56 protein-coding genes (2 of these 56 cut by a window edge) are annotated in these 57,128 nt (G+C 52.2%); 25 read left to right on the forward strand and 31 right to left on the reverse strand.

Annotated elements, in window-relative coordinates:
- The 6 genes in view from NSP04_RS13950 to leuS are tightly spaced (at most 31 nt apart) and all read right to left on the reverse strand, a layout consistent with a single transcriptional unit that may run on beyond the window.
- Nucleotides 1–703 carry the 5' portion of a THUMP domain-containing class I SAM-dependent RNA methyltransferase gene (locus tag NSP04_RS13950; RefSeq protein ID WP_257512966.1) on the reverse strand. 638 nt of this gene lie to the left of the window's left edge, so 703 of the gene's 1,341 nt are visible here — the first part of the coding sequence; the start codon lies at nt 701–703; the stop codon falls past the left edge of the window.
- A 16-nt stretch (nt 704–719) separates the two neighbouring features.
- Nucleotides 720–1,151: a CopD family protein gene (locus tag NSP04_RS13955; RefSeq protein ID WP_257512967.1), complete on the reverse strand. Its 432-nt coding sequence runs from the start codon at nt 1,149–1,151 to the stop codon at nt 720–722.
- A 31-nt stretch (nt 1,152–1,182) separates the two neighbouring features.
- On the reverse strand, nt 1,183–2,439 hold the full coding sequence (locus NSP04_RS13960; protein ID WP_257512968.1) for a glutamate-5-semialdehyde dehydrogenase: 1,257 nt from the start codon (nt 2,437–2,439) through the stop codon (nt 1,183–1,185).
- Nucleotides 2,440–2,452: 13 nt separating this feature from the next.
- Complete coding sequence (gene holA, locus NSP04_RS13965) at nt 2,453–3,493, reverse strand: DNA polymerase III subunit delta (RefSeq protein ID WP_257512969.1); 1,041 nt, start codon at nt 3,491–3,493, stop codon at nt 2,453–2,455.
- Complete coding sequence (locus tag NSP04_RS13970; protein WP_257512970.1) at nt 3,490–3,984, reverse strand: LPS-assembly lipoprotein LptE; 495 nt, start codon at nt 3,982–3,984, stop codon at nt 3,490–3,492. The genes holA and NSP04_RS13970 overlap by 4 nt, the downstream gene beginning before the upstream one ends.
- Before the next feature lie 28 nt (nt 3,985–4,012).
- Nucleotides 4,013–6,658 carry a leucine--tRNA ligase gene (leuS, locus tag NSP04_RS13975; RefSeq protein ID WP_257512971.1) on the reverse strand — a complete coding sequence of 882 codons (2,646 nt, stop codon included), beginning with the start codon at nt 6,656–6,658 and terminating at the stop codon, nt 4,013–4,015.
- A 164-nt stretch (nt 6,659–6,822) separates the two neighbouring features.
- Here leuS and NSP04_RS13980 point away from each other — a divergent pair, with 164 nt between their 5' ends.
- Complete coding sequence (locus NSP04_RS13980) at nt 6,823–9,054, forward strand: UvrD-helicase domain-containing protein (RefSeq protein ID WP_257512972.1); 2,232 nt, start codon at nt 6,823–6,825, stop codon at nt 9,052–9,054.
- A gap of 2 nt (nt 9,055–9,056) precedes the next feature.
- On the opposite strand, the gene NSP04_RS13985 is transcribed toward NSP04_RS13980, so the two are convergent.
- The 4 genes from NSP04_RS13985 to NSP04_RS14000 form a co-directional block, all read right to left on the reverse strand.
- Complete coding sequence (locus NSP04_RS13985; RefSeq protein ID WP_257512973.1) at nt 9,057–9,278, reverse strand: hypothetical protein; 222 nt, start codon at nt 9,276–9,278, stop codon at nt 9,057–9,059.
- A gap of 151 nt (nt 9,279–9,429) precedes the next feature.
- Complete coding sequence (locus NSP04_RS13990) at nt 9,430–10,221, reverse strand: BPSS1780 family membrane protein (protein ID WP_257512974.1); 792 nt, start codon at nt 10,219–10,221, stop codon at nt 9,430–9,432.
- Nucleotides 10,222–10,233: 12 nt separating this feature from the next.
- On the reverse strand, nt 10,234–11,211 hold the full coding sequence (locus NSP04_RS13995) for a homoserine kinase (RefSeq protein ID WP_257512975.1): 978 nt from the start codon (nt 11,209–11,211) through the stop codon (nt 10,234–10,236).
- Nucleotides 11,212–11,271: 60 nt separating this feature from the next.
- On the reverse strand, nt 11,272–12,009 hold the full coding sequence (locus NSP04_RS14000) for an LOG family protein (protein WP_257512976.1): 738 nt from the start codon (nt 12,007–12,009) through the stop codon (nt 11,272–11,274).
- Here NSP04_RS14000 and polA point away from each other — a divergent pair, their 5' ends adjacent.
- Genes polA through NSP04_RS14015 form a run of 3 tightly spaced genes read left to right on the forward strand, consistent with a single transcriptional unit; the run spans nt 12,010 to nt 16,543 of the window.
- Nucleotides 12,010–14,793, forward strand: coding sequence for a DNA polymerase I (gene polA / locus NSP04_RS14005; protein ID WP_257512977.1), 2,784 nt, complete (start codon nt 12,010–12,012; stop codon nt 14,791–14,793).
- Nucleotides 14,794–14,821: 28 nt separating this feature from the next.
- Complete coding sequence (locus NSP04_RS14010; protein ID WP_257512978.1) at nt 14,822–15,739, forward strand: dienelactone hydrolase family protein; 918 nt, start codon at nt 14,822–14,824, stop codon at nt 15,737–15,739.
- An 18-nt stretch (nt 15,740–15,757) separates the two neighbouring features.
- Nucleotides 15,758–16,543 carry a ZIP family metal transporter gene (locus NSP04_RS14015; RefSeq protein WP_257512979.1) on the forward strand — a complete coding sequence of 262 codons (786 nt, stop codon included), beginning with the start codon at nt 15,758–15,760 and terminating at the stop codon, nt 16,541–16,543.
- A 9-nt stretch (nt 16,544–16,552) separates the two neighbouring features.
- Here NSP04_RS14015 and NSP04_RS14020 read toward each other — a convergent pair whose 3' ends face one another.
- The gene (locus tag NSP04_RS14020; protein WP_257512980.1) at nt 16,553–17,422 is read right to left on the reverse strand and encodes a DMT family transporter; all 870 of its coding nucleotides are present in this window, start codon (nt 17,420–17,422) and stop codon (nt 16,553–16,555) included.
- A gap of 25 nt (nt 17,423–17,447) precedes the next feature.
- Complete coding sequence (locus NSP04_RS14025; RefSeq protein WP_257513152.1) at nt 17,448–18,575, reverse strand: aromatic ring-hydroxylating oxygenase subunit alpha; 1,128 nt, start codon at nt 18,573–18,575, stop codon at nt 17,448–17,450.
- Nucleotides 18,576–18,766: 191 nt separating this feature from the next.
- Here NSP04_RS14025 and xseB point away from each other — a divergent pair, with 191 nt between their 5' ends.
- The 5 genes from xseB to NSP04_RS14050 are packed head-to-tail and all read left to right on the forward strand — an operon-like array spanning nt 18,767 to nt 23,018.
- Nucleotides 18,767–19,039, forward strand: a complete 273-nt coding sequence (gene xseB, locus NSP04_RS14030; protein WP_257512981.1) for an exodeoxyribonuclease VII small subunit — start codon at nt 18,767–18,769, stop codon at nt 19,037–19,039.
- A complete protein-coding gene (locus tag NSP04_RS14035) occupies nt 19,036–19,938 on the forward strand; it encodes a polyprenyl synthetase family protein (RefSeq protein WP_257512982.1) in 903 nt (300 codons plus the stop codon). Before xseB ends, NSP04_RS14035 begins: the two co-directional genes overlap by 4 nt.
- Nucleotides 19,932–21,854, forward strand: a complete 1,923-nt coding sequence (gene dxs / locus NSP04_RS14040; RefSeq protein ID WP_257513153.1) for a 1-deoxy-D-xylulose-5-phosphate synthase — start codon at nt 19,932–19,934, stop codon at nt 21,852–21,854. The genes NSP04_RS14035 and dxs overlap by 7 nt, the downstream gene beginning before the upstream one ends.
- Nucleotides 21,855–21,861: 7 nt before the next feature.
- On the forward strand, nt 21,862–22,695 hold the full coding sequence (gene folE2, locus NSP04_RS14045) for a GTP cyclohydrolase FolE2 (RefSeq protein ID WP_257512983.1): 834 nt from the start codon (nt 21,862–21,864) through the stop codon (nt 22,693–22,695).
- A complete protein-coding gene (locus NSP04_RS14050) occupies nt 22,695–23,018 on the forward strand; it encodes a DUF3579 domain-containing protein (RefSeq protein ID WP_257513154.1) in 324 nt (107 codons plus the stop codon). The genes folE2 and NSP04_RS14050 overlap by 1 nt, the downstream gene beginning before the upstream one ends.
- A 216-nt stretch (nt 23,019–23,234) precedes the next feature.
- Here the strand turns inward: NSP04_RS14050 and rpsT are convergent, their stop codons facing one another.
- Nucleotides 23,235–23,501, reverse strand: coding sequence for a 30S ribosomal protein S20 (gene rpsT, locus NSP04_RS14055; protein ID WP_257512984.1), 267 nt, complete (start codon nt 23,499–23,501; stop codon nt 23,235–23,237).
- Nucleotides 23,502–23,576: 75 nt separating this feature from the next.
- On the opposite strand from rpsT, the gene murJ reads away from it, so the two are divergent.
- Entirely contained in the window at nt 23,577–25,139 is a 1,563-nt protein-coding gene (murJ, locus tag NSP04_RS14060) for a murein biosynthesis integral membrane protein MurJ (RefSeq protein ID WP_257512985.1), read from the forward strand.
- Nucleotides 25,140–25,222: 83 nt separating this feature from the next.
- Here the strand turns inward: murJ and adk are convergent, their stop codons facing one another.
- The 6 genes from adk to NSP04_RS14090 form a co-directional block, all read right to left on the reverse strand.
- On the reverse strand, nt 25,223–25,876 hold the full coding sequence (gene adk / locus NSP04_RS14065) for an adenylate kinase (protein ID WP_257512986.1): 654 nt from the start codon (nt 25,874–25,876) through the stop codon (nt 25,223–25,225).
- Between the two features lie 167 nt (nt 25,877–26,043).
- Nucleotides 26,044–26,811, reverse strand: coding sequence for a 3-deoxy-manno-octulosonate cytidylyltransferase (kdsB, locus tag NSP04_RS14070; protein WP_257512987.1), 768 nt, complete (start codon nt 26,809–26,811; stop codon nt 26,044–26,046).
- Between the two features lie 6 nt (nt 26,812–26,817).
- Nucleotides 26,818–26,994 carry a Trm112 family protein gene (locus NSP04_RS14075; protein WP_257512988.1) on the reverse strand — a complete coding sequence of 59 codons (177 nt, stop codon included), beginning with the start codon at nt 26,992–26,994 and terminating at the stop codon, nt 26,818–26,820.
- Nucleotides 26,975–28,045 carry a tetraacyldisaccharide 4'-kinase gene (lpxK, locus tag NSP04_RS14080; RefSeq protein ID WP_257512989.1) on the reverse strand — a complete coding sequence of 357 codons (1,071 nt, stop codon included), beginning with the start codon at nt 28,043–28,045 and terminating at the stop codon, nt 26,975–26,977. The genes NSP04_RS14075 and lpxK overlap by 20 nt, the downstream gene beginning before the upstream one ends.
- Nucleotides 28,042–28,470 carry an ExbD/TolR family protein gene (locus NSP04_RS14085; RefSeq protein WP_257512990.1) on the reverse strand — a complete coding sequence of 143 codons (429 nt, stop codon included), beginning with the start codon at nt 28,468–28,470 and terminating at the stop codon, nt 28,042–28,044. The genes lpxK and NSP04_RS14085 overlap by 4 nt, the downstream gene beginning before the upstream one ends.
- A gap of 12 nt (nt 28,471–28,482) precedes the next feature.
- A complete protein-coding gene (locus NSP04_RS14090) occupies nt 28,483–29,097 on the reverse strand; it encodes a MotA/TolQ/ExbB proton channel family protein (protein WP_257512991.1) in 615 nt (204 codons plus the stop codon).
- Between the two features lie 300 nt (nt 29,098–29,397).
- On the opposite strand from NSP04_RS14090, the gene xseA reads away from it, so the two are divergent.
- On the forward strand, nt 29,398–30,765 hold the full coding sequence (gene xseA, locus NSP04_RS14095) for an exodeoxyribonuclease VII large subunit (protein ID WP_257512992.1): 1,368 nt from the start codon (nt 29,398–29,400) through the stop codon (nt 30,763–30,765).
- A 77-nt stretch (nt 30,766–30,842) separates the two neighbouring features.
- Nucleotides 30,843–31,424, forward strand: coding sequence for a superoxide dismutase [Fe] (gene sodB / locus NSP04_RS14100; RefSeq protein ID WP_257512994.1), 582 nt, complete (start codon nt 30,843–30,845; stop codon nt 31,422–31,424).
- 70 nt (nt 31,425–31,494) lie between these two features.
- Here the strand turns inward: sodB and NSP04_RS14105 are convergent, their stop codons facing one another.
- Nucleotides 31,495–31,968: a DUF192 domain-containing protein gene (locus NSP04_RS14105; protein WP_257512995.1), complete on the reverse strand. Its 474-nt coding sequence runs from the start codon at nt 31,966–31,968 to the stop codon at nt 31,495–31,497.
- 161 nt (nt 31,969–32,129) lie between these two features.
- Between NSP04_RS14105 and icd the strand changes: the two genes are divergently transcribed.
- Nucleotides 32,130–33,377, forward strand: coding sequence for an NADP-dependent isocitrate dehydrogenase (gene icd / locus NSP04_RS14110; protein ID WP_257512996.1), 1,248 nt, complete (start codon nt 32,130–32,132; stop codon nt 33,375–33,377).
- 93 nt (nt 33,378–33,470) lie between these two features.
- Here icd and NSP04_RS14115 read toward each other — a convergent pair whose 3' ends face one another.
- Nucleotides 33,471–33,692 carry a cold-shock protein gene (locus tag NSP04_RS14115; protein WP_008252332.1) on the reverse strand — a complete coding sequence of 74 codons (222 nt, stop codon included), beginning with the start codon at nt 33,690–33,692 and terminating at the stop codon, nt 33,471–33,473.
- A gap of 361 nt (nt 33,693–34,053) precedes the next feature.
- Here NSP04_RS14115 and clpS point away from each other — a divergent pair, with 361 nt between their 5' ends.
- Nucleotides 34,054–34,362 (forward strand): ATP-dependent Clp protease adapter ClpS, encoded by a 309-nt coding sequence (gene clpS / locus NSP04_RS14120; protein WP_257513155.1) that lies wholly within the window; start codon nt 34,054–34,056, stop codon nt 34,360–34,362.
- Nucleotides 34,359–36,683 (forward strand): ATP-dependent Clp protease ATP-binding subunit ClpA, encoded by a 2,325-nt coding sequence (clpA, locus tag NSP04_RS14125; RefSeq protein WP_257512997.1) that lies wholly within the window; start codon nt 34,359–34,361, stop codon nt 36,681–36,683. Before clpS ends, clpA begins: the two co-directional genes overlap by 4 nt.
- Before the next feature lie 26 nt (nt 36,684–36,709).
- Here the strand turns inward: clpA and NSP04_RS14130 are convergent, their stop codons facing one another.
- The 6 genes from NSP04_RS14130 to NSP04_RS14155 form a co-directional block, all read right to left on the reverse strand.
- Nucleotides 36,710–37,876 carry a GGDEF domain-containing protein gene (locus NSP04_RS14130; RefSeq protein WP_257512998.1) on the reverse strand — a complete coding sequence of 389 codons (1,167 nt, stop codon included), beginning with the start codon at nt 37,874–37,876 and terminating at the stop codon, nt 36,710–36,712.
- An 82-nt stretch (nt 37,877–37,958) separates the two neighbouring features.
- Entirely contained in the window at nt 37,959–38,411 is a 453-nt protein-coding gene (dut, locus tag NSP04_RS14135; RefSeq protein ID WP_306815383.1) for a dUTP diphosphatase, read from the reverse strand.
- 14 nt (nt 38,412–38,425) lie between these two features.
- Nucleotides 38,426–39,670, reverse strand: a complete 1,245-nt coding sequence (gene coaBC / locus NSP04_RS14140) for a bifunctional phosphopantothenoylcysteine decarboxylase/phosphopantothenate--cysteine ligase CoaBC (RefSeq protein WP_257512999.1) — start codon at nt 39,668–39,670, stop codon at nt 38,426–38,428.
- A gap of 11 nt (nt 39,671–39,681) precedes the next feature.
- A complete protein-coding gene (gene lspA / locus NSP04_RS14145) occupies nt 39,682–40,218 on the reverse strand; it encodes a signal peptidase II (RefSeq protein WP_257513000.1) in 537 nt (178 codons plus the stop codon).
- Nucleotides 40,211–43,006 (reverse strand): isoleucine--tRNA ligase, encoded by a 2,796-nt coding sequence (gene ileS, locus NSP04_RS14150; protein WP_257513001.1) that lies wholly within the window; start codon nt 43,004–43,006, stop codon nt 40,211–40,213. Before ileS ends, lspA begins: the two co-directional genes overlap by 8 nt.
- Nucleotides 43,007–43,012: 6 nt before the next feature.
- Complete coding sequence (locus tag NSP04_RS14155; protein WP_257513002.1) at nt 43,013–43,969, reverse strand: bifunctional riboflavin kinase/FAD synthetase; 957 nt, start codon at nt 43,967–43,969, stop codon at nt 43,013–43,015.
- Nucleotides 43,970–44,072: 103 nt separating this feature from the next.
- On the opposite strand from NSP04_RS14155, the gene purN reads away from it, so the two are divergent.
- The 3 genes from purN (at nt 44,073) to NSP04_RS14170 (ending at nt 47,401) form a co-directional block, all read left to right on the forward strand.
- Entirely contained in the window at nt 44,073–44,714 is a 642-nt protein-coding gene (purN, locus tag NSP04_RS14160; protein WP_257513003.1) for a phosphoribosylglycinamide formyltransferase, read from the forward strand.
- 14 nt (nt 44,715–44,728) lie between these two features.
- Nucleotides 44,729–46,075, forward strand: coding sequence for an RsmB/NOP family class I SAM-dependent RNA methyltransferase (locus NSP04_RS14165; RefSeq protein WP_257513004.1), 1,347 nt, complete (start codon nt 44,729–44,731; stop codon nt 46,073–46,075).
- 132 nt (nt 46,076–46,207) lie between these two features.
- Nucleotides 46,208–47,401, forward strand: coding sequence for a DesA family fatty acid desaturase (locus tag NSP04_RS14170; protein ID WP_257513157.1), 1,194 nt, complete (start codon nt 46,208–46,210; stop codon nt 47,399–47,401).
- 605 nt (nt 47,402–48,006) lie between these two features.
- Here NSP04_RS14170 and rpmG read toward each other — a convergent pair.
- From rpmG to radC, 3 genes are all read right to left on the reverse strand, one after another.
- Entirely contained in the window at nt 48,007–48,174 is a 168-nt protein-coding gene (gene rpmG / locus NSP04_RS14175; protein ID WP_008253405.1) for a 50S ribosomal protein L33, read from the reverse strand.
- Between the two features lie 13 nt (nt 48,175–48,187).
- Nucleotides 48,188–48,421: a 50S ribosomal protein L28 gene (rpmB, locus tag NSP04_RS14180; protein ID WP_008253404.1), complete on the reverse strand. Its 234-nt coding sequence runs from the start codon at nt 48,419–48,421 to the stop codon at nt 48,188–48,190.
- A gap of 136 nt (nt 48,422–48,557) precedes the next feature.
- Nucleotides 48,558–49,241 (reverse strand): RadC family protein, encoded by a 684-nt coding sequence (gene radC, locus NSP04_RS14185; RefSeq protein WP_257513005.1) that lies wholly within the window; start codon nt 49,239–49,241, stop codon nt 48,558–48,560.
- A gap of 136 nt (nt 49,242–49,377) precedes the next feature.
- Here radC and NSP04_RS14190 point away from each other — a divergent pair, with 136 nt between their 5' ends.
- Nucleotides 49,378–49,842, forward strand: coding sequence for an FKBP-type peptidyl-prolyl cis-trans isomerase (locus NSP04_RS14190; RefSeq protein WP_257513006.1), 465 nt, complete (start codon nt 49,378–49,380; stop codon nt 49,840–49,842).
- Between the two features lie 7 nt (nt 49,843–49,849).
- The gene (gene ispH / locus NSP04_RS14195; protein ID WP_257513007.1) at nt 49,850–50,779 is read left to right on the forward strand and encodes a 4-hydroxy-3-methylbut-2-enyl diphosphate reductase; all 930 of its coding nucleotides are present in this window, start codon (nt 49,850–49,852) and stop codon (nt 50,777–50,779) included.
- Nucleotides 50,780–50,789: 10 nt separating this feature from the next.
- On the opposite strand, the gene NSP04_RS14200 is transcribed toward ispH, so the two are convergent.
- Nucleotides 50,790–52,085: a hemolysin family protein gene (locus NSP04_RS14200; protein ID WP_257513008.1), complete on the reverse strand. Its 1,296-nt coding sequence runs from the start codon at nt 52,083–52,085 to the stop codon at nt 50,790–50,792.
- Nucleotides 52,086–52,251: 166 nt separating this feature from the next.
- Here NSP04_RS14200 and trhO point away from each other — a divergent pair, with 166 nt between their 5' ends.
- The 5 genes from trhO to NSP04_RS14225 all read left to right on the forward strand — a co-directional run.
- Nucleotides 52,252–53,232 carry an oxygen-dependent tRNA uridine(34) hydroxylase TrhO gene (trhO, locus tag NSP04_RS14205; protein ID WP_257513009.1) on the forward strand — a complete coding sequence of 327 codons (981 nt, stop codon included), beginning with the start codon at nt 52,252–52,254 and terminating at the stop codon, nt 53,230–53,232.
- 5 nt (nt 53,233–53,237) lie between these two features.
- Nucleotides 53,238–53,915, forward strand: coding sequence for a glutathione S-transferase (locus NSP04_RS14210; protein WP_257513010.1), 678 nt, complete (start codon nt 53,238–53,240; stop codon nt 53,913–53,915).
- Nucleotides 53,916–54,042: 127 nt separating this feature from the next.
- The gene (locus NSP04_RS14215) at nt 54,043–55,470 is read left to right on the forward strand and encodes a 3-oxoacyl-ACP reductase (RefSeq protein WP_257513011.1); all 1,428 of its coding nucleotides are present in this window, start codon (nt 54,043–54,045) and stop codon (nt 55,468–55,470) included.
- A gap of 57 nt (nt 55,471–55,527) precedes the next feature.
- Nucleotides 55,528–56,808: an acetyl-CoA C-acetyltransferase gene (locus tag NSP04_RS14220; protein WP_257513012.1), complete on the forward strand. Its 1,281-nt coding sequence runs from the start codon at nt 55,528–55,530 to the stop codon at nt 56,806–56,808.
- Between the two features lie 4 nt (nt 56,809–56,812).
- Nucleotides 56,813–57,128, forward strand: partial view of a MaoC family dehydratase gene (locus NSP04_RS14225; RefSeq protein WP_257513013.1) — the 5' end (the start) only. It continues 575 nt past the right edge of the window; the window shows 316 of its 891 coding nt (coding positions 1–316); it begins with the start codon at nt 56,813–56,815; the stop codon falls past the right edge of the window.

Genomic DNA, 57,128 nt, shown 5'->3' on the forward strand with positions numbered 1-57,128 from the left:
ATTCGATCACCATGGTGCCGCTGCCGCAGAAGGGGTCTAGAAACACATCTGCATTCTTTCCCGCTTCGCTTTGGCGGGCAATGTGCCACAGGCCAGCAGCCAGATTTTCTTTCAAGGGGGCTACACCCGCTTCTTCACGCCAGCCGCGCTTGAACAGGTTTTCGCCAGCCAGGTCGATGTACACCATGGCCTCGGTGGGATTGATGGCCGCAAAAATTCGCACATCGGGTGCTTCCACACTGACATTTGGGCGTTCATCGAAGCGCTCAAGAAATGCATCGCACACCGCATCTTTCAAGCGAAGTTGGGTGAAACGTACGCTTTGAATGTCAGCACCCAAATTGTTCAAGTCAACACGGAAGGTGTTGGAGAGCTTGAACCAGTTGTGCCAGTCCACTGATTTCGCGAGCTTGTAAAACTCGTCTTCGCTGGTGCATTCGCCACGCGCCAATTCAAGCCCGATGCGGCCCGCAAAGCGGGTCCAATAGGTCATGCGTGTGGCTTGGCGCCAGCTGGCCTCAAAAGTGCAGCCGCCTGTTACAGCGCGGGTTTTTTGCGCACCCATGGTTTCCAGTTCAGCCACAAGAATTTCTTCCAGGCCACGCGGGCAGCTTGCAAAACAGTTATACACACTTTGCTTGGTGGAGTTGTTTTGCTGACCGGCGTTATTCGGCTTGGAATGATTTGGGCTTGAATAGGACATGAATTACTTTTAAAAATTAGAAAGGTTTAACAACCACCAAAATGATGGCAATGGTCATGAGTACCACTGGCACTTCATTGAACCAACGGAACCAGGTGTGACTGCGGGTGTTTTGACCCGCTTCAAACTTGCGCAGAATGCGACCACAGCTGTAGTGGTAGCCAGCGATTGCGAACACCACGAAAATTTTTGCATGAAGCCAGCCGCTTTGGCCACCCACACCAATTTGATACACGCCCACCAATGCGAAGCCAAGAATAAGCGCCGGAATCGCCAGAAGGGTCATGAACTTGTACAGCTTTTTAGACATTTGCAACAGGCGCGCGGTAGCGGCTGGCTCGGTTTCCATGGCCATGTTCACAAAAATACGCGGCAAGTAAAACAGGCCTGCAAACCAAGCGGCCACGAACAAAATGTGAAAGGCTTTCACCCAAAGATAACCACCCATGTACTGCTCCAGTTAGTTGGTTTTGAAATATTTAGTTGCGAATTTCACCGTGACCAAACACCACGTACTTCTGGCTGGTCAGGCCTTCAAGGCCCACTGGGCCACGGGCATGAATTTTGTCGGTTGAAATACCGATTTCAGCGCCCAGACCATACTCAAATCCATCTGCGAATCGTGTCGACGCATTCACCATGACCGACGCGGAATCAACCTCGCGAATAAAGCGCATGGCGTGGCTGTGGTTTTCAGTCACGATGCTGTCAGTGTGGTGCGAACCATAGCGGTTAATGTGCGCAATCGCTTCATCCAGGCTATCAACCACCTTGATCGATAGAATCGGCGCCAAATACTCAGTGTTCCAGTCTTCCTCTGTGGCCAGCTTCACGCTTGGGAGCAGGGCCATGGTGCGTTTGCAACCGCGCAACTCAACGCCTTTTGCAGCGTAGCGCTGTGCGAGTTCAGCCAGGGCAGGTTTGGCCACATGGGTGTGAACAAGCAACGTTTCCATGGTGTTGCAGGTGCCGTAGCGGTGCGTTTTCGCATTCTCGGCAATGTTGGCGGCATGCACCATATTGGCCGATTCATCAATGTACACATGACAAATGCCATCCAGGTGCTTGATTACAGGCACTTTGGCATCGCGTGAAATACGTTCGATCAAACCCTTGCCACCACGGGGCACGATTACATCGACATATTCGGTCATGGTGATCAGTGTGCCCACCGCAGCACGGTCAGTGGTGTCGATTACCTGCACTGCATCGGCTGGCAAGCCAGCGGCTTCAAGGCCTTGGGCAACAATTGCGGCCAAGGCTTGGTTGCAGCGAAATGCTTCAGACCCACCCCGTAGAATGGTGCTGTTGCCTGACTTGATGCACAGGCCAGCGGCATCCACGGTCACGTTCGGGCGGCTTTCATAAATAATGCCGATGACGCCCAATGGCACGCGCATTTTGCCCACTTGAATGCCGGAAGGACGATTTTTGAAATCAGTCATTTCGCCGATTGGGTCAGGTAGCTGGGCTATTTGTTCCAGGCCTTCGGCCATGGTTTCAATGGCCTTGTCGCTCAGTGCCAAACGATCAAGCAGCGCAGCATCCAAGCCATTGGCCTTGGCTTGTGCCATGTCTTCCTGATTGGCTTTGGTCAGTGCGGTTTTGTTGGCACGAATGAGTTTCGCTGTTTCCAACAGCGCGGTGTTTTTGGCGAGTGTATTGGCTTTGGCCATGTACACCGCCGCAGCTCGGGCTTTTTTGCCGATGGCCAGAATTTGTTCTTCAATACTCATGGTGCTTACTCTTTCAGGTGTTCCAAAGTTCAGGTGGCTCGATGCCGGCCACGCCCAAACCAATAATTTCAAACAGGGTCCAGGGGTCGCCTTGCTTCATGCCCTTGATTGTTTTTTCAGCGGCGTAACACCACGCAGTCAGCTTTTGTAAACTTCCGGGGGTGTGGCGTTTAAGGGCTGCGGCAATGTGATTCTGGCGCTGTCCCCAAATTCTATTTTGTCGGCAGGCATCCGACAAAGACATTCCACGCCGCATAGCCTGCTGTGTGTCGCGAATGGCACGAATTTCCTCCTGCAAGGCCCATAGCACCAAGGTAGGGGCTTCGCCTTCTGCTTCAAGGCCTTCTATCATGCGGGTAATACGTTTTGTATCACCAGCCAATAAGCTGCCACCCAGGTCGAACACATTGAAGCGTGCCGAGTTGGCCACCATTCCCTGAACCTGTTCTGCTTTCACGGCACCCTGATGTTCCAGGGACAGTTTTTCAATGGTTTGGTGCGCCACCAGTAAATTGCCCTCGGTTTTCTCGGCCAGCCAGGCGCAGGTTTCGCGGTCCAGTTGCACGCCTTTGCGTTTGGCGGCCTGTGCAATCCAGCCTGGCAGGGTGTCTGCGCCCACGGGGCGACAGGCGATTTCAGTGCCCTTGGCCAACAGGTCGGCAAAGCCCGTGCTTTTTTCCTGGGTTTTGTTCAGCTTTGGCGCATTCACCAGCAAGTGGTGCCCAGTGTCGCCAGCGGTAATCCATTGGGCGGCTTTGCTCAAAGCTTCAGCCGCTTCTTTGCTGAGTTTTGGCTGGTTAATCCGCAAATCAACCAGCGACACATCGCCAAACAAAGATGCTTCTGCAAACAGAGACAGGAATTCCTGTGGGTCAAATTGTCGGTCAACTTCCACAATTTGGCGCTGGTAATCAGTTTGCTTTTTCAAGCGCTGGCGGTACAGGTCGGTGGCTTGGGTTGCGAACAGAGGTTCATCAGTAAACACGCAAAGTAATTGGGGCAAGGCAGTGCTGGCCCCATCATTTAACCAGGTGTCTAGCGCAATCTGTTTCACTTCTGGCCCAGTTTCAGCGCGCTCAATCGCCCTGTAATTTGGCGTGCAATGTCGCGTTGCATTTCAGTGTAAAGCTGGTTTTCTTCTGCTTCCTTACCCAGAATTTGGTCGTCGGCGTAGGTCAGTTCACGGCGTTGGCTAAGCTGGCTGGTGGCAATCAGGAAGTCTCCGTTTTTGTCGACCACGCTATAAATAAGTTCATAGGTAATCCGAACCTCGCGCGCACGGCCTGTGGCACTGAAAGTCACAATACTGCGGTCGCGCAACTCGCTGATCAGGTTTAGTTTCAATGGCGCGCCTTCGGGCGGATTCACCTTCAAGTCAAGAATTTGGAGCTGCAAGTCCATGTTGCGACTCATTTCTGAATTGTCCATGCCACGTAACTCAATTTTCTCGAAATCAAAGTCGTATTGGCCGCGCATTTGGAAGCCGCAGGCCGCCAATGCAAATGCAGTGGTCAGCAATGCAATGACTTGGATGAATCGTTTCATAAGGACTCGCTTGGTGATGAATTCAGTCTTAAACAACAATGTTGACGAGTTTGCCAGGTACCACAATTACTTTATTCGCGGGCTTGCCTTCCATGAACTTCTGAGCCGCTTCGCTGTTGAGTGCGGTGACCTCAATGCTAGATTTGTCTGCATCCGCGGGGACTTCAATGCTGCCACGCAGCTTGCCGTTTACTTGCACCATCAGGGTGAGCTCTGAACGTACCAGCGCTTTTTCATCCACTTCAGGCCATGGGGCGTCCAGCAACTCACCATGCGCTGCGCTGTAACCCAGGTTGCTCCACAGATGAAAGGCAATGTGCGGCACGATTGGGTACAACACGCGCAACAGAATACTCAAACCTTCTGACAGTACCGCATGGTCGGCGGGTGTATTTGCTTCGCTGGCAAATGCATCGAGCGTGTTCAGCATTTTCATGCCTGCAGAGACCACGGTGTTGTATTGGTGGCGATCGTAGTCGAAGTTTGCCTGCTTCAAATTTTCATGCACATCTCGGCGGGTGTTTTGTGCGGTCTTACCGAGTTCATCGGTGTTCAATGCGGGCTGGGCCTTAATTGCTTCCTGTTTGTTCAGCGCCAACTGGTACAAACGCTTCAGGAATCGGTGCGCGCCTTCCACACCTGAATCGCTCCACTCCAGACTTTGCTCGGGTGGTGCTGCGAACATGGTGAAAAGGCGCGCTGTGTCCGCGCCATATTGGTCGATCAGTGATTGTGGATCTATGCCATTGTTTTTCGATTTTGACATTTTTTCCACGCCACCAATAAGCACCGGCGTGCCGCTGCTGCTTAGCTTGGCTGAAACAGGGCGGCCTTTGTCATCGAAATCCACAGCCACATCGGCCGGGTTGATCCAGGTTTTCTTTCCGTTACTTTCTTCTGTGAAATACGTGTCGTTCAACACCATGCCTTGGGTCAGCAACGCAGTGGCTGGTTCACGGAATTTCACCAGCCCGAGGTCGTTCATTACCTTGGTCCAGAAGCGGCTGTACAGCAGGTGCAAAATGGCGTGTTCAATGCCGCCGATGTACTGGTCCATGGGCATCCAGTAATCGCTGCGTTCGTCAGTCATGGTGTTTGCATCGTTGCACACATAACGCGTGAAGTACCAGCTTGAATCGACGAAGGTGTCCATGGTGTCGGTTTCACGTCGCGCCAGGCTGCCGCACTTGGGGCATTTGCATTCGTAGAATGCTGCGCTTTTGGCCAAGGGGTTACCGCTGCCATCGGGCACCAAATCTTCGGGCAAAACAACAGGCAAATCTTGCTCAGGCACGGGCACATCACCGCAGGTGTCGCAGTAAATCATCGGGATTGGCGTGCCCCAGTAACGCTGGCGTGAAATGCCCCAGTCGCGCAGGCGAAATTGAATGCGCTTTTCGCCCAAGCCTTTGGCGGCCAGCAATTCGGCCACTCTATCCACAGCCGCCGTGTAGTTCAAACCATCCAGCGGCCCGCTTGCAATGCACACACCGCGTTCTTTGTCGCCGTACCATTCGGCCCATTCGCCGTTGCTGAAGACTTCGCCTTTTACGTCGATCACTTGCTTTATCGCAATGCCGTACTTCAAGGCGAATGCGAAATCACGTTCGTCGTGTGCGGGCACGCCCATCACTGCGCCATCGCCATAGCTTATCAACACATAGTTGCCAACCCAGACCGGTACACTTTCTCCGGTTAGCGGGTGCGTCACGTTCAAGCCCGTGGGCATGCCCTTCTTTTCCATGGTGGCCATGTCGGCCTCAGCCACTCCACCAGCCTTGCATTCAGCGATAAACGCTTGCAGGTCGGGATTGCCCTCAGCGGCCAGCGTAGCCAGCGGGTGTTCGGCAGCCACCGCGCAGAAAGTAACGCCCATGATCGTGTCTGCACGTGTGGTAAACACATACATTTTGCCGTCTTGAACCAGCTCGCCTTCAGCGTTTTTGATGTCATGCGGGAATGCAAAGCGCACGCCGGTGGATTTGCCAATCCAGTTTTCCTGCATTACTTTCACGCGGTCGGGCCATTGCAGGTCGTTCAAATCATCAAGCAACACATCGGCGTAGTCGGTGATCGCCATGTAGTACATCGGGATGTCGCGCTTCTCGACTACAGCGCCTGAACGCCAGCCTTTGCCGTCGATTACCTGTTCATTGGCCAGCACGGTTTGGTCAATCGGATCCCAGTTCACGGTACCTGTTTTCTTGTACACAATGCCTTTCTCAAGCATTTTCAAAAACAGCCACTGGTTCCATTTGTAGTAATCGGGTTTGCAGGTGGCTACTTCTTTGGACCAGTCAATGGCCAAGCCCATCGAGGCCATCTGCTTCTTCATGTAATCAATGTTGCTGTAGGTCCAGGCAGCTGGTGGTTTCCCGTTGGCCATGGCAGCGTTTTCAGCGGGCATGCCGAAGGCGTCCCAGCCCATGGGCATCAGGGTGTTGTAGCCCTTCATGCGTTTCTGGCGAATCATTACATCGTTGATGGTGTAATTGCGCACATGCCCCATGTGCAGCTTGCCACTGGGGTATGGCAACATTGACACGCAGTAGTACTTGGGTTTCAGCTTGCCACTTGCGTCTTTCGCGAAAGCTTCGGCCTTGTAGGCGTCAGATTCGATCCATTGGCCTTGAACGGCGTTTTCAATGTCTTGGGCAGCGTATTTGTCGAACATGGTGGCGTGAAACTTGGGTTTGAATTTTTGAATGCGGGCGGGGCTGGCCGGGTGGGGCGAGCCAATTGGGCATTATATCGGGCTTTTTCGTTTTTTACGGGCCGGGCAGGTGGGGCAATCACTGTTAAAATCAACAGCAAAACCCAATTCTGATGTGAGAAGCCGTGTCTTTACTTGAAAGCCTGAATCCCGAACAACTGGCAGCCGTCACCTTGCCGCGTGAATCTGCACTTATTCTTGCGGGCGCTGGCAGCGGTAAAACCAAGGTACTCACTGCACGAATTGCGTGGTTGATTCAAACCGGGCAGGTGGGGCCCAATGGCGTATTGGCGGTTACTTTCACCAACAAAGCGTCCAAGGAAATGCTTCACCGCATTTCCACCATGCTGCCGATTAACACCCGCAGCATGTGGGTGGGTACGTTTCACGGGCTTTGTAACCGAATGTTGCGTGCCCACTGGAAAGAAGCCGGTTTGCCGCAGGCCTTTCAAATTCTGGACATGCAAGACCAGTTGTCGGCGATCAAGCGCATGTACAAGGTACTAGGCATTGATGCTGAAAAATTTCCGCCCAAGCAGCTGAGTTACTTCATCGGTTCCGCGAAAGACCAGGGACTGCGCCCCAAAGACGTGGAAGCGCATGATGAATACCATCGGATGATGGTTCGGCTTTATGAGGCTTATGAAGCCCAATGCCAGCGCGAGGGCGTGGTGGACTTCGCCGAATTGTTGCTGCGCTCATTCGAATTGTTAGGGGCCAATCCGGCACTGCGAGAGCATTACCAGGCACGCTTCAAATACATTTTGGTCGATGAGTTTCAAGACACCAACAACTTGCAATACAACTGGCTGAAACGTTTGGCCGGGCCACAGGGCTGTATCTTTGCAGTGGGTGACGACGACCAGTCTATTTATGCGTTTCGCGGCGCGCGCGTGGCCAACATGGTGCAGTTTGAAAATGATTTCGCTGTGCAAAATCGGATCAAGCTTGAGCAAAATTACCGCTCGGTTGGCAATGTGCTGAAAGCTGCCAACGTATTGATTGGGCACAACAAAGCCCGTCTTGGTAAAGAATTGTGGACTGAAGCTGGCGAGGGCGAAGCCATTCGCGTGTACGAGGCCACCAGCGACCAAGACGAAGCAGCCTTCATTATTGACCGCATTAAGAAACTGGTGCTCGAAGAAGGTTTCAGCCGGTCGGATATCGCAATTTTGTATAGATCAAATGCGCAATCCCGAGTGGTGGAACAAGCCTTGTTCAATGCTGGTATGCCTTACCGCGTATATGGCGGTTTGCGCTTTTTTGAACGCGCCGAAATCAAGCATGCCTTGGCCTATTTGCGTTTGATGGACAATGCAGACGACGACAACTCGTTTTCACGCGTGGTGAATTTCCCGGCGCGTGGCATTGGCGCGCGCAGCGTTGAGCAACTGCAAGACCTCGCCACTTCGCAAGTCACATCGCTTTACCGGGCAATTCACCGCCTCGAGGGGCGGGCGCAAGCGGGCTTGAAAAAATTTGCGGATTTAATTGAGCGCATGCGCTTTGAAACCCGCGGTTTAAGCCTTGCTGATTTGGTCGACAAAGTAATCAATGAATCGGGTTTGGTGGCACACTTTCAGGCCGATAAAGATGGTGAAGACCGCGTTGAAAACTTGAAGGAATTGGTGAATGCGGCAGCTTCGTTTGCGATTGCGGAAGGTTATTACCAGGATGCGGCAGCCACCATGGTGGATGAAGAAAAATTGATCACGCCGCTGGCGGATTTCCTTTCCCATGCCTCACTGGAAGCAGGCGACAATGCAGCCGCTGCTGGTCAAGAGGCGATTCAATTGATGACCGCACATGCCGCCAAAGGCCTGGAATTCAAGTGTGTGTTCGTGACCGGGCTTGAGGAGGGATTGTTTCCGCACGAAAACAGCATTGGCAACTCCGTGGAAGGCGGCGATGGCACCAGCGTAGAGGCGGTGGAGGAAGAACGTCGCCTGATGTACGTGGCCATTACGCGCGCCCGTGAACAACTGTTTTTGAGTCATGCACAGCAGCGCATGCTGCATGGTCAAATTCGCTACCATTTGCGGTCACGTTTTCTGGATGAACTGCCCGAAGATGTATTGAAGTGGCTAACACCCAAACGCGCGCACATAGCCAGCCAGGGTTGGGATGCGCTTGATTCGAAAGTGTGGGGGCAAAGTAAAACCCTGAATGTGGGCTACAGCAATAAAACTACCAAGCGGCCTTATGATATTGGCACAGGCGTTTCCCATGCCAAGTTTGGCAATGGTGTGGTGGTGGCCTATGAGGGTGAAGGTGACGACCAAAGAATTCAAATCAACTTTGGTCGCCAGGGTATGAAGTGGTTGATGCTGAGTTTGGCCAAGCTTGAGAAATTTTGAGTTCAGCAGGTTTTGGGGTGGCTGGCCCACAAACCGCCAATAATCCCCGAGACCGCGCCGCAGATTGTAAATCCAACCAACGCTGGCAGAATCAATTCTTTGTAGGTGCTGGTGAATGTGGCGTCTTCGGGGGCCACAGCAAGAAGCTTTTGACCAAGAAACAAAGTAGACGGAGCAATCGTCCCATTGAAAGCCCCAAGCACTGCGCCACGGAGCATGCCCATGGTTGGGCCTAAGTTTATGTGTGGTTGTTGGTTAGGGGCATTGTGTATAGGAAGAGCAGCTTGCATCGTGTGGAATCCAAAGTGTTGTTTAAGGACACTGTAGTAACCACATTCACACTCTTAGTTCCAAAGTTGTGCGAACTCAAGCTAGCTATTCAGGATCATGCTCAAACACCGCCTTGTAGGTGGGGTAGAAAGTGCACAGCGAAACCGCCATCACCAAGGCCACACACATCATGTTCAAGGCGCTCAAGAATGCCGGGGGCAATCCCAATGTCATAAAAATAAACAGGAACACCGATGAAAACCCAAGGCCCAGAATAAGCCAACCCATGCCGTAAATCAGAAAGCTGGCTTTGTTGCGCCACACGGCCACCCAGCTTGAAAACAGGGCCTGCATGGGCTTCATGTTATGCCACACCACCAACACGGGCGCGAACCAGAACGCCAGCAGCACGGGAATACTGCTCACACCGACAAAGATCCCATACAGCACCATGTATTCCATGAATGCGGCATTGGCTTGAGGGTCGGCATTTTGTAGATCCTCAATCGATACGGTGGGTTGTGCACCCAACAACAGATGCGCAAATAGTCTGATCAATGCAAAACATGCGGTGTACGCAGCACCCAATACAAGCAGCGATTGCAAGTGCTTTCGGTTTTCCTGATTGAATGCATTGAACAACACGCCGGGAGAGACTCTCAACCCTTTCTGGCCCATACGCCCAGCGAGCATAATGCCGAACCCAAGTGCAGGAGATGCGATTGCAACGATGGCTGCGCCCAAAAACGGGATCAAAATACCTACAAACAAGATGATGAACAGGTAAGTGTTTCCGAATAGAAACATCTCGCCAGGTTTGCTGCGAAAAAGCTGAATACCTTGCATCAGCCAATCCCAACCGGCGCTGGGTGGGCAATTGTGAACGTAATTGGCCAATTTAAAACTTCCTTAATTCAGTAGTGTTACCAAGGGGATACCTTGGCGGCGGGCAAGCAATACTCGCTCAAAATGTTTGGGGTCTTTCACGTTTAGCACTTCGGCCTCGCGCGGCATGTAAAAATCGTAAAGACGCGAGGTCCAAAAGCGCAAACCGGCGGCGCGAAGCATGTCCTGCCACAAGTCGCATTCATAAGCGGTCAAGTTGCGAATTTCTTGATAGCCGGAAAGCAAAGCCTCGAGTAATTCATGATTCAATTCGCCGTTACTGATGCCTTCAGTCGACAGGTGAATACACCAATCGTTGGCAGTCACCGCCAGGTCGAACAGGAAAGTGTCTACACCCGCGAAATAGAAGTCGATCACGCCACCCAGACTGTCGCCCTGCATCAATGCATTGTCACGAAACAAGTCGGCGTGCACCGCCCCTTTGGGCAGCATTTTGTAGGCGTGGCGCTCGGCCACCGCTTTCTGATGATTCACTTCACTGAGTAACAAAGTTCGGATTGCTTCAGGTAAGTGGCTTTCGAGTTCATTCATGGCGGCCTCTATCCAGGCCAGCCCACGTGGGTTGGGTGTATTGCCGGAAAAGTCGCCAACTGCGACATGCGCCTGTGCGCAAAACCGACCAATTTCACGGCATTGTGCCGCGTTGGGTTGCTCGACCGATTTGCCGTTCAAGCAATTCACAAGCGTGGCTGGCTTGCCGCAAAGTTCGTTGAACAGCTCACCTTGTGTGTTGGCAATTGGCCCGGGCACAGCCAGGCCTTTTTTGGCCAGGTGTTCCATCAAGCCCAAATAAAACGGCAAGTCACTGGCTTTCAGCTTTTCAAATAAAGTCAGTACAAACTTGCCTTTGCTGGTGTTCACAAAATAATTGGTGTTTTCAATGCCCGACTCAATGCCCTCAAAGGAAAGCAATTCACCGCAGTTGCGGCTTTCTAGCCACTTTTGCAGTTCAGTCTGGGTAATGCGCGTAAATACAGCCATTCAAGGTCCTGATAGGGGGGCATCAAACACCTGCGGATTTTACCCGTGTTTCGGCCCGCTTTATAAGTCCAGCAGCTTCTCGGTTTCACTGTCTGAAGGATTGAAGGTCCGTTTCTCGTAAAAGCGGAAAATACAGGCCAATACCTCTTCCGGTGTCTCAACGACTTCGAACAAGTCCATGTCGCTTGGGCTGATCATGCCTTCACCCAGCAAATGGCTTTTTACCCAATCGATCAGCCCTGACCAAAACTTGGATCCCACCAGAATGATTGGAATGCGTCGGCCTTTGTTAGTTTGTATCAAGGTTAGCGCTTCAAACATTTCATCCAGAGTTCCGAAGCCGCCTGGCATCACGACATACGCACTGGCGTACTTGGCAAATGCAACCTTGCGGGCAAAAAAGTGCCGAAATGTCAGCGAAATGTCTTGGTACGGGTTGCCACTTTGCTCAAAGGGCAGCTCAATGTTCAAGCCCACACTGGGAGATTCACCCGCGTAGGCACCTTTGTTGGCAGCTTCCATGATGCCGGGGCCACCGCCGCTGATCACTGCAAAGCCGGAATCAGACAGCGCGCGGGCGATGTTTTCAGTCAATGCGTAATAGGGGTGGTCCAGTGGCGTTCGGGCGCTACCGAAAATAGACACTGAAGGGCGAATTGCGGATAGTTTCTCAGTGGCCTCAATGAACTCTGCCATAATTCCCAGCACATGCCACGACTCCCTGGCCTTCACTGCGGTGGATTGTTCTTTGGAGGGCAGGTGGCGCAATGTTGGAATATTTTTATTTCTGGTTGTCATATGAAGCGATTACTCCTGGTTGATGGGTCGAGCTACCTGTACCGTGCCTTTCACGCCATGCCCGATTTGCGAAATCGCGCGGGTGAGCCCACTGGGGCAATATACGGCATGGTCAATATGCTGCGACGCCTGCGTGCAGATTACAACACCGATGATGTGACCTCCAATTGTATAGCCTGTGTATTTGATGCGCCGGGCAAAACCTTTCGCGACGACATTTTCCCGGAATACAAGGCCAACAGAGCCAGCATGCCTGAAGACCTGGCCGCACAAATCCCCCACATTCACGAAGTTACCCGTGCCATGGGATGGCCCATTGTAATGGAGCCCGGCATTGAAGCCGACGATGTCATTGGTACGCTGGCGCAAGTGGCGCTGGAACAGGGCTTTGACGAAGTGATTGTGTCCACTGGCGACAAAGACATGGCCCAGTTGGTGAACGACAAAATTCGACTGGTCGACACCATGAAAAATGCGGTGATGACCCGCGATGCGGTGTTCGAGAAATTTGGCGTGTACCCCGAGCAAATTATTGATTACTTAACGCTGGTGGGCGACACCGTGGACAACGTGCCCGGCGTTGAAAAAGTGGGCCCGAAAACAGCCGCCAAATGGCTTGCAGAGTACAAAACACTCGATGGCGTGGTGGCCAATGCCGACAAAATTGGTGGCAAGGTGGGTGAAAACCTGCAAAAAGCGCTGGACTGGTTGCCCACGGGAAAATCGCTGGTCACCATCAAAACCGATTGCGAGTTTGAACTGCGCCGCCACATAGAAGAACAGCTAAAGGCAAACGCTGAAAACAAGGAAGAGTTAAAGCAACTGTTTCAACGCTTTGAGTTCAAAACATGGTTTCGCGCCCTGGGCGGCGTGGCGGAAGACGAAGCCGCAGCAAGGCTCAAAGTGGATGGTCCGCCCGATGGCAGTTCCATGAGTTTGTTCGATGCGCCCACGCAGGCAGTTGATTCCATTGAAACGGTGTGCGTGCAAACCCAAGCCCAGCTAGATGCTTTGCTGGCGGAATTGAAAGCGGCGGCGGCCAGCAAAACTCCGGTGGCTTTTGACACGGAAACCGATTCACTTGAACCCATGAATGCCCGAATTGTGGGCCTCTCATTTTCGATGAAGCCTGGCGTGGGTTATTACATCCCTTTGACGCACCAGGATTTGACTGCCGAGCCGCAGTTGCCGCTGGCTGATGTGTTGGCGTTTTTAAAGCCCTGGTTCGAAGACGACGATTCCCCCAAAATTGCCCAAAACGCAAAATATGATTTGCATGTGTTGGCCAATCACGATGTGTGGGTGAAGGGTTTGTTTGAAGACACTATGCTGGCCAGCTATATTCTGGAAGCGCACAAGCCGCATGGTATGGACGCCCTGGCCCTGCGCTGGTTGAACTACAACACCATTAAGTACGAAGAAGTGGCTGGCAAAGGCGCAAGCCAAATTACTTTTGACCAGGTACCCATTGATACTGCGACCAAGTACGCTGCAGAAGACGCTGAAGTAACCCTGCGCCTTGCGCACACCCTGAAAGCGGAACTCAAAAAGGTGCCAGAGCTGAGCAAGCTGTACCGAGATGTTGAACTGCCGTTTGGGCAAGTACTGTTTGAGGTTGAGCGCAACGGTGTCTTGATTGATTCCGAGAAACTGGAAGCCCAAAGCGCCGAGATTGCGGACAAGTTGAAACTGATTGAGGAGCAGGCTTTCGAGCTGGCTGGTGGCAGTTTTAACCTGAATTCGCCCAAGCAAATTGGTGAGCTGTTGTTCGACAAACTTGGTTTGCCTGTTGTGAAGAAAACCGCGAGTGGTGCACCTTCCACGGATGAAGAAGTGCTTAGCAAATTGGCGGAAGACTACCCGCTACCGGCCAAGCTTTTGGAACATCGTTCATTGGCGAAGTTGAAAAGCACCTACACCGACAAACTGCCCCGCATGGTGAACGCGCGCACAGGCCGAGTACACACCAACTACGCACAGGCAGTGGCGGTAACAGGCCGGTTGGCCAGCAATGACCCCAATTTACAAAATATTCCCGTGCGCACCGCCGAGGGCCGCCGCGTTCGCGAGGCTTTTATCGCAGCGCCTGGTTGTGTGTTGGTGTCGGCCGACTACTCGCAAATTGAGTTGCGCATCATGGCGCACATTTCAGGCGATGAAGCGCTGATTCACGCCTTCAATGAAGGGCTGGACATTCACAGCGCCACAGCGTCTGAAATTTTTGGTGTGGGTTTGAACGAGGTTACATCCAATCATCGCCGCACCGCAAAAGTCATTAACTTTGGGCTTATTTATGGCATGAGCGCGTTCGGCCTGGCCGGCAACCTGGGCATTACCCGCGAAGCCGCCAAGTTGTACATTGATCGTTATTTCACGCGCTACCCCGGTGTGGCCAAGTTCATGGACAATGTGCGTGCCCAAGCCAAGGAAGACGGCTATGTGCAAACCGTGTTTGGCCGCAGGCTGTGGCTGCCTGAAATTAAAAGCCCCAATGGCCCTCGCCGTGCGGGTGCAGAACGGGCGGCCATCAATGCGCCCATGCAAGGTACTTCTGCCGATCTAATCAAAATGGCCATGGTGGAATTGTCGGCTTGGTTGAAAGCTGAAAAGTTGCAAACGAAAATGATCATGCAGGTGCACGATGAAGTGATTTTTGAAGTACCCAAGGGTGAACTCGAATTGATTCAAAAGCGTGTGCCTGAAATCATGACGCAAGTGGCCAGACTGCGGGTACCACTGGAAGTGGGTTGTGGTGTGGGCAACAATTGGGAAGAAGCGCATTAAAACTTCAGCAGCAATCAGGAGCAAACAGATGAGCAACACCAAGAGCGACATTAAGAACAAGGAAAATCAGGAACATTTGGAAGCACTGACAGGCGGTGGCAAGTTACCCATCAGCCGCCGAACCTTGCTGAAAGGTTTTACTGCAGGTGGCTTCGCTGTGGCTGCATCACCCATCCTGGCTCAAGCGATCACCACGTCAAGCGAAGGCCTTGAAGAGGGTCGGGTGTTTGTTGATGTGGGCGATGACGACATGTTTGCTTACCGCGCCTATCCAAAAGGCAAGCAAAACGCGCCGGTTATTTTGGTGGTGCCTGAAATTTTTGGTGTGCATGCTTACATTGAAGATGTGTGCCGTCGATTGGCACAAGCCGGGTTTTACGCTTTATCCCCTGAAATCTTTTTTCGCCATTCTGAGCCAGGCCAGTACGCAACTGTGGCGGCCATTATTGAAAATGTGATTTCGAAAATGGACGATGCACAAGTGATGGCGGATTTGGACAAATGTGTGGAATTCGCGAGCAGCGAAGGTGCAAACGCGCAAAAGCTGGCCGTAACGGGCTATTGTTGGGGCGGTCGAATTACTTGGTTGTATGCCGCACACCAACCTGCTGTAAAAGCAGGCGTAGCTTGGTATGGGCGCTTGGTGGGTGCGGAAACTGAACTTACGCCGCGTCATCCGGTGAATATTGCGTCAGAGCTGAAGGCGCCTGTATTGGGTTTGTACGGTTCTGAAGACAGCTCTATTCCCTTGGACACCGTGGAACAAATGCGAAGTGCACTAAAAAGTGCTGACGGTAACCCAAATGCCAAGGCCAGCAGCATCACTGTGTTCGACAAGGCTCAGCATGGTTTTCACGCCGATTATCGACCCACCTACAATTCCGCCGTGGCTAAACAGGCGTACAATCAGGCGCTTGAGTTCTTGCGGGGCAAGAACCTGATCTAATCTCGGACCCAATCAATCGTGCAATCCAGTTTACCGCTTGTCCTTCTGGCCGCTGCCTTGGGCACGGCTTTGGCCATTTTTGCATCGGCCTTGCTGACTGCCCGCAATATTGCACGCTCGCTAGAACCCATGGTCAGTGTGTCGGCGGGCGTGTTGCTTGGCGCTTCCTTGCTGCATTTGTTGCCAGAAGCGCTCGACAAGGGCATGGACCACCACAATTTGTTTGCCTTGTTGCTGGCGGGTTTGTTGTTCTTTTTCGTGCTGGAAAAGTTTTCGATTTTTCGCCACAGCCACCACCATGAACACGACGGGCACGACCACCACCACGGCTTTGACAAACGCGAAGCCCGCCGGGGCGGCTTGCTGATTGTAGTTGGTGATTCAATTCACAACTTTGCCGATGGTCTGCTAATTGCCAGTGCATTTCTGGTTGATTTTCAGTTGGGCTTGGTCACAACACTCAGCGTGGTGTTGCATGAAATTCCGCAACAGACCGGTGATTACTTGGTGCTCGTGAATGCGGGTATTGCCCGCAAAAAAGCCCTTCAATTGATGGCCGTGGCCGGTTTGGCGGCGGTATTCGGGGCAGGTTTGGGTTACACGCTGTTTACTGAAATGCAGGCTTTACTGCCTTACGCCTTGGTATTTGCAGCAGCCAGCTTCATTTATGTGGCCGTGGCGGATTTGATTCCGCAAATGCAGCAACGCGTAAAAATTAAAGAAAGCTTGGTTCAGCTATTGTGCATTGGCTCAGGTGTTTCGCTGGTGGCAGTGTTGGCGGAAATTCTGCATCACCACCATTAATGTACTGGCTCAGGCGGGCAACAACTTTCGTTGGTGTGTTGCATAAGAAGAGAGCCCGCCGCACGCGATAATCAGTAGAACGCCCAGCCAGGTTGTGCTAGTAGGCAGGTCGCCCAGCACCGCAATGCCGTAAAAGGTCGAAACCAGAATGGTGCAGTATTGAAGCGCCGCAGAAAGCCACGTAGAGCCGCTGCCAAATGAACGGGTCAATGCCAAATTGCCTGCACCCCCGAAAAAACCCAAAGCCAAAAGCCACAGCAGCGACCAGCCAGAATCTTCAGTTTTAAACACCGCAAATTCACCAAAACCGATTAAATAAACAAGCGAGGTGACCGTCGCCGTGCCTGCAAAGTAAAGCACAGTGCGCCATTCCGGTTCTTTGGCTTGCCCCAGGCTTTTAAGTTGCAGATAAGCAATTGCAGACACCGCGCCCGCGCCCAGGCCTATTAATGCAATCGGCAGTTGCTTGTTGGCCAGCACGGGCTGCAACACAGCCACAACACCTACAAACCCAATGGCAATTGCCAATTGTTCAAGCCAGTTTCTAGATTGCCCATACCAAAGCCACAAGATAAGCGCGATAAAAAGGGGGGATGTGTACATCAAGGTGGTGGCCGTGGCCAAAGGCAACACGGTGGTGGCGTGAAAACCGCACCACATGGCCACAATGCCAGCGATATTTCGCCTTAAATGCAGATGGGCCACCGGGCTTTTCAGGCTAAGGCCATGCAGCAGGGCCCAGGCCGCAATACCGATCAGCGGCACCGCACCCCGAAACAGAATAATTTCGCCCAATGTGGCATGTGTGGCCGCCAGTTTCACCATCAAACCCATGGTGCCAAAACACAGGCAGGCCATTAACATCCAAAGTGCTTGCATGGGTGTGTTGTCGGCCTGCCGTGTTTTAGATGGACTTCTTCAGGTTTCCTGCCTGGCTGTGGTTCGGGTGCATTCGTGCACCGTACCAGGCATGAAAATGCGCCATGCCATCTTCCATCGGGCTTTGGTAGGGGCCTGCATCGTGCTCACCGCGTTCCATCAACACGCGGCGGCCCTCGTCCATGCGTTCTGCAATTTCGTCGTCTTCTACGGCAGTTTCCATGTAGGCGGCTTGTTCAGCCTCGACAAATTCCCGTTCAAACAGACGAATTTCCTCGGGGTAATAGAACTCGACCACATTCAGCGTTTCTTGCGGGCCAGTCGGGTGCAGGGTTGAAACCACCAATACGTGGGGATACCACTCCACCATGATGTTTGGGTACATGCAAAACCAGATTGCACCGTATTTTGGTTCAACACCATCGCCAAATTTTTTCACCGCATCGTGCCATTGGCGATACACCGGCGTGCCGGGTCGGCGCAGGCCGGCTTTCACGCCCACTGACTGTACGCTCCAGTTGTCGCCGTAGTACCACTGCAAATCTGAACAACTCACAAACTGGCCAAGGCCAGGGTGGAAGGGCTCAACATGATAGTCCTCCAGATAAACCTCAATAAAGGTTTTCCAGTTGTAGGGCAGCACATTGGTTTTCACAGAATCAAGCTGAAAGTTTGAAAAGTCAATTTCTTCCAGAAAGGGCACCTGTTTCAGTTCTTCAAGTACGTTTCGGCCAGAATTAAACAGCAGGCCGCGCCAGTTTTGAAGTGGGTACGATTGAAGCTTGGTACAGGGTTGCTGCGCAAAGTGCGGCGCACCCAGCAGCTCACCTTTTAAATCATAGGTCCAGCGGTGCAGGGGGCACACAATATTTTCTGAGTTGCCATGGCCTTTCAGCATGATGGCTTGGCGGTGTCGACACACGTTGGACAAAAGCTCTATTTCAGAGCCGTTGTTTACCAGAATGCGACCGTCTCCTTCCCACGGAAGTGACCTCCAGTCGCCGCGCTCGGGCACCCAATGGGTGTGACCGACGTAACCCGGTCCGTCTCGATAGAGTAGTTGGATTTCATCCTTCAAAACATGCTCATCGAAATACGTTGAAACATGGGGCTGCAAGCTTGACAGTGTCATTGCTTCTGACACATTGGACAAATCACTCAAATCGGACATGATCCCGGGGACCTCCTCCATCAGTGTCCGCAATCGGCACTAATGTAAATTAACCTGTTGAACACAAAGAGAAAGTGGATTGTACCCTTTAGTCTGCATTCCGGCCAAAGACTTTTCGCCTTTGGGCAAAGACGCAGTAAAATAGAAGACTTTGCATCACTTCGCGCAGCACAATGAGCCCAAGCAAGTCCAAAGCAACCCAATCAGTGGCCTCGTCGGAAGCCTCACAGGCGGTACCCGTTTCTTTTGAAGAAGCAGTGGCTGAACTTGAGGCATTGGTGAATGTCATGGATTCGCAGAACATGGGCCTGGACCAGTTGTTGACCGACTACAAGCGCGGTGCCTATTTGGTGAAGTATTGCCGAGACCGCCTAAGCCAGGTTCGAAAAGAGGTCACCGAGATTGAACAAACCCTGAACAAACCTGTAGATGAAGGTGATCAGTGACGCTTGCCCAAACCACACGGCTGAATTGGTTTGACTCAACTCGTGCAGGGCTTGAGCATGCATTGGCCGCGAAGCTTTCAGAATTTGAAGGACCATCGCCCGTGTTGAATGAGGCCATGGCCTACGCCCTGCTGGAAGGCGGGAAACGCTTGCGGGCCATGTTGGTATTTTCTGCGGGCCATGCAGTGGGTACGCCTGCTTCCGAGCTGACTGATGCCGCTTGTGCCATTGAAGCCATGCACGCCTATTCACTGGTACATGATGATTTGCCGAGTATGGACAATGATGTGCTTCGCCGTGGCAAGCCCACTTGTCATGTTAAGTTTGGTGAGGCATTCGCCTTGCTGGCAGGCGATGCGCTTCAAACGCTTTCGTTTCAATGGCTGGCTCAGTCTACGCAAGGCAGTGTGCAGGTTCGCATGCAACAAATTGCAGCCTTGGCGGGCGCAGCCGGTGCGCAAGGCATGGCCGCAGGGCAGTCTATCGACCTGGCGCATGTGGGCAAAGGAATGGGCCTTGAGGCACTTGAAAACATGCACGCCCGAAAAACCGGTGATTTGATCAAAGCCTCGGTTCGCATGGGTTATGTCAGTAATCCGGACCTGTCGCCCGTTCAGAAGGATGGATTAGAGGCCTATGCCCATTGTTTGGGCTTGGCATATCAAGTGATTGACGACATATTAGATGTGGAATCCACCAGCGATGTGCTCGGCAAGACTTCGGGCAAAGATGCGCTGAACAACAAACCCACCATGGTGAGTTTGATGGGCCTGGGCCAAGCCAAACAGTTGTTGGCCCGTTTGCGCGAAGAAGCCATGGCAGCGTGTGCCGTCATTGATCCGCAACGCCGCAGCCCCTTAGAAACTCTTGTAGAACTGATTACAAACCGGAAATCATGACCGATCTGCTTAAAAAAATTGATTGCCCCGCTGACCTTCGTCGACTGGCTGAAAACCAGTTGCCCGAACTGGCCGACGAGTTGCGCAATTACATTGTGGAGCAAGTGGCCAAAACAGGCGGGCATTTGTCGTCCAACCTGGGTACGGTTGAATTAACAGTGGCATTGCACTACGTGTTCAACACGCCCAATGACCGCGTAGTGTGGGACGTGGGTCACCAAACCTATCCCCACAAAATTTTGACTGGGCGGCGCGAAGCGATGCCCGGTTTGCGCCAATACGGTGGCATTTCGGGTTTTCCAAAGCGTTCCGAGTCTGAATACGATGCCTTTGGCACCGCGCATTCCAGCACGTCGATTTCTGCAGCCTTGGGCATGGCTGTGGCTTCCCGTAATTTGGGTGTTAACCGCAAGCACATCGCGGTGATTGGCGATGGCTCTATGACAGCCGGCATGGCTTTCGAGGCATTGAATAATGCAGGCGTAACGCCGGATATCGATTTGCTTGTGATTTTGAACGACAACGACATGTCGATTTCACCGCCTGTGGGTGCGCTGAACAAGTACTTGGCCAAGCTGTTGTCGGGCCGCATGTTGAACAACGTAAAGGAAGTGGGCAAGGGCATTTTGGGTGTTGCGCCTCCTTTGTACGAATTGGCGCATCGGCTTGAAGAACATGTCAAGGGCATGATGAGCCCGGCCACATTGTTCGAGGAATTTGGATTTAATTACTACGGCCCGATCGACGGGCACGACCTGGACGCCCTGGTGCCCACCTTGCAAAACTTGCGTGCCATGAAAGGTCCAATTTTTCTGCATGTGATTACCAAAAAGGGTGCGGGCTACAAGCTGGCCGAGCAAGACCCGGTGCTGTACCACGGCCCTGGCAAGTTTGACCCCAGCATTGGCATTCAGAAGTCGACTACACCCAAGCCACCCACCTACACACAAATTTTTGGCAAGTGGCTTTGCGACATGGCGCAATCAGATCGCAAACTGGTGGGCATTACGCCAGCCATGCGCGAAGGCTCCGGCATGGTCGAGTTTGAGCGTCGTTTCCCTTCGCGCTATTTCGATGTGGGTATCGCGGAACAACACGCGGTTACTTTTGCCGCCGGCTTGGCTTGCGAAGGTATGAAACCCGTGGTGGCTATTTACTCCACATTTTTGCAGCGTGCCTACGACCAGTTGATTCATGATGTGGCTTTGCAGAACCTGGATGTAACCTTTGCGCTGGACCGTGCAGGCTTGGTGGGCGCCGACGGTGCAACCCATGCCGGCAATTACGACATTGCCTACCTGCGTTGTATTCCTAACATGGTGATCGCCGCGCCCTCGAATGAAGACGAGTGTCGCAAATTGCTGACAACTGCTTATCACTACCCTGGCTGCGCCTCTGTGCGTTATCCGCGGGGTGTGGGCCCTGGTGTAGTGGCCGATGAGCCGCTGGATATTCTTGAAATTGGCAAGGCAATGGTGCGTTATTCACCCGATGCCACGGAACACAAGCTTGCAATTCTGGCATTTGGCTCTATGTGTGAACCAAGCCTTGAGGCTGGCCGCGCATTGGGCGCCACCGTGGTGGACATGCGCTGGGTCAAGCCCATTGATGCCGAATTGCTACAACGGTTTGCCGAGCAGCGCTACAGCTTTGTGACCGTTGAAGAGGGCTGTATCATGGGTGGCGCAGGCTCTGCGGTAACAGAGCATCTGCACGCCCAAGGTTTTAACAATGCAGTTTTGCAACTCGGCTTGCCCGATGAATTCATTGACCACGGAGACCCTGTTCTTCTTCTCAAGAATCTTGGACTGGACGCCCAAGGCATAAAAGCGTCCATTAAGCAGCACTATGGCGAGCTCTTTGATCGCCACACCAATGTGGTACGCCATGTAGCAGGGCGTTCCGCAAACACATGAGGAAGTTATGAATACACGTGACAAAGGCTTGGAGAATGCCGTGGCCACCAACCCAAACGACCAAGCCATTCCCGATGTCCAAAGCACCATCGACACCCGCCACATTGCAATCCAATCTGTGGGCATTCGTTCTGTCAAGTATCCAGTTCTAATTGAACTTCAAGGCCAAAAGCCAATGCCGTCCGTGGCTGAGTTCGAAATGACCGTGTTTCTGCCTGCCGATCAAAAAGGCACGCACATGTCGCGTTTCATCGCTTTGCTTGAAGAAGCGCAGGGCAGCGTGCTAACCGTGAGTGGTTTTCGCGCCATGTTGGCTGAAATGCTGCAACGCCTGGATGCGCCTTCTGGCCGCATCAAGATGGAATTGCCATATTTTCTGTCCAAGGTTGCGCCTATTAGCGGTGTTTCAAGCTTGATGGACTACCAGTTAACGCTGGAAGGTTCAGCTTCTGAAGCCGGCCAGGACATTTGCCTGACCGTGGTTGTTCCGGTCACTAGCTTGTGCCCTTGCTCCAAGAAAATCGCCGAGTATGGTGCGCACAACCAGCGCTCGCATGTCACCGCCCGTGTACAGCTTAAAGAAGACGTGGACATCGCCCAATTTATTTCGGCAATAGAGCAGCAAGCGTCGTGTGAACTGTATGGTTTGTTGAAGCGCCCAGACGAGAAATATGTCACTGAGCGCGCCTACGACAACCCCAAGTTTGTCGAAGACTTGGTTCGTGATGTGGCAATTGCCATGAACAAATTCACGCAGGTTGGGCGGTACACCGTGGAAGCGGAAAACTTTGAATCCATTCACAACCACTCGGCGTATGCACGCATTGATCGCGCGCATTAATTGTGTCTGAATCCAAGGAAATTTTTATATTGGGATTGACGTCCGCCGGAAAGGTGTTTCGCCCATCCGATTGGGCCGAACGCCTTTGCGGCGTTCTGTCCTGTTACCGCCCTCCGGGTCGGCAGCTTAATCAGCAAATCAGTCAGCAGCATTTGGCGTACAGCCCCTATGCAAAACCCACTGTCATCAACAACGTGAAATGTGTGGTGGTTGATGAGCGTTTGCGCGACATTGAACCCATGGCCATGACATTCGTGCTTAATTTCGCGCGGGACAATGATTTGCAGCTGCTTGATGCGTGTCTGTTACCGGATGAGAAATAGCGGTGTAGTTGGCTGCGGTGGTCGATTAACGCACAGTCGTTTGTCTTGGTCAACTATTCAGGACTTATTCGGCACCAATAGGCAACACAAAAAGCCCCTTGCAACCAAGGGGCTTTTTCATGTGGGTATTCTGAAGCATTCTGTATCAAGGCACTCAGTATTGCTGCGGTGGTGAAGTGTTCTTCGCCCGCCTGCTTACCAATGAACCGCTTAAAATTAAGCAGCCATGCCTTTTACAAGTGCAGACAAGCGTGACTTGTTGCGTGATGCCTTGTTCTTGTGGATTAGATCTTTGTCTGCCACGCGATCCAGAATGCTTGTTGTTTCGCGATACACTGCTTGTGCAGCAGATTTGTCGCCTGCTTCAACAGCAGCGCGTACCTTTTTAACCGCGGTTCTCATCGCCGAGCGAATGGCAGAGTTGTGCGCATTTGCTTTGGCGGCTTGTTTTGCGCGCTTGCGCGCCTGTACTGTATTGGCCATATTGCTTAGGTTCCAGGGTGTAGAATTCGAAAACCCGCAATTTTAACAAAATACGAGCCCTTTAACAATCACTATATGAATTTATTGAAGTCGGCAGCCGCGGTCAGCGCCATGACCATGCTATCCAGAATCACGGGTTTGATTCGAGAGACAATCACCGCGCGCCTCTTGGGGGCAGGTGCAGAATCTGATGCTTTTTTCATCGCCTTCCGCATTCCGAACTTGTTGCGTCGTCTTTTTGCCGAAGGTGCATTTTCCCAAGCCTTTATTCCAATCTTGTCTCAGACCAATTCCACAGACGGGAAATTGGCGGCTGTTGATTTGGCCAGACGCGTCAGTTCGCTGCTGTTCCTTAGTCTGCTACTGATTGTGGTGTTGGGTGTGTTGGGTGGTACCTGGGTGGTCATAGGCATGGCCAGTGGTCTTGAAGTGGGCAGTGAACAGTTTGAGCTTACCGTGTTGCTTACCCAATGGATGTTTCCGTACATCCTTTTAATCTCCATGGTGGCGCTGGCATCTGGCTTGCTGAATACATTCCGTTCGTTTGCCTTGCCTGCATTTGCGCCCGTGTTGCTCAATATCAGCTTTATTGCAGGCGCCTTGCTTTTGGCGCCTTATTTCGACCAAGCGGTCAAAGCGTTCGCAATTGCAGTGATGGTCGGTGGCGTGTTGCAGGTGGCGGTGCTTTGGTATGGTTTGGCCCGCACGGGCTGCCTGATCAATCCCTTTGCCGGTTTAGGTGCAATTAAAGTGGCGTGGGCCGACGAACGCGTGCGCCGTGTGCTTCGAAATATGGTGCCAGCTACCCTGGCCGTGTCTGTTGCCCAAATCAGTTTGATCATCAACACCAATATTGCATCACATTTGGAACAGGGCAGCGTGTCCTGGATTTCCTATGGCGATCGACTGATGGAATTTCCCACTGCACTGCTGGGTGTGGCTTTGGGAACAGTGCTGTTGCCATCGCTTTCTGCTGCGGCCACTCGCAGTCATGAGGAATATTCCCGCCTGATGGACTGGGGGCTGAGGCTTACCGTGGTGCTGGTGCTGCCTGCTGCCGTCGGAATGGGGCTGTTTTCTGATGCGTTGGTGGCCTTGCTGTTTCATTATGGCCGGTTTGATGCGAATGATGTTGCAATGACCAGCCAGGCCGTGGTGGCTTACAGTCTGGGTTTGGCGGGCTTGGTGCTGGTTAAAATTCTTGCTCCCGGCTTCTATGCGAAACAAGACATTCGCACCCCTGTAAAAATTGGTATTGTGGTGGTGATCACCACCCAGTTGATGAACTTGCTCACAGTGCCTTGGCTTGGCCATGCTGGTTTGCCGCTTAGCATTAGCGTGGGCGCCATGCTGAATGCTGGCGTGCTGTACTGGGGGCTGCGCAGGCGCGGCCTTTATACTCCTTCTGCTGGGTGGTTGGTGTACTTCATGAAAGTAGCGGTGGCGGCAGTGGGCATGGGTGTGGTGTTGTGGTTCCTGAACCAGCGATTTGACTGGCTTGCCATGGCAGCCACTCCTGTGGCTCGGATTGGTGCTGTGTTGGGGGTGATTGGTTTGTGTGGCCTGGTGTACTTTACGGTGCTGGCAGGCTTGGGCTTGAATCCGAAGCGCTTGATCAGAAAGCCGGCCACAAACTGAGTTTGACGCGATGTAGCGGGTTTTGGCTCGGCTCGCAGCGTTTCTGATGTCGCTGCAAGCCGGCTTGAATCACTTTAAAGAAATTATTTCAGGGCATCAAAGGCGCGTGCCTTGATTTCCTCAACACTGCCAACACCCGCAATTTTGCGGTATTGGGGTGCATGGTCGTCGCCAGTGGCGGCCCACTGGCCGTAGTAATCTACCAATGGGCGTGTTTGCTTTTCATACACGTCCAGGCGCTTTTTTACGGTTTCAACTTTGTCGTCATCGCGCTGAACCAGTGGTTCGCCGCTCACATCATCAATTCCTTCCTGTTTGGGTGGGTTGAATTTGATGTGGTAAGTGCGGCCTGAAGCAGGGTGGGTGCGTCTCCCGCTCATGCGATCGATAATTGCATCGTGAGGTACGTCGATTTCCAGTACGAAGTCGATTTTCACGCCGCCTTCTTTCATGGCCTCTGCTTGGGGAATGGTGCGGGGAAAGCCGTCGAACAGGTACCCGTTTGCGCAATCCGATTCTTTCAGGCGCTCTTTCACCAGGTTAATAATGATGTCGTCGGAAACCAGTCCGCCGCTGTCCATCACCTTTTTGGCTTCAATGCCCAAAGGCGTGCCAGCCTTGACAGCTGCGCGCAGCATATCGCCAGTGGAAATTTGGGGAATCCCAAACTTTTCCTTAATGAATGTCGCCTGTGTGCCTTTGCCTGCACCGGGCGCGCCCAATAGAATTAAACGCATAGTCGCCTCAAGAGTTTTTTTGATCTGTTCGCCTGTTATACAAGATGCGTTGGTTATAACAGGTAAAGTATTTTTGGCCGTTTTTCTTATTAGGGCCTTTGCGATTATGGGTAGCCCAACTTGCAGCAAGCTTACCCAAATGCTGTCCCGTGTTTGTTCTGCACTGTTCAGCCCAAACGCGATCCAAACAACGCCCTGACTTTTTCCAGGTCGTGCGCAGTGTCTACTCCGGGAAGCGGAGCATCCTGAATCATACACACTTTTATCCGAAAGCCATTGGCCAGCGCCCGCAGTTGTTCAAGTGATTCAAACACCTCAATCTGGGCTGCTGGCAGGGTTTGATATTTTTTCAAAAAGCGTGCGCGATAAGCATACAAGCCAATGTGTCGAATTCCCAACTGCCCTTCAGGTGCGCCTTGGGGCCAGTCTTGATTGGCGTATGCATCGCGGGGAAAGGGAATGGGGGCGCGTGAAAAGTACAGCGCTTCACCATCCTCACGCATGGCAATTTTCACAACATTCGGATTTTTAAACTCTTCCCAGTTATTGATTGCATGCCCGCAGGTGGCAATGTCTTGCTGTCCGTTCAGCAGGGTGTTGGCCACCAGGTCGATCAAGGCCGGATCAATCAAGGGCTCATCGCCTTGTACATTCACCACCACGGTGTCGTCGCCCCAGCCCTTAAATTGCACCACCTCGGCAATTCTGTCGGTGCCTGTGGGCCAGTCGCCGCGCGTCATCAGCACCTGCAGGCCATGGAGTTTGCACGCCGCTTCAATGTCGGCATGGTCAGTGGCCACAAGCACTTCATCGGCACCTGATTTCATGGCTTGTTCGGCGACCCGAACAACCATGGGCTTGCCCGCGATGTCCAGCAAAGGTTTGCCCGGCAGTCTCATCGAAGCATGACGGGCCGGTATTACGGCTTTAAACATGAGGGCTCAGTTGTTGGTCGTTGAAATCGTTTCGGCTTGCTCTACCAGCATGATGGGAATTCCATCGCGCACCGGGAAGGCCAGTTTGTCGGCTTTGCACATTAAAAAGCCATCGGTGGGGCGTTTTTCAAGCGGCCCTTTGCAAATGGGGCAAACCAGAATATCAATCAATTGTGGGTCCAATGCTGTCCTCTAGGGCTAGGGTCAGGGCAGGTGGCAGTTCAACATGTATTTCTGCCACCCAAACCTTTGAATTTGATGAGTTCAATTTTACGGCATCTTTGCCGCTGGTAATCAAAATCGACTGGTCGAACTGCATGCAAAAGTCTGCAGGGTAGTCGAAATGATCGGGAAGGGGCATTTTTTGGGTGATCTTAATGCCCAGTGCCTCCACTGCAGAAAACAGCTTGTTGGGGTTGGCCATGCCGCTAAAGGCCGTAATACCCAAGTTTGCCCATTGTTTTGCAGCTTGCTTGCTGGGTAAAAATTCGCCTGTTTGCAGATGCTTGAAACCGATTAGGCGCACAGTCACCTCGTGCCACTTGGTGTCCCTGGGCATGTTCAAACATTGGCTTAAATACCCTACTGAACAATTAGACGCGATAACTGCATCCACTGAGTTCAGTCGGCTCAGTGGCTCCCGAAGTGGGCCTGCCGGTAGCATGCGTCCATTTCCTTGTCCGCGTGAATCGAACACCACCCACTCAAGTTGTCGCCTCATGCGGTGGTGCTGCAAACCGTCGTCTGACACCACCAAATCCAGGTCTGGATAACTTTCAAAAAGCAAACTCAGCGCGGCATTGCGATCTGCACCCACCGCAACTGGGCAATGTGTTTGTGCGCAAAGAAACAAGGGTTCGTCGCCTACTTCGTCAGCCACGGGCAGCGGCTCACGTGGGTCGATCAGCACAGCGTGGCTACTGCGGCGACCATAGCCACGGCTCACGATACCTACTTTTTTTCCATGCAATTGCATGAATTGACACACTGCCATCACGAGTGGGGTTTTTCCTGCCCCGCCCGCAATCAGGTTACCAATCACCAGAACCGGGGGATTGGTGTGTGTTTTGGAATGGGCTGATTTTGAGTCATGCCGGCCAAAAGCTCTTAAGCCTTTGTAAACGCTTTCAAGAATATTTAAAGCGAAAGATTCCAATGTCGTGGATTTGCTTCCACCGTACCAAATCTCCAGCAGCCTGGTTTCAAGTTTGGCTTTGAAGAACAACCGGATCATGGGGCCTTGCCACCGGCCGTGGCAATCGATACTCGCGCAATTCCCAGTGACGCCAGCATGTCCATAACCACTACCACCGACTGGTGGGTGGCGGCTGCGTCTGCTTCTACAATGGCGCGGCGTTCTTCGCCCGCATTGACGGCCGACAAGGTTTTTGTCAGTTCCCGGCGAAGCTGTGATTCGTTCAGTATTCCTTGGGCACCAAAGGCGTAGTTGCCGTCACGGCCAATTCTAATACGCAGCGCGTCGGGTGGTGAGGTGTCTTCCTTGGCGCTTTGGGTACCGGGAAGATCAACCTCAAGCTGACTGGGTTGCATGAAGGTGGTCGACACCACCAGAAAAATCACAATTACCAGAAGCACATCAATTAAAGGAATTAAATTAATGTCAGGGGCTTCGGTTGTGGTTGCGCGTCTAATTCTCACCGGCTTGTTTCCTCAGCCCGCTTTACGCGCGTTGGCATGCTGCTTTAGCAGCTCTTCGAAGGGCTTCAGGGCAGTGCCCATGTCGTCCAGAATTGCATTGATTCGAATGCGAAACAGGCGGTAGGCCACCAGGGCAGGAATGGCCACAATTAGCCCGAATGCTGTGTTGTACAGTGCTACGGCAATGCCCGCGGCGATCGCTTCAGGGGTTTGGGCGGCAGAACCTTGTACTGCAAAAATTTCAATCATGCCGATGACTGTGCCCAGCAAGCCCATCAAGGGTGCAGCACTGGCAATCATAGACAACACATCCAAGTGTTTTTCCATTTTGCCTTGAACGCCAAGTGCTTCGCTTTGCATGGCCATGTCGATGTCTTCATTTTTGTAAAAGGCAGACAGCCCTGCGGCCATTAAACCACCCAGCGCGCTGTGCGCCTCCAGGCGAGCAATGTTTTGTTTGTCTTTAAACTGGGGCAGTGTTTTGCACACATCTGCCACCAACCCTGCGGGTGCCAATTCTTTCCTTCTGAGGGCCCAAACACGCTCAAAAACAATGGCTAGAGCAACCACGGAAGCGAAAATCAGGGGCCAGATTGGCCAGCCTGCTGCGGAAATGATTGACCACACAAGTAGACTCCTATTCGATAAGACACGGACTCTAGCGAAAAAACCAACATTACACAAATTCTCATACAGTGTAGTTTTCTAGTTATTGTGGATAACTTTGGGGAAAAGCCACTTAAATTTTTGATGGATCAAATGATTTTTCAATAAATGAACTTTTTGTGTCTGGTTATGTTGGCTTTTTTGTATTAAAAATCAATGGCTTGAACATAAATTCCTGTGTTTCAGGAATGTTGCACAGAATGTGGCTTTTTGTTAGCGCTTGTGGAAATGTGTGCAGATTATTGCGAATTTAGGCGATAAATGATTGACTTCAAAACAATTTTTTCGGTGAGTCAGTTTGCCAGGCAGCTGAATGATCATTTCAGAACCCAGTTTGGCGCAATCCGAATACAAGGTGAAATAGCCTCAATCACCCGGGCTTCGTCGGGGCATTGGTATTTTGGCTTGAAAGACGATGCTGCGCAGCTGAAGGCGGTCATGTTTCGCCAGCGCAATGTGCTTGCCGGGTTTTTGCCCGTTGTAGGCGACAAAGTAGAAATACTTGCCCAGCTGGCCATGTATGAACAACGGGGCGAACTTCAGCTGATTGTTGATGTGATAAAAAAAGCTGGGCAGGGCAACCTTCACGAGCAATACCTACAGCTGAAAGCAAGGCTAACGCAGGAAGGTTTGTTTGATTCAAATCGCAAAAAAACCTTGCCCACGGTGGTGTTCAACCTCGGGGTGGTTACTTCGTTGCAGGCTGCGGCTTTGGCCGATATAAAGCAAGCCCTGGCCCGGCGTGCACCCCATGTGCAGTACACCGTGTACCACACGGCTGTTCAAGGCGAGCAGGCCGCGGCTCAGATTATCGATGCCCTGCAGAAAGCGGACGCCGCAGGTCACGAAGCGATTGTGCTGTGCCGGGGCGGTGGCAGTCTTGAGGACCTTTGGAGTTTCAACATTGAAGCCGTGGTGCGCGCGGTGGCCGCCTGTAAAACGCCCATCGTGGTTGGTGTGGGGCATGAATCTGATGTCACCCTTGCAGAATTTGCAGCTGATTTGCGAGCGGCAACACCCACCGCCGCAGCAGAATTGATCAGCCGACCCACACGCGAATTGCTGGGCGAGGTTGACGGGTTGTACAACAATCTTCGAAGGGCTCTTCGTCACCGTGCGCAGCTATTGGTTCAACAAGTTGACCGGGCAGAACTGGGGCTGCTAACACCAACGGCCTATGTAAACGCCCTGGAAGCGCGTTTAAGCAATGCAAACGGCCGGTTACCACGTTTGGTGGCACGCCATGTTCGCCAGCACACGGATTCGCTTGAGCAAATCGGCCTTGCTTTGTCGGCAGAAATTACAACAAGCCTGGATTTGGCCGGCAAGCAATCCCAGCGCTTGAATGAATCCATTAACAAAGCCCAGAAGCGTCGCTTGGTTACCCTGGATAGTGCTTTGCAGCGTTGGGAGTCGATTGTAGAGGCGGTGTCGCCACAGCGAACCCTGGAAAGAGGGTACGCGTTTCTTCAGCCCCAGCGCGGCAATGCAGTGGTGAGATCAATCAATCAAATCGAGGCAGGCGACAAGCTGCGCGCCACTCTGGCCGATGGTGAAATTTTGGTGAATGTTCGTGAGAAAACAGGCACAAGTGGACTACTTGGCAAAGACGCTGAAAATTCAAGATAGAATCAGGAAGGTTGAAATCCGGGGTATTGCCCCAAGCTGTAATTTTCGAATTGATTGAAGTGAGAGAGGATAACGATATGCAACATACACTGCCCGAATTGCCATATGCCATGGACGCCTTGGCACCCCATATTTCCAAAGAAACACTGGAATATCACTATGGCAAACATCACGCAACTTATGTGACCAACCTGAACAACTTGGTCAAAGGCACTGAGTTTGAAAGTTCAAGCCTTGAAGACATTGTGAAGAAATCCACGGGTGGCGTATTCAACAATGCGGCGCAAATCTGGAACCACACTTTTTACTGGCACTGCCTGTCTCCCAACGGCGGCGGTGCACCCACTGGTAAGCTGGCTGAAGCCATCAACGCCAAGTTCGGCAGCTACGACGCTTTTAAAGAAGCTTTTACGAAAAGCGCAGTGGGTAACTTCGGTTCAAGCTGGACATGGTTGGTAAAGAAGGCAGACGGTTCTGTCGACATTGTCAACACCAGCAATGCGGCTACACCTTTGACTACACAAGACAAGCCTTTGTTGACCTGCGACTTGTGGGAACACGCGTACTACATCGATTATCGCAATGCGCGCCCCAAGTACATCGAAACATTCTGGAACTTGGTGAACTGGGAATTTGCGTCTTCAAACTTCGAAGGTTAATTTTCCGTTAGTTGTTCCAAAAAAGCCGGCTTGAAGTTGCACCCATGAAGTGCAAGCACAGCCGGTTTTTTTATTGCGCGGGCATTTTGATGATATCGCCCTGACCAAGGCGTCGCTCTGTGAACCAGTTCAGGTTCATTTCCAGCGCCAATCTGGCATTGCCCTGTGAGCAGTGAATGTCGGTTGTGCCCGCTTTCATCTGTTCAACATTCAGGATTCGCCCTTGCTCATCTGCAAACGCCACGTCCAGGTCGATCAAGGTATTTTTCATCCACATGCACTGGGTTTCAGTGCGAGCGAATACAAACAGCATGCCGTTGTTGTTGGGCAGATACTCTCGGTTCATCAGTCCGGTTTGTCGAGTTTCTTCGGTATTCGCCAATTCTGCAGTTACACGGTATTGACCCACAGACACCTGTACAGTGGGTAGTTGGTTTTGTTCAAGTTTTGCAGAATTCGAGCTGCACGATGCGATGCCGGGCAAACAGGCAAGCAAGGCAACTGTGGTGACCGTTCTAACGGTAGTGGCGTAGCTAAAGTGCATTAAATCAAAGTCCTGTCAGAGATCTGAAAGAAGATAGAGTTATTATACGCTTTGGCGCAATAAGGAATGTGATTTCATATTGCGAAATAATTGAGATTTTTGTATCGGGGGAATACACTAGAATGTTCCCTCTAACATTCCAGAGAAGCAGCGGAGAGACCATGTACCAACACATTAAAATCCCGGCAGTTGGCGAAAAAATCACCGTAAACAGTGATTACTCGTTGAATGTACCCGATCAACCCATCATTCCATACATCGAAGGCGACGGCACAGGCTTCGACATCACGCCAGTGATGATCGATGTTGTCGATGCATCTGTGGCCAAAGCCTATGGTGGCAAGCGCAAGATCAGCTGGATGGAAATTTATGCGGGCGAGAAGGCCACCAAAGTGTATGGCCCTGACGTTTGGCTGCCCGATGAAACGCTGGAAGTGTTGAAGGATTACGTGGTGTCTGTGAAGGGCCCATTGACTACGCCAGTGGGCGGTGGCATTCGCTCAATCAATGTAGCTTTGCGTCAGCAGCTGGACCTCTACGTGTGTCTGCGTCCCGTGCGTTATTTCGCCGGCGTGCCGAGCCCTGTAAAAGAGCCCCACAAAACTGACATGGTCATTTTCCGTGAGAATTCGGAAGACATCTACGCTGGTATTGAATACGAAGCTGAAAGCGACAAGGCCAAAAAGCTGATCAAGTTTTTGCGTGAAGAAATGGGCGTAAGCAAGATTCGCTTCCCAGAAACTTCAGGCATTGGCATCAAGCCAATTTCCAAGGAAGGTACCGAGCGCCTTTTCCGCAAAGCGATTCAGTACGCTATTGACAATAAAAAGCCATCAGTGACCATCGTGCACAAGGGCAACATCATGAAGTACACCGAGGGCGCATTCGCTGCCTGGTCGTACACCTTGGCCAAAAATGAGTTTGGTGCCGAATTGCTGGATGGTGGCCCCTGGATGAAGATTAAAGCTCCGCATGGCGACATCGTGATCAAAGATGTGATTGCGGACGCTTTCCTTCAGCAGATTCTGCTGCGCCCCGCCGAATATAGCGTGATTGCAACTATGAACCTGAATGGTGATTACATTTCCGACGCGCTTGCGGCGCAAGTTGGAGGCATTGGTATTGCACCGGGTGCGAATTTGTCCGATTCAATCGCCATGTTTGAAGCCACCCACGGTACTGCACCCAAATATGCAGGCAAAGACTACGTGAACCCTGGTTCACAGATTTTGTCGGCTGAAATGATGCTCCGCCACATGGGCTGGGTTGAAGCTGCAGATTTGATCATCAGTTCAATGGAAAAGTCGATCACTTCGAAAAATGTGACTTACGACTTCGCGCGGTTGATGGATGGTGCAACGCAGGTCAGCTGTTCAGGGTTTGGCCAAGTGATGATTGATCACATGTAAATAACCGTGATTTGTTTCACCTTAAAATTGCAACAAAAAAAGCCGGCTTGAAGCCGGCTTTTTTCTTGTTCGGTGTTCTGACAATCTGGCTGGTCAGGCGGCGCTGGTTGCGTCCATCACAGAGATGTTCTGAGCCTGCTTACCTTTTGGTCCGTCTACCACTTCAAAGGTAACCTTCTGGCCTTCTTTGAGGGTACGAAATCCAGATGCCTGGATTGCTGAAAAATGGGCGAATAGTTCATCGCTTCCTTGATCAGGAGTGATAAAACCAAAACCCTTTGCATCATTGAACCATTTTACGGTGCCGGTCGCCATCGCGAAACCTCCTTCAAAAAACAATACTTCGATCGGAACGCAAGAACTTTCCGACAACTCACCAGTCATAGCCAGCTTGGTTACTATTCTTTGGCTACTTTGGTTTGGGGTCAACCATACAATAGATACATTTTTCAGGGTTTACCCCTTGTGTTCTCTTAGACCCGTCCCCATCTTTGTGACTCAGGCAGGCAAGGCATTCACATCACCGATCGTCAGCGCCGAATTGTTGATCGCATCGCCATTATTTTTTGGTGCGATCTGATTGAATTTTCAGAAATTTTTTTTAGCCTTGAATAAAGGCGGTGTATTGCTCTCTAATCCTTGTTGCGTGCCCCTTAGAAGTGATTACAATGAAGTTATGAGTTCGCAAAACAATCCATCCACAGTGCTGGAGTCGCAGACGCAAAAAGCGAAGCTGCCTCCGATGTATCAAGTCGTACTCTTGAACGATGACTACACCCCTATGGAGTTTGTCGTGATTGTTTTGCAGAAGTTTTTTGGAAAGGGAAGGGAACAGGCCACCCAGATCATGCTGAAAGTGCACAAAGAGGGCAAAGGGGTCTGTGGGGTTTATCCCAAGGACATCGCCTCGACAAAGGTCGAATTGGTCAGCGGATTCGCAAAGCAGCATCAACACCCGCTGCAGTGCGTGATGGAGGAAACATGATTGCGCAAGAATTGGAAGTAAGTTTGCACATGGCTTTTGTAGACGCACGTCAGCAAAAGCATGAATTCATCACAGTAGAGCACCTGCTATTGGCACTATTGGACAACCCGTCTGCGGCAGAGGTGCTCCGATCCTGTTCCTGTGATGTAGAAGAAATTCGAAAGAATCTTCAGAATTTCATTAAAGACAACACACCGGTTGTCTCAGGGCAGGATGAGGTCGATACTCAGCCAACCTTAGGCTTCCAGCGTGTGATCCAGCGCGCCATTATGCACGTGCAAAGTACCTCCAATGGCAAGAAAGAGGTGACAGGCGCCAACGTGCTTGTGGCGATCTTTGGTGAAAAAGATTCTCACGCGGTGTATTACCTGCACCAGCAAGGCATCACGCGTCTGGATGTGGTGAACTACATTTCCCACGGCATCACCAAAACACCCCAGGCGCCCGCCCCAAAGCCGGAAAATTCCCAAGGCGAGAATGCCGAGCAAGAGGCTGAGGCCACCCAAGCTGCCAGCGACAAGCAATCGCCTCTTGATCAGTACACGCAGAACTTGAATGCATTGGCCAAGGAAGGGAAAATTGACCCGCTGATTGGTCGCGAACAGGAAGTTGAACGTGTTATTCAGGTGCTTTGCCGCCGACGTAAAAACAACCCGCTTTTGGTGGGTGAGGCAGGCGTGGGTAAGACGGCCATTGCCGAGGGCTTGGCCTGGAGAATTGTTCAAGGTGACGTGCCCGAAATTCTTGGCAATGCCCAAGTGCACTCGCTGGACATGGGAGCCCTGTTGGCCGGTACAAAATACCGCGGTGATTTTGAGCAACGCCTGAAAGCTGTATTGAAACAGTTGAAAGCCAATCCTGACTCGGTGTTGTTCATCGATGAGATTCACACGCTGATTGGCGCAGGTTCCGCCTCGGGCGGCACGCTAGATGCTTCTAATTTGCTGAAGCCTGCGTTGTCGTCGGGCCAGTTGAAGTGTATTGGCGCAACCACTTTTACTGAATACCGCGGTATTTTCGAGAAAGATCATGCCTTGTCCCGCCGGTTCCAGAAAATTGATGTGTCGGAACCCACGGTGGAACAAACCATTGAAATTCTGCGCGGCTTGAAGAGCCGGTTTGAAGATCACCACGGCGTGAAGTATTCTAGCGCCGCAATTTCTGCAGCCGCGGAACTGTCGGCCAAATTCATCAATGATCGCCACCTGCCCGACAAGGCCATTGACGTGATTGATGAGGCCGGTGCGGCACAGCGCATATTGCCGAAAAGCAAACAGCGCAAAACCATTACGAAGGGCGACATTGAAGACATCGTGTCGAAGATTGCACGCATTCCGCCGCAGTCTGTGAACACCGATGACCGGAACAAGCTTGCAACCCTTGACCGTGATTTGAAAGCCACCGTGTTTGGGCAAGACCCCGCGATTGAAGCACTTGCCAATGCAATTAAAATGTCGCGTGCAGGTTTGGGCAAGGCTGACAAGCCGATTGGTTCGTTCCTGTTCAGCGGCCCTACGGGTGTAGGTAAAACTGAGGTTGCCAAGCAACTTGCATTCATTCTTGGCATTGAAATGTTGCGATTCGACATGTCGGAGTACATGGAGCGCCACGCTGTGTCGCGCCTGATTGGCGCGCCTCCAGGGTATGTTGGATTTGATCAGGGCGGTTTGTTGACCGAGGCCATTACCAAGAAGCCACACTGTGTTTTGCTGCTCGACGAAATCGAGAAGGCTCACCCCGATGTGTTTAATATTTTGTTGCAGGTGATGGACAACGGCACGTTGACCGACAACAACGGACGCAAAGCCGACTTCCGCAATGTGATTATCGTGATGACTACCAACGCAGGAGCCGAGGCCTTGACCAAACGAGGTATCGGCTTCATGGAATCGAAGGTACAAGGCGACGAGATGGAAGACATCAAGCGCATGTTCAGCCCCGAATTCCGCAACCGCCTGGATTCTGTGATTTCATTCCGTGCGCTTGATGAGGAAATCATTCTTCGTGTGGTTGACAAGTTCTTGATGGACCTTGAAGAGCAGTTGCACCAGAAGAAGGTGGACGCTGTTTTCACTGACGAATTGCGCAAGCACTTGGCCAAAAAAGGCTTCGACCCATTGATGGGAGCGCGACCCATGCAGCGCTTGATTCAGGACACCATTCGCAAAGCCCTGGCAGACGAACTGTTGTTCGGCAAGCTGGTGAATGGCGGAAGGGTAACTGTGGATCACGATGTTGAGAAAGATCAGGTGTCGCTGACTTTCAACGAGGGTGATTCCAATCAGGAGTCTGAAAGCGGTTCAGAGGTGGCAGTCGATTAACGATTGCTTGGCTATGCTCGTATAATTCAAGCTTTGGCAAGGCAGCTTCTATTTCTGCCTTTGTTTTTTGCCTGATAAAGCGCCTGGTCAGCAATAGCCATGGTGCGCTCGATACCCTCGTTTAGTGCGACATCACAGATGCCAGCCGAAAAACCAACTTGAGTTTGACTGCCCATGCGAATCCGATCAACGATTCGCTGGGCATCTTCCGATGTGCAGTTGGGCAGCAGCACTGCAAACTCTTCACCCCCAATTCTTGCAATCAGGTCGCCGGGCCGAAAATTTGCCTTCAAGGTTTCAGCGAATTCGCGAAGTCGAGCATCACCAGCCTCGTGGCCGTAAGTATCGTTGTACTGCTTGAAGTAATCAATGTCGATGATCGCAACGCTGCCCTGTAGTTGACTTTGGCGCTGCATTTTTCGCAAATAGGAATCAGTGGAGTTTTGCCAGCCTCGGCGATTTAAAAGACCAGTGAGTGAATCTGTTCGTGCTTGGTTGCGCAGGTAAAACAGCTCTGCAGCAAATTTTTGGCGCACTTTTGATTGAAGCCACATTGTCCAACTTACATAACCAACCGATAGGAACAGCACCATCAAGGTCAGGATCAGGTTGTTGCGCTGCAGGGTTTTCATTTTGTCATCCGAGGCCGATGCGTTTTGCTTGATGGCAGTGTTCAGCAAGCTGAGTTCGACAAACCATTCGTCCATAACCGAAAAGTTGATTTGACGATTGTTGTTGGCTGCATTGTCGATTCGAACCAACTGTTGGCGAAGTGCTTGGGTGCGTTCAAGTAATTCAGGTTGTTCATTGATGGCTTCAATGACGGCGAGTCGGGCAGCAAGTTGATTGATCAGTTCTTGCGGAGACCCATAGCCACGGGTTTCAAGTCCAAGTTTTGTTTCGTAGCTGCGGGCGTTGTCGAGGTGGCGAAGTGCGGTGCTTTGAACGATTAGGTCTTGAAGTGACACTTCCATCAAGCGGCGTTTGACCATGTCTTGCTGGATTTGCTGTGTTTGATAAAAGTTGAACACAGCCACACAAGCCAGCGAAGCGCAGAGCGCAACCCAAAGAACTCGAATGGTTTTTTCGGAAAAAGGATTGATGGTCGACAGCAGGCGAGTACGTAGACCAGCGCGTGGTTTTTCGTCGGCTGGTGTGTTTTGTACACCGGGTTCGCTTGCCTCTGAGTTCATTGCTTTCCTTTGCACTCACAATGCAACTCAGTGGCAAACTTCGAGACTTAGTTCCTTCTATTGCTTACTTATTCTGCGCCGCTTACCGTGTGCCAGTGCTGCCAAAACCGCCTTCACCGCGTTCACTGGGGGTGAAATCGCTGACTACTTTGAAATCGGCATGGGCCACTGGCAACACGACCAGTTGCGCAATTCGTTCCATGGGCTCAATCGTTACTGGCGTTTGGCTTCGGTTCCAGGCCGACACCATTAGGGGGCCTTGGTAGTCTGAATCGATCAGGCCAATCAGGTTGCCCAGCACCAAGCCTTTTTTGTGCCCAAGCCCAGAACGCGGCAAGATGGTGGCGCAATAATTCGGGTCGCCGATGTACATGGAAAGCCCTGTGGGCACCAATTCAGCCTGGCCTGGTTGCAAGGTGAGTGCCTCATTCAGGCAGGCGCGTAGGTCAATGCCGGCGCTTCCCGGTGTGCCATAGGCGGGCAGTTGGTCTTGCATGCGGGGGTCGAGTACTTTCAGTTCAACTTGAATTTTCATGGGTTTGAGTGTGTTCAGGAGTGTGTTGAAATGTATTTTGAAACAAAGCTGAGTAAAGCTTGGGCTGCTTGAAGCTTGCTCATTTTGGCCAAGCGTTCGGGCTTGGATGTTTTGCTGTAAACAGTGAGTTCAGTCAGGTCAGCGCCCAGAGCATCTTGGGCCAAATTGCCGACAATGAAATGCGCTTTTTTATTCATCAGTTTCTGTTGGGCATACTCGTCCAGATTTTCTGTTTCAGCGGCAAAACCGACCACGGTTAATGGCTGACTACGTTCACTGGCCAGCTTGCCGACCTCGGCCAAAATGTCGGGGTTCAATTCGAATTCCATGTGCAGGCCAGCAGGCTCGGCATTCTGCTTTTTCTGCTTTTGCGTGCTTGGATTTTTGATGCCGTAGTCTGCAACAGCGGCCACGCCAAGGAACAGGTCAATTTGCTCGATTTGGTTGAACACCGCCGCATGCATTTGCCTGGCTGATTGAACATTGAACATGCGTGCGCCATAGGGTGCTGGCAGGGCGGTTGGGCCGCTGACCAGGTTAACATTTGCACCCATTAACCAAGCGGCCTGCGCGAGGGCGTAACCCATTTTGCCGCTAGAGCGGTTGGTGATACCACGTACCGGGTCAATGGCTTCAAATGTGGGGCCCGCTGTCAACAACACCTGCTTGCCGTTCAAAGGTTTCGGGTTCACTGCGCGTGCCAGTTCCAGTACAACTTCGAATGGTTCCAGCATGCGGCCGCTGCCTACTTCGCCGCAAGCCTGTTCGCCAGCCGCAGGGCCGAAAATGGAAATGCCGTCTGCCTGCAGTTGAGCAATGTTGCGTTGTGTGGCCGGGGCATTCCACATTTCAACATTCATGGCGGGTGCTATCGCCATGGGGCAATTGCGCGCCAGCACCAAATTGTCGAGCAGGTTGTCTGCAAAACCATGGGCATATTTGGCCAGTGAATTTGCCGTGCAAGGCGCAATCAGCAAAAAATCAGCCTGTCGGCTGATGTCAATGTGCGGCATACCGCGATCGGCATTGCCAGTGGGCCACTGCGACACATGCACAGGTTTGCCTGAAAGCGCCTGAAATGTAAGCGGCGCAATGAACTGCGTGGCCGATTCCGTCATCGCCACTTGCACATCACAACCCTGTTTCATCAGCAGGCGAACCAGTTCAGCCGACTTGTAGGCAGCAATGCCGCCGCACACACCCAACACCACGCGCAGGTTGTTTAAACCGGGAAGCTGTGGCAATTCGACTGGGCGCATGTTTGTCGACCTTATTTGTGGGCTGGTTTGGCCGGCTTGGGCGCTTTGTGTTCTTTGTTGAAGAACAACTCATCAACAATCAAGCCGATTGCGCCCAGGGTAATGGCAATGTCCGCCACATTGAAGGCGGGCCAGTGATAGTTTTGCACGTAGAAGTCGAGAAAGTCGATGACTGCGCCGTGGGCAACACGATCAATCAAGTTGCCAATCGCCCCACCCAGAATACAGGCCAGGCAGAACATGGCGAATTTTCTGTGGCTGGAAGAACGCATCATGAACAGAATGACGATGGATGCGACCACCGCCACGCCTGACAAAAAATGCCTTTGCCAGCCCGCCTGATCCGCCAGAAAGCTGAATGCGGCACCCGGATTCAATACGTAGACCAGATTGAAGTAGCTGGTCACTTCAACAACTGCCCCAAGATCAAGGCGGGCTTGAACCCACAGCTTGCTGATTTGATCGATCAGGATCAAAAGCAGTGAGAAACCGATCCATGGCAGAATCGATTTCTGAGGTGCTTTTAAAGTGTTGGTCGCCTTAGACATGATTTCGTACCTCACCTTCACCAAACAAATTGTTCACACAGCGACCACACACGCCAGGGTGTTCGGGGTCGGCACCTGTGTCGGGTCGAACATGCCAGCAACGCTCGCATTTTTCACCTTGCGCAATACTCACTTCGATCTTTTCTTCATCGGCTTGTGCAATCGATAGGCTGGAAACAATGAAGAGGAACTTCAAGTCATCGCCCAAACTGGCTGCCGCAGCATGCAAATTTGCTGGCAGGTGCAGGGTAACAGCGCCTTGAAGTGATGAGCCAATCTTGCCCTCGGTGCGAAGGTTTTCAAGTTCTTTCACTACACGTGCGCGCAGCGCCAACAAGCCAGTCCATTTGCTGTCCAATGCCTGGGCATTGTTCACTTCGGGCACTTTGTAAAACTCATTGCAGAAAATTGAAGCTTCCACATTTCCCATGACCTCACGTGCTTCTTCGGCGGTGAAGCTAAGGATGGGCGCCATCAAGCGCAGCAGCGCATGGGTGATGTGGTACAGCGTGGTTTGTGCGCTTCGGCGTGCTTCTGAGTTTTCGCCAGTGGTGTACAGGCGGTCTTTCAGCACATCCAGATAAAACGATCCCAAATCTTCAGAGCAGAAAATTTGCAGCTTGCTGACGATGGGGTGAAATTCATACTTCGAATAGTGTTCTTCGCACTCGCGTTGCAGCTTGCTGATGAGGGTCAGGGCGTACTGGTCGACTTCTGTAAGGTCCGCAGTGGGAACAGCTTCAGTTGCAAAGTCGAAATCGGAAATATTGGCCAGTAAAAAGCGCAAAGTGTTGCGAATGCGGCGGTAGCTTTCCACCACGCGCTTCAAGATTTCATCGGAAATGGTGAGTTCACCCGAATAATCGGTGCTGGCAACCCACAGGCGCAAAATTTCAGCGCCCATTTTGTCGGAAACCTGTTGGGGCGCAATGACATTGCCCACCGACTTGCTCATCTTGCGGCCTTGACCATCCACCACGAAACCGTGGGTCAGTAAGGCTTTGTATGGCGGCACGCCGTTGATCATGCAGCTGGTCAGCAATGATGAATGAAACCAGCCGCGGTGTTGGTCTGAGCCTTCCAGATACAGATCCGCAGGGAAGTGGCTTTCATTGGCGTGGCTACCCCGTAAAACCGTTTCGTGAGTGGTGCCGGAATCAAACCACACATCAAGCGTGTCAGGGTTCTTGATGTAATCGCGTGCTTCGTCTCCGATCAGTTCTTCAACCGACACATGCTGCCATGCTTCAATGCCGTTTTTCTCAATCAGTTGGGCAATGGTTTCAATCAGTTCGGGCATGCGGGGGTGTAGCTCGCCCGTTTCACGATGCACCAAAAATGCCATCGGTACGCCCCATTGGCGCTGACGCGACAGGGTCCAGTCTGGGCGATTGGCGATCATTGCATGCAAGCGGGCCTTGCCCCATGCCGGGAAAAATTCAGTGGCTTCTACGCCAGCCAGTGCTTTTTCACGCAGGCTGCCGGAACCATCGTTCGGCTTTACATCCATGCCCGCAAACCACTGCGACGTGGCGCGATAAATAATCGGTGTTTTGTGGCGCCAGCAATGCATGTAGCTGTGCCCGAACTTCACTTGTTTGATTAACGCACCCACTTCAATCATTTTGTCGACAATCAGCGGGTTGGCCTTCCAGATGTGCTGGCCACCAAAGAAGGGCAGGGAATCAGCATACACGCCGTTGCCCATCACCGGGTTGATGATGTCGGCGTCTTTCATGCCATGGGCTTTGCTGGTCAAAAAGTCGTCCACGCCGTAGGCAGGCGAGCAATGCACAATGCCGGTGCCCGTCTCGGTGCTTACATAGTCAGCCAAATACACCGGGCTTAAGCGGTCGTAGAAGGGGTGATGAAACGCAATGCCCTGCAGGGTTGCACCCTTGGTGCTTGCCACTTCAGTGCCTTGCAGTTCATAGCTTTCAAGGCAGGGCTTTACGCGTTCCTGCGCCAACAGCAGATATTTGCTGCCGACATCCACCAGGCTGTACACCAGTTCCGGGTGCATGTTCAGCGCCTGGTTGGCAGGCAGGGTCCATGGGGTTGTGGTCCAGATCACCAGTTGGCCGGGTTTGGCCTGCAATGTGGCCAAGGGCACGTTGAACGCTGTGGCCAGTTTGTCCAGTGTGGCTTCGTTGAATGCAAAACCAACATCTACAGCGATGTCTTGCTTGTCTTTGTATTCCACTTCCGCTTCGGCCAGTGCCGATCCACAATCAAAGCACCAGTTCACCGGCTTCAAGCCACGGAATACATAGCCTTTTTCCATGATTTTGCCCAAAGCGCGAAGCTCGTCGGCTTCGTTGCCAAAGTTCATGGTTTTGTAAGGATTGTCCCAATCGGCCAGTACACCCAGGCGGATAAAATCCTGTTTCTGGCGTTCAATTTGCTCTGCGGCATAGGCGCGGCTTTTTTCCTGAACTTCCAGCGTGGGTTTGCCTTTGCCGTGCAGTTTTTCGATCTGAATTTCAATCGGCATGCCGTGGCAGTCCCAACCGGGGACGTAACGCGCATCGTAACCTGCCAGGCAGCGGCATTTCACAATGATGTCTTTCAGAATTTTGTTCACTGCGTGGCCAATGTGAATGTCGCCATTCGCATACGGTGGGCCATCGTGCAGCACAAATTTGGGCTTGCCAGCTTTGGATTGGCGAATCGCTTTGTACAAATCTTCTTTGCACCATTTCTCAACCCAATTTGGTTCCCGGGCGGGCAGGTTGCCGCGCATGGGGAAGGGGGTGTCGGGCAGGTTTAGCGTGTTCTTGTAATCCATCTTGGGTTAACAGCCTGTATTTGAAATCTGGGGTTGATTGGCGGCAAGCAGTGCCATTGCCTTTTTGGTGTCCTGGTGCATTTGTACCACCATGGCGTCGAGCGAATCAAAGTGTTGTTCCGGGCGAATGTGCGCCAGCACCTCAATGCGCAACAGCTTGCCGTAGGCATTGCCTTGCCATTCTGGAATGAAAGTTTCCAGCAAAATTTGATCGGATTGCTCAACAGTGGGGCGTACGCCCATGCTGGCCACTGCGGGCAGTGGACATTCTTCAATGCCATGAACCCACACGGCCAAAATGCCAGTCAGCGCACTGGCTCGACCGGCGATTTTCAGGTTCATGGTGGGAAAGCCCAAAGTACGGCCCAGTTTTTTGCCGTGCACAATGTGCCCCGAATACACCAAGGGATGACCCAGCATGTGCGTGGCTTTGGGTACGTCGCCTGCTTTCAGGGCTTCGCGAATACTTGAGCTGGAAACACGGCTGCCGTCGCTTTGAACTTCAGCCAGGTCGTTGACCACAAAACCATGTGAATCGCCAAGGGCACTCAGCAGTGCAAAGTCGCCTGCGCGCTTGGCGCCAAAACGAAAGTCGTCCCCCACCCAAATCTGTTTGGCATTCAGTTGGTCTAGTAGCACTTCCTGTACGAACGCTTCAGGACTTAGGCTTGCCATGTGTTTGTTGAAGGGCAGAATGCACACCTGTTCAATGCCGCAGCCTTTCATCTCGATGATGCGGTCGCGCAGCGTGGAAATTCTGTCGAGCTTGAACTCAGGGTTAAAAAACTCTTTGGGGTGCGGGTGCAGTGTGACCACGGTGGGCACCAGGCTCTTCGCACGCGCAGCGGACACCACCCTGCGGAACAATTCGGCATGGCCGGAATGAACGCCGTCGAAATTTCCAATGGTGAGCGCAGTGCCCTTGGCAAATGTGTGTGGCCGGGGGCGGCGAATGATTTTCATACCGAGATGGTCGGCTCGTAGTGGTTGCAAAACAACCGGTCATTATAAGGCCTGAATCGTTAAAATTAAGGCTTTTTCGCCCGCACAGTGATAAACTCGCGCCATGCAAAATTCCACACCTTCCGTCGTCATTTTGATCTCGGGGCGGGGTTCAAACTTGAATGCCCTGATCGATCACGCCAAACAGACCGGGGTCTACCAAATTCGTGCAGTCATTTCCAACCGCCCAAGTGCGGCTGGCTTGGCTTTGGCGCAAGCGGCAGGAATTGACACTGCCATTCTGGACCACACTGAATACGACAGTCGTGAAGCGTTTGACGCTGCGCTGGCTGGGCTGATCGAGCAGTATCAGCCGAACTGGGTGGTGCTGGCCGGTTTTATGCGGGTGTTGACTGAAGGCTTCGTGAATCGCTATTTGGGGCGCTTGGTGAATATTCACCCCTCGCTTTTGCCAGCGTTTCCGGGCCTGAAAACCCATCAACAGGCTTTGGATGCTGGCGTGCGGGTGCATGGTGTAACTGTGCACCTGGTTACCCCTGAGCTGGACCATGGTCCAATTGTGGACCAAGCCATGTTGCGGGTTTTGCCCGGCGATACGCCTGAAACTTTGGCAGCACGCGTGCTGGAACTGGAGCATCAAATTTATCCCCGGGCCTTGTCTGCCTTGGCCAGTGGGCGAATTAAAACTGTGGACGGAAGGCTGGAAGGGACTTTGACCTTGCCTTTGGTTCATGCAATTCAATAATCAGGAAATCCAATATGGTCGGGTCAACTAAAAAAACCCCATTTCGCAAACCCAATACCCGCCGCGAAAGCAAGGTAGAGCGCCAGGGCGCGCAGTCCCGATATGGCCTGGTCAGCACTGTGGCGCAGTTAATTGATTTGTTGGCGCAGTTTGAAGGCCCTGCCGATGCTGCAATTTCCCGATTTTTCAAAGATCACCCAGAGTTGGGCGGTCGCGACCGCCCCATGGTGGCCGAAGCGGTGTATTGCTGGTTGCGCTACCGTTACAGAATCAATCACTTGGCGCAGTCGGGCGAAGGCCCTTCAGTGGTTCGCCAAGCCAAACTGGCTTTGCTGTGGTCGGGTGCGCCAGAACAAATTTGGTCAGCTGGCAAGCAGGCTGACAATGAGTGGTTAAGCAGGGTCATCAATATTTCAGCCGATGATTTGGGTGTTGAGGCGCGAACCTGCCTGCCCGAGTGGTTTTACACCAAACTGGCTGAGCAATTCGGTCAAGCCCGTGCCGAAACGTTTTCACAGGCTGTGCTTAGCGCTGCACCACTTGATTTGCGCGTGAATACTGTGAAGGCCAGCACCACCGACTTGCTGGCAGCCCTGACCAATATGGGTATTCAAGTAAACCCGATTGAAGGTTTGCCGGAAGGGTTGCGCGCAGTGGGCAAGCCGATTGTGGGCAAAACTGAGGTGTTTCAAGAAGGCTATTTTGAGGTGCAAGACGCCGGCAGCCAGTGGGTTAGCCGCTTGGTTGCACCGCGCCGTGGTGATTTGGTCATTGATTTTTGCGCAGGCGCTGGTGGTAAAACCCTGGCCATTGGTGCACAAATGAAGAACACAGGCCGCATTGTGGCGCTGGATACTTCAGAAAAGCGTTTGGTGAAATTCAAGCCCCGTGCAGCCCGTTCGGGTTTGAGCAACTTTTACACCATGGTGATCAACGACGAAGCCGACCCACGCCTGAACAAGTATTTCGGCAAGGCCGACCGTGTTGTGACCGATGTGCCCTGCAGCGGCATGGGAACCTTAAGGCGTAACCCGGATCTAAAATTTAGACAGAGCTTGCAGAGTCTGTCAGAATTGACCGCGAAGCAAAAATCCATCATCGAGCATGCAGCTAAGCTGGTAAAGCCCGATGGTCGGCTTGTTTACATCACATGCAGTGTTCTTCGCGATGAAAATGAAGACATTGTCAATGCGTTCCTGGAAAGCAACCCGGAATTCCGGCTTCGCCGCTGGACTGAAGTGTTGAATCCTGGTGAACGGCCTGTGAAGGCGAACACGACTGACGACATGCTTCGATTGTGGCCTGAAGATGGTGAATCCGATGGCTTTTTTGCAGCAGTGTTACAACGTTCCAAAGCCTGAACTGAATATAAATTCCAAATGTGTTCCGACTTTGAAAGTACACTTGTACACTGAAAATATGATACGGCTCCTTCAGAAGCAAATTGAGATGGCCGTAACCTTAGAAATACGACCTGTTGAGAGTTTGTGAATATGATTGAATTTTTGACCTCAGGAATTACCGGCGCAAGTGTTGGCCAAATGGTGATTTATACCCTGATTGTGACCCACATTACGATTGTGGCTGTAACTGTTTATTTGCATCGTTGCCAAGCCCACCGGGCTTTGGAAGTGCACCCAGCGTTGGCGCATTTTTTCCGCGCCTGGTTGTGGTTAACCACCGGCATGAGTACTCGCGCCTGGGCTGCAATTCACCGCAAACACCACGCCAAGTGCGAAACACCCGATGATCCCCACAGCCCTCAAACCCGTGGCTTGAAAACTGTATTCTGGCGCGGTGCAGAGTTGTATCGTGCAGAATCGAAGAACCAGGAAACACTCGCCAAGTACAGCCATGGCACACCCAGCGACTACCTCGAATTTCAAGTTTACGAGCGCTTTCCATGGCAAGGCGTTGCCTTTACCTTGGTACTCAGTTTCATTTTGTTTGGCTTTCCAGGAGTAAGCATTTGGGCCATTCAAATGCTGTGGATTCCAGTGCTGGCCGCAGGTGTAATCAATGGCATTGGTCACTATTGGGGTTACCGCAACTTTGATTGCCCCGATGCTAGCCGCAACATTTCCCCATTCGGTATTTTGATTGGCGGTGAAGAGTTGCACAACAATCACCACACCCACGCCACTTCTGCCAAGTTGAGCAACAAGTGGTATGAATTCGATATTGGCTGGATGTACATCAAGATTTTCAGTCTCCTTGGTTTGGCCAAGGTGAAGAAAGTGGCTGAGTCGCCCAAGTTTTCTTCGGAAAGCAAGCCGGCGCTGAGTTTGGTGACCGTTCAGGCGGTGGTGAATCACCGTTACGATGTGATGGCCCGTTATGCCAGCTCCATGCGCAAGGCTTTCCGCTCTGAAGTGGCAGCTTTGAAGCAAAAGGCAGCCAATGCCCAAGAGCGCAAAGTGCTGGCGAAAGGCACCAAGTTGTTGTCGATCGATGAAAGCAAGCTGTGTGATGTGCAGCGTGCTGAATTGGCTCAATTGTGTGCGCAATCCAAAGTGATTAACACCTTGGTCGAAATGCGTGCGGAGCTTCGCCAGATTTGGGAAAAAACCAATTTGAGTCGCGAGCAAATGCTGGTGCAGTTGCAAGCCTGGTGCGAGCGCGCTGAGCAAAGCGGCATTCGCTGGCTGGAAGACATGTCAATTCGCATTCGTCGCTACGCGGCCTGATAGTTGCGAAGCGTTAGTTTAAGAAAGCCGCTGGTGAAAATCAGCGGCTTTTTTATTGATGGGATTTTGGTGGCTTTGCAGCGCGTCACATCATTTTGCCTTGATCAAGTCGAATTCCCCGTTGTTGATTCTGGCTCAGGGTATGCGAAACGCGAATGCGTCTTCGCATCGACCTTGCAGGTCGCCCCTCGCTGCGAATCAAACCGGGCGACTTGATCTTGAATCGGCAAAATGATGCGATGCTCTGCAAACCTTCAGCTCTACCCTTCAGCGGCATTCGCGAAATCGCGTACCACTGGCACCTCAGGGCATCTGCGAGGTTCGGTTTGCTGTCTCTCCGCCTTTAAGATAGCCTGCCCGTTTGTTGTATTTTCTGTCCGTTCGGCAAAGCCGAAAGCGCAGCCCGCCTGCTTTTGTAGCGGGTGCGCTTAGGTCAGGGAATTCAACAAAAAGGGGGTTTTCAGGCTTTCAGGCGGGGGGAGGGCATAAGACCTCGCACATGCCCATTAACGAACCAACAATGCAACTTTTTCACGAATGCACAACAAAAAACCCGCTCTGAATCTCAGTAGCGGGTTTCTGTAGAAACAGCGAAAGCAAGCAAGTTACTTCAGCTTGGTTTCCTTGTATGACACATGCTTACGAACCACTGGATCGTATTTCATGATTTCAATTTTCTCGGGCTTCGTACGCTTGTTCTTGGTCGTTGTGTAGAAATGACCTGTACCAGCAGAAGACTCGAGTTTGATTTTTTCGCGACCACCTTTAGCCATGATTTACTCCTGCTTAGATTTCGCCACGTGCACGTAGATCGGCCAAAACAGCATCAATGCCGTTCTTGTCGATTGTGCGCAGGGCGTTATTAGTTAGACGCAGGCGAACCCAGCGGTTTTCGCTTTCAACCCAGAACTTGCGTGACTGCAAGTTAGGCAGGAAACGACGTTTTGTTTTGTTGTTGGCATGAGAAACTTTGTTTCCAACCATCGGGCGCTTACCCGTTACTTGACATACGCGAGCCATGATGACCCCAAAAAATTCAGCAAATTAGTGTATCTGCAAAACCACACGGCGTGAAACCAAAAGCCATGGATTTGCGGCGAAGTCCAAGATTATAACCAATAAGGACACGTTTGCCCAGCCCTTTTTGCGGAAAATATCAAAAAGGTGGGCGATTGTTCAGCCGGTATGAATAACCGTTGCTTGGGCCAACCACCAGATGGTCGACCAATTCTATATCAACCAATGCCAGGGCGGCATATAACTCGCGGGTAAGGCGGTCGTCTGCGCTGCTGGGTCTGCAGCAATCACTGGGGTGGTTGTGGGCCACCATCATGCGCGGCGCATTGGTTTGAATGGCAAATTTAAGCACTTCGCGTGGAAATACGGCGGTTTTGTTCACGGTGCCGCTGGACAGTATTTTGTGGTCCAGCACCTTCAATTGGCTATCGAGTGCAATTGCCATGAAGTTTTCTACATCGCTTAGGCCGATTTGAGCACGTACAAATTGTTCGAACAGGTCAGGCGTACCCAGCAAGTTGGGCGTTTCTTGAAGTTCATGGCTTAGGCAGCGTTTGGCCATTTCCAGGCAGGCACGCAGTTGCGCATATTTCGCCTCACCAAGGCCGCGAATTTGAACCCATTCGGCAAGCGACACTCTGTTCAGGTTTTGCAAGCCGCCGAACTGAGTAATCATTTCGCGGGCCAAGTCGACCGCGCTTTTGCCGGGCAAGCCTGTGCGCAGAAAAATGGCCAGCAGCTCAGCATCGGAAAGCGCTTGCGGGCCTTGCTTGATAAGCCGCTCGCGGGGGCGGTCGTGTTTGGGCCAGCTTTGTATGCTCATGTGGTTCAGTCTGAAAGCTACTAAGTGGTAGGCATTGGCCACTAGTTCCTTTGGTAAGCTGGCGGGTGCGTGGCTGCGGTGGGGTTGCCAAAGGCGTAGAATAGAGGCGTTTTTGAAATGATTTCAGGATGTTGACATGACCGACGCAGTACAGCCCAAGCCCGTGGTGAACGAATCTTCATTCGTCACCTTGCATTACCGCATTCGCTTGGCTGAAAGCCAGCAAGTGATTGTGTCCACTTTCGAGGACAAGCCCGCCACTCTCTCCATTGGTGCGGGGCAGTTGGCTGAAGGGCTGGAACGTTGCCTTTTTGGCATGCAGGCGGGGCAGCGCGACATTTTCACTTTGCCTGCGGGCAGTGGTTATGGTGACAGCAACCCCGATTTATACCGGCCAGTGTCCAAGGCGTTGTTGTCAAAGTATGCAGAGGAAGGCACAACCTTTGAGCCCGGTGAGTTTGTACACTTCCCCGCACCTGATGGTGGCCAGTTTGCCGGCACGGTGGTTCAGGAACGTGAAGACGACATTTTGTTCGACTTCAATCACCCCTTGGCCGGCAAGGCGCTAACCTTTGAAGTGCAATTGATCGGGGTACTGTGAGGTGAGTATGGAAATTAGTTTGGCTCAACCACGTGGCTTTTGCGCCGGAGTGGACCGTGCAATTGAAATTGTTGAGCGTGCTTTGCAACAGTTTGGCTCGCCAATTTATGTAAAACACGAAATTGTGCACAACAAAACTGTTGTTGAAGATTTGCGCGCCAAAGGTGCAATTTTTGTAGATGAGCTGGAAGACGTGCCCACAGGTTCGACCGTGGTATTTTCCGCGCACGGTGTGTCGCAAGACGTGCGTGTGCAGGCGGAAGGATTGGGGTTGAAAGTGTTTGATGCCACTTGCCCGCTTGTAACCAAAGTGCATGTGGAAGTCAGCAAAATGCGTGCGCAGGGCTGCGAGATCATCATGATTGGCCACACAGGCCACCCCGAGGTGGAAGGCACCATGGGGCAGGTGAAAGACGGAATTTATTTGGTTGAAACTGAAGCCGATGTGGAAAAGTTAAGTATCGCAGCGGGTACGCCGTTGGCTTATGTCACGCAGACTACGTTGAGCGTAGACGATGCTTCACGCGTGATTGCAGCGCTGAAGGCAAAGTTTCCGGACATTCGTGAACCCAAAAAAGCTGACATTTGTTATGCCACACAGAACCGTCAAGATGCGGTGAAATTCATGGCACGCCAAGTGGATTTGGTGTTGGTTGTTGGAAGCCCCAGTAGCTCGAACTCCAACAGACTGCGCGAGGTGGCCGAGAAGTTGGGCGTACCCGCCAAGCTGATTGAAAATTCAGATTGCTTGCAACAGGAATGGTTTGAGGGCGTAAAACACATCGGCTTAACAGCGGGTGCGTCCGCGCCGGAACATTTGGTTCAGGGGGTCGTGAAGCGCCTGAAGGAATGGGGCGCTTTGTCTGTGCGCAATCTCGAGGGTGTGGAAGAAAACATTGCCTTCCCGATGCCAAAAGGACTAAATCCCCGGGTTTGAATCCCCAAAGTCAGGTGCTTGTTTTCGGGGTGGCCAGCACTTGGTCCACCCTGTTCCTGTCCACATCCACCACTTCAAATCGCCAGTCATTCCAGTCAAATTTCTCGGTTTTCTTTGGAATGCGCCCAAGCGATGCCAACACAAATCCACCCACGGTGTGAAAGTTGCCCAGGTCTTCTTGCGGCAGGTCGCGAATGCCCAGCTTGATTTTCATCTCATCGATCGGTAGCAGGCCATCGAGCAGCCAAGAACCGTCTTCACGCTTTACTGCAAGCGATTCCTCAGGGGTGTCCATCAGTGGCATCATGTCGCCGACGACGCTTGAAAGCACGTCATCGATGGTTACAATGCCTTCAGTCATGCCGAATTCGCTGACCACAAAAGCGAAGGTTTTTTTCTGTTGCCGGAAGGTGCGCAGCAAATCCACCAGCGTTAAAGATGCGGGTACGAACAAAGCGTTTTGCAGGGGAATTTCAGCGAAATCAATGTCGCCTTCCATGGCCGCTTGAAGGATGTCGTGACTTTCCGCCACGCCAATGACCTGTTGCAAACTGCCCTTGCAGATCGGCAGCATGGAGTGGGGCGCTTCACGCAAAAGCCGCAGATTATCTTCGCGCGGGGCGTGTAAATCCAGGTAGGCAATGTCGCTGACCGGGGTCATGACCGAGGCCAGGCGACGGTCTTCAAGCCGCAGCACGTTGCTCATCAAATGGCGTTCTTCAGGGGCAAGCATGCCGGTTTTTGCACCCTCATCGAGGAAGGCCTGAATTTCTTCAATGGTGCTGACTGCCGGGGCGGCTTTGAAGGGAATAAAGCTGAGCACCAGGTCGGAACCTTTGGACAACAACACAATTGCCGGGCTGAGCACTTTCAGGAATATCGACATGAAGGGCGCACAAAACGCCGCCACTTTTTCCGGGTTGGCAATGGCCAGGCGTTTGGGCACGATTTCGCCGAAAATAATTGAGAAGCCTGTCACCAATGCAATAGTGACTGCAAAGGAAATGACATTTGCCCATTCAGTTAAAGCCGGCAAATACAGGTCGATGTAGTGCTGAAAAGTGGCTGTAAGCGCCGATTCACCATAAATGCCCATCAACAGTGCGGCTGCTGTAATGCCTGTTTGCGTGGCGGCCAGCAGACGGCTGGGGTTGTCCATGATTTGCAAGGCGATGCTTGCTTTTGGGTTGCCTGCATCGGCCATCGCTTGAAGTTTGGACTTTCTGCTTGAGGCAAGCGCCATTTCCGACAGAGCGAAAAAACCGGAAATCAAAATCAGGAGGACCAATATCCAGAAGGCATTCATGTTGAAAATTCTTTTTGTGAGGTGCTTACCGCCAATGCAGCATAGTGCGTAGTTTACCAAAGCCCGAAGCGCTTGGGGTTTTCTGCTGAATTGGGCAAAGCGGGGCGCTCGGTTACAATAACGGGCTACGCTGAATTAATAAAAAACTTTTTTTGAAAGAAATGCCATGGCAATGACCGAAAACACCATTCCACAATCTGAACAAATTGTGGTCGCAGCGCTGTACAAATTCGTGAGCCTGCCTGATTTCGAGGACATCAAGCCCAGGCTTGAGGCGGTGTGCACCGAAAATGCGGTGCTTGGCACCCTTTTGTTGGCCAAGGAAGGCATTAATGGCACGGTGAGCGCACCGCGTGCCGGTATTGTGGCTTTAATGAATTTTCTGTGGGCCGATGTACGCCTTGCTGATTTATCCCCCAAGTATTCAATTGCGCCGGAACAGGCATTCACGCGAATGAAGGTCAAGTTAAAGCGTGAAATTGTGACCATGGGCAAAGATGGCATCGACCCCAACCGCTTGGTGGGCCGTTACGTGAAGCCTTCGGACTGGAATGCACTGATTCAAGACCCCGACACTTTGGTGATCGACACGCGCAATAACTATGAATACGCGATTGGTACTTTTGAAGGGGCAGTGGACCCGGCCACCACCACATTCCGCGAGTTTCCAGAGTGGGTTGAGAAGAATCTGAAGAGCCTGCCCCCGGAAAAACGCCCGAAGAAAATCGCGATGTTTTGTACCGGCGGTATTCGCTGCGAGAAATCCACGGCCTACATGCTGGAGCAAGGCTTTGACGAGGTGTATCACCTTGAAGGTGGCATTCTGAAATATCTGGAAGAAGTGCCTGAAGAACAAAGCCTATGGAAAGGCGAGTGCTTTGTGTTTGACCAGCGCGTGTCGGTAACCCATGGTTTGCAAGTGGGTCACTATGACCTTTGCCACGCTTGCCGCATGCCAATTACGGATGAAGAAAAGCAAAGCGAAAAGTACATCCAGGGTGTCGGTTGCCCCCATTGTTACGATTCGCTGACTGAAGATCAGAAGCAGCGTTTTGGCGAGCGTCAAAAACAGATTCAGTTGGCCAAGTTGCGCAATGAAAAGCACATTGGCCGCAAAATGCCGATCAAAGAAACGCATGCGGAGTAACTGAGTTGGAACACCAGCTTGGCCTGCCAGTGCTTTACACTTTTCGCCGTTGCCCCTACGCCATGCGCGCGCGCTTGGCCATTGTTGCTGCGGGCTTGAAAGTGGAGGTGCGCGAACTGGTGTTGCGGGCCAAACCTGCGCACATGCTGGAAATTTCACCCAAGGGCACGGTGCCTGTGTTGTGGTTGCGGGATGGCACGGTGATCGATGAAAGCCTGGATGTGATGCAATGGGCGGTGAACCAGAGTTTACCGGCCGACTGGTTGGTGCTGAACGCAGAGCAGCAGCAACAGTGCGATGAATGGATTGCGTTGCTGGATGGTGAATTCAAGCGCAACCTGGATCGTTATAAATATCCCCACAGGTATCACACCGAAACTTACACCTGCGACCCGCTTGAACACCGCGCAGCCTGTGAAAAAATTCTGGTGCAGTGGAATTCGGTGCTCGAGCAACAGGGGCCTTTCCTGTTTGGCAGCCAACCCAGCTTTGCTGACTACGCCATTCTTCCTTTTGTGCGCCAGTTTCGAATTGCTGATGAAGTGTGGTTTGATACAGTGCCTGGCTACGCTGCTTTGAAGCTGTGGTTGACAGCTTTTTTACAGTCGCCCTTGCTTGAACAAGCCATGGTGAAGTTCAGCCCTTGGCAACCCGGCGACGCACCATTCACCTTTCCAGGTTAGAGACGACCCTCTACGCTTTTCGAGTCAACTTTAGATACACTCGCAAGTTACGCAACAGTAACATTGTCTGGCTGGGCTATGCTTAGCGCTTAAAACAGACATTTCCACTATAAGAAGGACGAGACTCATGGCCGACAAAATTCTTGAATTTGTTCATACCTCGACTGGTAAACAAATTGCTGCCGCACTGGGCTTGCCCGTGCCTCCCCAATTAAAACGCGCGAAAGCGGGCTACGCTGAAAAAGCGCTGAGCAACGCCAATGCATTGGTTGGTGCCAGCGCTTTTGGCCCGGTGGCCACGGCGGTGGTGAAGGCACTGAATGCCATGGGAGCATCAATCAAGGTGTCGGCCGACCTGGCGGGTCTGGATGGCATCAAGCAAGCCGCAGTCAAGGCCAAGCTGGAAGTGAGTATTTCCCAGGCTGACAACGGCGTGCCTGAAAATGTGTATGTACTCGACGTAACAAGTGCAGCCAATGTGGCTGACCTGCGTTTGTTGTACGACTTCTTCAACCCACGCTTGCGCAAAGTGCCATCGAACAGCCGCATTGTGGTGATTGGTCGCCCACGTGGTGATTGCAAAGATGCATTGGCTGAAACAGCTCAATCTTCATTGCCCGGTTTTATTCGCAGTCTTGCGAAAGAAAGCGGCAAGAACGGCACCACTGCCAATCTGATTCAAGTGAAAACCGGCGCGGAAAACGGCATTGAAGGCGCACTGCGCTTTTTCCTGAGCCCGCATTCAGCGTTTGTAACTGGCCAGGTGTTGCCTGTAGTTGGCGCACCGAAAGGCGTGAAGGTTGCTGCGTTTTCCGAGAAGCCATTGACAGGCAAGCTGGCTGTGGTGACCGGCGCAGCCCGCGGCATTGGCGCAGCGATTGCTGAGGTGCTGGCCCGTGAAGGCGCCACTGTAATTGGTGTGGATCGCCCAGCCGATGAAAGCACCCTGGGTGCCACCATGAGCAGCCTTGGCGGCATTGCATGCCCGCTGGACATTACTGATGCTGACGCTGGCAAGAAGCTGGCCGCCGTCGCCGCTAGCAAGGGTGGCAAGATCGACATTATTGTGCACAACGCCGGTATTACCCGCGACAAAATGATGCGCAACATGGCTGCCCACTTGTGGGACATGGTGCTGGACGTGAACCTGGGCGCGATTGTTCGCTGCAATGAACAATTGTTGGCCGGCGATGCGTTTGGCGCAAATGCGCGCATTGTGTGTATTTCATCCATTGGCGGCATTGCTGGCAATGCTGGCCAAACAAACTACGCCGCTACAAAGAGCGCTGTAATTGGTTACGTGGATGCCATTGCCAAGCAACTGGAAGGCAAGGGCATTTCGATTAATGCGATTGCACCAGGCTTTATCGAAACTCAAATGACGGCTGCTATTCCCGTGGTAACCCGTGAAGTGGCCCGTCGTTTGTCCAGCCTGTCGCAGGGCGGTTTGCCAGTGGACATTGCCGAGGCAGTGACCTTCATGGCCAGCCCATTGGCTGTTGGTGTAAACGGTGCCACCTTGCGTGTGTGCGGACAAAACCTGGTGGGCGCGTAATTTATTCATTCACTAAATTCGCCGCCTGCAACTAAAAAATTATCTGGAGAAAATTCTATGAAACACGGTCGTCGCGTTGCCATTATTGGCGGTTCACGCATTCCATTTGCACGTTCAAACACAGCCTACATTGGCAAATCCAATCAGGACATGCTGACTGCAGCATTCCGCGGAGTGGTCGACAAATTCCAGTTGCACGGTGAAGAACTGGGCGACGTGGTTGCCGGTGCTGTGGTTAAGCACAGCCGTGATTTTTCGCTGTGTCGTGAATCTGTGTTGGGTTCTGGCCTAAGCCCAATGACGCCCGCTTTCGATATTCAACAGGCTTGTGGTACCGGTCTGGAAGCAGCGATTGTTGTGGCCAACAAGATTGCATTGGGTCAAATTGAAGTGGGCATGGCCGGTGGTGTGGACACCACCACCGATGCGCCGATTGCAGTCAGCGAAGGCCTGCGCAAAATTCTGCTGGAAGCCAACCGCGCCCGCGACACCAAAGGCAAGCTGGCCGCCTTGTTGAAAATTCGCCCCAAGCACCTGGCACCACTGCCACCAGCCAACGCGGAACCACGCACAAAGATGAGCATGGGTGCGCATTGCGAAGTGATGGCGCAAACCTGGAATATTTCTCGTGAAGAGCAGGACGAACTGGCCGTGAGCAGCCACTTGAAAGCTGCCAAAGCCTACGAAGAAGGCTTTTTTGATGACCTGGTGGTGCCATTCAACGGCTTGACCCGCGACAACAACCTGCGTGCTGATTCCTCTGTAGAGCGTCTGCAAGGATTGAAGCCCGCATTTGATCGCAAAAGCGGCAAGGGCACAATGACTGCCGGTAATTCCACACCACTGACAGACGGAGCTTCTGCTGTGTTGCTGGCTTCCGAAGACTGGGCCAAGGCACGTGGCATTCAGCCGTTGGCTTACCTGACATTCAGCGAGACAATTGGTGTTGATTTTGTGTCTGGCAAAGAAGGCTTGTTGATGGCCCCAGCTTATGCCGTGCCACGCATGCTGAAAAAAGCTGGCGTGAAGCTGCAGGATTTTGACTTCTATGAAATTCACGAAGCATTTGCCGCGCAGGTTTTGTGTACATTGAAGTCTTGGGAAGACCCCAAGTTCTGCAAGGAAAAACTCGGTTTGGACGCACCTTTGGGCTCCATTGACCGCAGCAAGCTGAACGTGAAAGGTGGTTCATTGGCCGTGGGCCACCCATTCGCCGCCACCGGTGGCCGAATTATTGCCACACTGGCCAAGCTGCTGAACGAAAAAGGCAGCGGCAAGGGCTTGATCTCTATTTGTGCAGCCGGTGGTATCGGTGTAACTGCAATTATCGAGAAGTGAGATTATGAGCGTGAATGACACCCTGAAAGCAGCTGCGAAATTTTACGAGCTGTCTGAGTTTCCAAATGGCAAGGCGCTGTTGCTGAAGGCTGCCACCACGTCCAATAAAAAACCGAAACCCGACACGCAGGCTGCGCGCCTGGGTGTCCGGGTGAAGAAGGTGTTCATTGACCGTGAATGGGTTCGGCAGTACAACGCCGTGTGTGGTTTCAAGGAAGATGAGATTTCTCTGACAGCACCGCAGGTAGTGGCTTCGCCCTTGCACATGTTTTTGCTGAGCCGCCCTGAGCACCCTATGCCGATGTTGGGAATGGTTCATT

Origin of the sequence: Limnobacter parvus, assembly GCF_024623725.1 — a bacterium.
GTDB classification, from domain to species: Bacteria; Pseudomonadota; Gammaproteobacteria; order Burkholderiales; family Burkholderiaceae_B; genus Limnobacter; species Limnobacter parvus.

Coding starts and splice junctions, on each gene's coding strand:
- NSP04_RS13955 (WP_257512967.1), bottom strand. CDS start 1,151: ATGGGTGGTTATCTTTGGGTGAAAGCCTTTCACATTTTGTTCGTGGCC.
- NSP04_RS13960 (WP_257512968.1), bottom strand. CDS start 2,439: ATGAGTATTGAAGAACAAATTCTGGCCATCGGCAAAAAAGCCCGAGCT.
- NSP04_RS13970 (WP_257512970.1), bottom strand. CDS start 3,984: ATGAAACGATTCATCCAAGTCATTGCATTGCTGACCACTGCATTTGCA.
- leuS (WP_257512971.1), bottom strand. CDS start 6,658: ATGTTCGACAAATACGCTGCCCAAGACATTGAAAACGCCGTTCAAGGC.
- NSP04_RS13985 (WP_257512973.1), bottom strand. CDS start 9,278: ATGGGCATGCTCCGTGGCGCAGTGCTTGGGGCTTTCAATGGGACGATT.
- NSP04_RS13995 (WP_257512975.1), bottom strand. CDS start 11,211: ATGGCTGTATTTACGCGCATTACCCAGACTGAACTGCAAAAGTGGCTA.
- NSP04_RS14000 (WP_257512976.1), bottom strand. CDS start 12,009: ATGACAACCAGAAATAAAAATATTCCAACATTGCGCCACCTGCCCTCC.
- polA (WP_257512977.1), top strand. CDS start 12,010: ATGAAGCGATTACTCCTGGTTGATGGGTCGAGCTACCTGTACCGTGCC.
- NSP04_RS14010 (WP_257512978.1), top strand. CDS start 14,822: ATGAGCAACACCAAGAGCGACATTAAGAACAAGGAAAATCAGGAACAT.
- NSP04_RS14020 (WP_257512980.1), bottom strand. CDS start 17,422: ATGCAAGCACTTTGGATGTTAATGGCCTGCCTGTGTTTTGGCACCATG.
- xseB (WP_257512981.1), top strand. CDS start 18,767: ATGAGCCCAAGCAAGTCCAAAGCAACCCAATCAGTGGCCTCGTCGGAA.
- folE2 (WP_257512983.1), top strand. CDS start 21,862: ATGAATACACGTGACAAAGGCTTGGAGAATGCCGTGGCCACCAACCCA.
- rpsT (WP_257512984.1), bottom strand. CDS start 23,501: ATGGCCAATACAGTACAGGCGCGCAAGCGCGCAAAACAAGCCGCCAAA.
- murJ (WP_257512985.1), top strand. CDS start 23,577: ATGAATTTATTGAAGTCGGCAGCCGCGGTCAGCGCCATGACCATGCTA.
- adk (WP_257512986.1), bottom strand. CDS start 25,876: ATGCGTTTAATTCTATTGGGCGCGCCCGGTGCAGGCAAAGGCACACAG.
- kdsB (WP_257512987.1), bottom strand. CDS start 26,811: ATGTTTAAAGCCGTAATACCGGCCCGTCATGCTTCGATGAGACTGCCG.
- lpxK (WP_257512989.1), bottom strand. CDS start 28,045: ATGATCCGGTTGTTCTTCAAAGCCAAACTTGAAACCAGGCTGCTGGAG.
- xseA (WP_257512992.1), top strand. CDS start 29,398: ATGATTGACTTCAAAACAATTTTTTCGGTGAGTCAGTTTGCCAGGCAG.
- sodB (WP_257512994.1), top strand. CDS start 30,843: ATGCAACATACACTGCCCGAATTGCCATATGCCATGGACGCCTTGGCA.
- NSP04_RS14105 (WP_257512995.1), bottom strand. CDS start 31,968: ATGCACTTTAGCTACGCCACTACCGTTAGAACGGTCACCACAGTTGCC.
- icd (WP_257512996.1), top strand. CDS start 32,130: ATGTACCAACACATTAAAATCCCGGCAGTTGGCGAAAAAATCACCGTA.
- NSP04_RS14115 (WP_008252332.1), bottom strand. CDS start 33,692: ATGGCGACCGGCACCGTAAAATGGTTCAATGATGCAAAGGGTTTTGGT.
- clpS (WP_257513155.1), top strand. CDS start 34,054: ATGAGTTCGCAAAACAATCCATCCACAGTGCTGGAGTCGCAGACGCAA.
- clpA (WP_257512997.1), top strand. CDS start 34,359: ATGATTGCGCAAGAATTGGAAGTAAGTTTGCACATGGCTTTTGTAGAC.
- NSP04_RS14130 (WP_257512998.1), bottom strand. CDS start 37,876: ATGAACTCAGAGGCAAGCGAACCCGGTGTACAAAACACACCAGCCGAC.
- dut (WP_306815383.1), bottom strand. CDS start 38,411: ATGAAAATTCAAGTTGAACTGAAAGTACTCGACCCCCGCATGCAAGAC.
- coaBC (WP_257512999.1), bottom strand. CDS start 39,670: ATGCGCCCAGTCGAATTGCCACAGCTTCCCGGTTTAAACAACCTGCGC.
- lspA (WP_257513000.1), bottom strand. CDS start 40,218: ATGTCTAAGGCGACCAACACTTTAAAAGCACCTCAGAAATCGATTCTG.
- ileS (WP_257513001.1), bottom strand. CDS start 43,006: ATGGATTACAAGAACACGCTAAACCTGCCCGACACCCCCTTCCCCATG.
- NSP04_RS14155 (WP_257513002.1), bottom strand. CDS start 43,969: ATGAAAATCATTCGCCGCCCCCGGCCACACACATTTGCCAAGGGCACT.
- purN (WP_257513003.1), top strand. CDS start 44,073: ATGCAAAATTCCACACCTTCCGTCGTCATTTTGATCTCGGGGCGGGGT.
- NSP04_RS14165 (WP_257513004.1), top strand. CDS start 44,729: ATGGTCGGGTCAACTAAAAAAACCCCATTTCGCAAACCCAATACCCGC.
- NSP04_RS14170 (WP_257513157.1), top strand. CDS start 46,208: ATGATTGAATTTTTGACCTCAGGAATTACCGGCGCAAGTGTTGGCCAA.
- rpmG (WP_008253405.1), bottom strand. CDS start 48,174: ATGGCTAAAGGTGGTCGCGAAAAAATCAAACTCGAGTCTTCTGCTGGT.
- rpmB (WP_008253404.1), bottom strand. CDS start 48,421: ATGGCTCGCGTATGTCAAGTAACGGGTAAGCGCCCGATGGTTGGAAAC.
- radC (WP_257513005.1), bottom strand. CDS start 49,241: ATGAGCATACAAAGCTGGCCCAAACACGACCGCCCCCGCGAGCGGCTT.
- NSP04_RS14190 (WP_257513006.1), top strand. CDS start 49,378: ATGACCGACGCAGTACAGCCCAAGCCCGTGGTGAACGAATCTTCATTC.
- ispH (WP_257513007.1), top strand. CDS start 49,850: ATGGAAATTAGTTTGGCTCAACCACGTGGCTTTTGCGCCGGAGTGGAC.
- NSP04_RS14200 (WP_257513008.1), bottom strand. CDS start 52,085: ATGAATGCCTTCTGGATATTGGTCCTCCTGATTTTGATTTCCGGTTTT.
- trhO (WP_257513009.1), top strand. CDS start 52,252: ATGGCAATGACCGAAAACACCATTCCACAATCTGAACAAATTGTGGTC.
- NSP04_RS14215 (WP_257513011.1), top strand. CDS start 54,043: ATGGCCGACAAAATTCTTGAATTTGTTCATACCTCGACTGGTAAACAA.
- NSP04_RS14220 (WP_257513012.1), top strand. CDS start 55,528: ATGAAACACGGTCGTCGCGTTGCCATTATTGGCGGTTCACGCATTCCA.